The organism is Nocardia sp. NPDC101769 (genome assembly GCF_044766925.1).
In the GTDB taxonomy this organism is placed as follows: domain Bacteria; phylum Actinomycetota; class Actinomycetes; order Mycobacteriales; family Mycobacteriaceae; genus Nocardia.
This window is the reverse complement of sequence record NZ_JBIWMX010000044.1, coordinates 1-46954: the sequence shown is the minus strand read 5'-3', so window position 1 is coordinate 46954 and position 46954 is coordinate 1. Positions and strand designations below refer to the sequence as shown.

Sequence of the window (46954 nt, the reverse complement as noted above, 5' to 3'; positions counted from 1 at the left end):
GCCGACGACGTCGGTTTCGAGGCAATCGCGATGAGGACGCTGGCCGGCAAGCTCGGCGTCCGCACTCCCTCGCTGTACAAGCACGTCGCCAGCCTCGCCGATCTGCAGCACGGCATCGCGGCGCTGGCCATGTCCGAGCTGGACGGCCTCACTCGCGATGCCATGCACGGCCGGGCCGGTGCCAACGCGCTGGCGGCCTTCGCCCGCGCGTTCCGCGCCTACGTCATCGAGCACCCCGGCCGCTATCGCGCCACAGTCGGGGCCGAGTTCTCCGGCACGGACGACCCGTTGCCGGAATCCAGTGTGCGCGTGATGGACTCGATCAAGGTCGTACTGCGCGGCTACGGCATCCCGGACGAGGACATGGACCACGCGGTGCGCGCTATGCGCTGCACCTTCCACGGATTCGCCTCGCTGCAGACCTCCGGCGGGTTCCAGTGGACCGCGGATCCGGAGGTCAGCTTCGACTGGATGATCAACTTCATCGACCGTGGGCTGCGCATTGGCGCGAATCCGCAGGGCGACAGTTGATTTCGTGATGTCTGCCCTGCCTCGACCAGTGGAACAGCGGCACTGCGCTTCTCCACTGCTGGTCACGGGTGTTCCGGTGAGGTGTTCCGCGACCTGTTCCGGTGAACCCCCGCCATCCGGAACAAGTGCCGACCCCTCTACGAGCATATGGGGATGGCACCGGTCGTAACTCGGACGCCGAGCTGGGCGAATGCCCTGCGCGGACGGCGCCGACTCCGGAAACTATCTGCGACGTCGAGGCTTACCGCCGGATCCGGCGCGAGGGCGAGCGCGGGCGTGTGCGCGGCACCTGATAGCGTATTAATAATGAAATCCATTACCAGTAATGATGGAAAGATGACTTTCGTACGTATGACCGTCATCACCGCGGCCGGGTGCGCGGCTCTGGCATCTGGACTACTCCTCACTCCGGCGGTAGCGCACGCCGAGTATCACTGCCACGATGACGGCACGTGCCATGACGACGACCATGGTGGTGGCGGGGGTGCAGGAGCGGGAGGAAACGCGGGCACGGGAGGCAATCGCGGGCTCACCCTCAATCTGTTCCCAATGCAGCTCACGGTCCCTATGGGATCCTCGTTCACATTGTTCGGAGGAGGCCCGTCGATCTTCTGATCGTTGCCACAGAGGCGGGTTGTCGGCGCGCCGCCACAACCGATTTCGTGATGCCCTGGGAACTTCCGCTCAGGGCATCGCCATGTCCGCGCCGGATTCCGGCCAGCTGCGCCACTACCCCGGTGAACTCGTCGATGAACGGCCCGTTACGGCGATCGTGCAAGTGCGGCAACGTATGGAGCCGCAACAGCCCCGCCACCGACGGGCAGCGGCGGGGTTTACGCGACAATTGATTCCGCGAGGTCACCAGTGTCGAGCTCGTAAGCCTTTGAAAGACAAGGCATTACAGCATATCCGCCCGATTCTCGGCGAAAACTATCGCCATCGATGCTGGTCAAGCCATTGTCGTTGTCTTCCGCACCGTTACTACCTGGACCCCGAACTCGATCGATGAAAGGCGGTGTCCGGCAACGGATGAGACCCGGGGATATGCCGAACTTCGCTCGATTCTCGGCAATTGGTGTCCAGACCTGCCACGACCGGACTTCGAGTCACCCCCCAAGACGATCCCGCAACACTTCGAGGTTGGCGCGAACATGCAGTGTTAGTGGGTGCTCGGAACCCAAGACATGCATCGCACCGGTGAGGGTGCGCTCGTACAAGGCTGTGGCCTCGGTAAGGCGTCCCGCCGATTTGTAGGCGCCGGCGAGGTTGTTGCGGGAGGCGAGGGTGCTGGGATGGTCGCGGCCCAGGATCCGTTCGCGGTCGGCGAGGGTGCCCTCGAACAGGGAGCCGGCCTCGGCGAGGCGTCCCGCCGACCAATAGGTGTAGGCGAGGGTGTCGCGGGAGGCGAGGGTGCTGGGATGGTCGCGGCCCAGGATCCGTTCGCGGTCGGCGAGGATGCGCTCGAACAGGGAGCCGGCCTCGGCGAGGCGTCCCGCCGACCAATAGGTGTAGGCGAGGGTGTCGCGGGAGGCGAGGGTGCTGGGATGGCCGGGGACCGGTTCGGAGTCGGTGAGGGTGCGCTCGGACAGGGGGCTGGCATCGGTGGGGCGTCCCGCCGGCTGGTGGGCGTAGGCGAGGTTGTCGCCAGCCGCGGACGTGTCCGGGGCTGGGCTGTCTCGGCGGCGCCGGGCAAACCACTTCACGCTCAGAGCCTTTCAGCTGTCGCGGCTGCCGGCCGCGGACTCGTCCCGCATCGCCGCGACCCGCGCACCAGTTCCGCACGGCCTCTCGTTGACATACTATTTCGGGTCCGCGAGCTCTGGGACGCAGACGGCCCGCTGATGTCGACGCCCGTCCCTATCGTGGGCGCATGACCGATATCGCGCCCCTCGCCTCGGCCGCCCGGGCGGTGTTCGGCGACCCGGGCGTGCACGCGGTCGTCCGCTCGGGGCGCACGGTGCACGCGGTCAGCCTCGGCCAGTGGGTCGAGGGCGAGGAAGTCCCGGAACTGTTGTGCCACACGGGCGTCGCGGGATGGTCCCCGACCGCCCTGGAACCGACCCGCACGGAGGTCACCTGCGCCCGCTGCCTGCGTAAGATCGGCGGATCGGTCTTGTCAGCACGTCAGCTTCCGCTGTTCGGCGACGACAGCCAGCGCACCTAGGGTTCGGCCCAAGGGGTCCAGTGGGGAGAAAAGTCGCGTTGGCGATCTCTGACCGGCACCCCAGCATCGACCAGCCGCACAAGCCGGTCACCGAAACAGTCGACATCCCCTGAAAACGACACAATCGCCGCAACCTCGCAATCGAGAGCGTTGCGACGACCGCATGAACCCGCCATGCGCGAGGGGCCCTTCCCCTTTCCCCGCCCGGGCTATGGCCCCTCATCGAGGGCGATGCGCGCGAGAGTGCCGCCGCGGAAACGCGTGCTCGATCCACGCTGTCAGTGAGGCCCGCCCGGGACATAGCACCCCGCGACAATGCCCAATTGGCAGTTGCTGGAACCGGGACCGGACCCGGTAGTGCCGACCGGGAGGAAGGGATTGGAGGACCCGAGGTCCAGGATCGGCTCGGCGGTAGCGGGGGCCCGGGGCGTCTCGCTCGTGGCGGGACTCATCGGGGTGAGGGGGATTTCGGCGGTGGCGGGGCCCGCGACCGCGAGAAGGCCCGCCGCGAGTACGAGAGCGGCGAATCCCGTTCGGACCGCCCGGGTTTTCGAGATCATGGGAGCGGATCTTATTTGAAATCCATGAATTTCAATTTGATTTTCGCTGCCCCGAATTACCGGGGCAGCGTTCGGACGCCGTACCGTTGCCGCTCTGTCCACCGGGCGATTCTGCAGGGGCCTCAGCAGGTGGATGTCGTGCTTCAGGCGCAACTCCACGATGAGGTCGGGGACGGCCTCGAGGAGCAGGGGTCAGAAGGCGCATCTTCGCGAGATCCGGCGCTAAGGCGCAGATAAGTGCCAACTATCCGCGGTAGCGTGACTTTTCGCGGATCTGGGCCGCACGTGCCGACTCCAGGGCCGAACGCTATCTCGGTTTGCGCTGGCGGCGACCCGGCCGGTGCAAGCGGGTCGGGTGCTGGCTATCGGGACCGACCCGGCGGATATCTCGCCCGCACCTTCCGCCGCCCGCACGGGCGGGAAGACATCGCCCATCGTCCCACCAGCGCCCGGCCGCCGCGCTCTCGCGAACCCGCAGCTCACGCGATGACCTGAATGGGCCACAACCCGTGTGCGATATCTACGGGACAGAACTCGCCGTGTCGGCCCTTTGTGGGACAGTTCCGCCCATGGGCGCCCCGCCGCACCTGACCCGAACTTTCGGATCTCCAGTCGGGACGTCGATAGGATCCGGGCATGGCTGATCGTCGTTTCGAGTTGATCTGTGAGGTCGAGCCGCCCACTCGCCCCGACCTGACCCGGGTGCGTCACCAGATCGGCGTGCTGAGCCCGATCGCCGACTCGTTCCTGATCCCCGACAATCACATCGGCCGGGCGACCGTGTCGAGCGTCGCGGTGGCTCATGAGGTGCAGGCCATGGGCGCGCGTTCCATCGCCTGTCTGAACTCGCGGGATCGCAACTTGCTGGGTTTTCAGCGGGACTTGCTGACGGCCGCCGCCTATGGGGTGGAGCGGTTCTTGTTCGTTCATGGCGACAAGCCCAGCGCGGGAGGCCGGACCAGCGAGCTGACCGTCCGCGCCATGATCGAACAGACGCGGGCAGCGGCGGAGGACCCGGCATTCCGCGGCTGCGATCCTTTCCGGGCCGGGGTCACCTCCGGGCTGCGTCCGCTCCCAGGGTGGAAGAGCGCGGCCGACTTCGTGTTCGTGCAGGTCAGCTACTCGTTGGAAGGTCTGCTGCGCTGGCGTGACAGTGTTTCGCTGAGCGTGCCGGTGTATGCGGGGGTGATGGTGCTGGCCAGCGCCGGCATGGCCCGTAACCTCGCGGCGAAGATCCCCGACATTGACATCCCCGAGCAGTTGGTCGCCGACGTTGAACGCGACCGCGACGCCGGTGTCGCAGCAGCATGCGAACAGATCCTGGCCATCCGTGACAGCGGCGCGTTCGATGGCGTGCATCTGGTGCCGGTCAGCCGGTATCGGCAGGTCGCCGCGCTGCTGGAACGCGAGCTGTGAACGCAGACTGAGTTCTGGAACGAAGACCGAGCAGGGCCGGGGACCGGACGCTGAGTACCGTTCTCCCGCACGGGTCCCCGGGTTTGCTCAGGTCGCGGCGGCCTGTTCTGCCCTGGCCCGGGGCTGAGCGAGGCGGTAGGAGTCGGTGCCGGTCTCGATGATCGTGCCGTTGAAGGTCAACCGGTCGACGATCGCCGTGCAGAGCCGGGGATCCGTGAAGGTCTTGGTCCAGCCGCCGAAAGCTTCGTAGGAGCTGTTCTTCTCCTCGCGCTCGGTCAGAACCTGGGGCCTGCCTCCTGGACGGCATCACTGCCCGGCTCAGCCTGCCGAAGTAAGGCGACGCCCCCGAAACTTGGGGCGGGTAGTCGCACTCCGCCTGTGGGACGGTCGTTTTCAGCCCCCTTGATGGGGAATTCTGTTGGCACATGAGGAGATTCGCCATGATCGACTCGAAGAAGTTCGCCGCGGCGGCACTGACATCCGGTGCGCTGATCGCCGCCATCGGCCTCGCGGCACCCGCCGCACAGGCGGACATCAGCAGCGTGGACGTCGCACCCGGACTCAGCTTCGGTAGCTCGGGTTCCTACGGCACCGGTTGCTCGTACAAGGTCACCGCAAGCGCCCCACCGGACGACGCGCTGATCTTCGTGGACGAAACCGCGAACGATCGCACTACCCAGACGCTCAACCCGCACTACCTGGCCACCGATGTGGACGGCAAGGCGACCGTCACCTGGACTCCGACAACAACGGGCGCGCACCGCATCTGGGTGATCGAAAACCACCAAGGCGCAATGCCGGTCACCGCATCGGTGACCGTAGGCACCGGGATCCAACTCGGCCCTGTCTGCCTCGTACTCCCGTAACCACACCGTGCCGATGCTCGCGCCCGCTGCGCCGCGGACCGGGCCGGGGTGAAGTATCGACGACGACTCGCTCGCCTTCGCCCTCGCCCGGAAAGAGCGAGGCATCCCGATTCCCGAGATCGCGAAGAAGCTCACCATCAAGACCGGGAAGAACACGGGCAAGCACCCCTCGGTCGCTTCGCTCTACCGCGCATTCGCAGAGGACGAGCAAACCACCGACGACAACCAGCCGATCCGGCCCTCCCCTGCTCGGATCCGCCGTCCTGGCGACCCGGTGACACCCGAGGAAGCCGACCTCCGTCAACGACTCCAGACCCAAGTCCTAGACCATCACGACGGCCAGTAGTTCACCAAACCTCACCCTGACCAGGGGTTACGCCATATCCGTTTCTTTTTCGGCGATTACTGCCGGAACCCCTACAGGGCGTCGGGCGCTTGGTTGGTGAGCTCGGCTTCGCTTCGGTCCAGCCACCGCCGATACCAGCGCGCAAAGCCCACCCGGGTTCCGGCATCATCAACCAACGGCACAAACCCGGCACTGTCTCCGGTGAGGTCCGCCCACATCTGCCCTCTCGACGCCCCACTCACGACGAGAACCTCACGTTGCGCGCAGCCCAGATGACACAGGTAGAGCAGCCCGACCGAATGTTCTGGCCGGTAGACAATCTCATCGTGCTTCTCCCAGTACGCGTCCTCGGCGGCGTCGAAAGCCTCGACCGAGTCGAAATCCTCCTCATCGGGAGGATCAGGGAACCCATCTGCCGGATTGAATGCCGCGACGTATGGAAACGGTTGCGCGAGTGTGTCCAACTCGGTCAGGTCCGGGCTATCACCTTCCCACCGCCATCGCCCGTCCACTCGTCGGACAGGAAACAGACCGTATGCCGGCCCGGCCCCGCCCCGGCCAACCATCAGCAGAAACGCTCGATACTCTTCCGGCAGCACTACCCCCAACTGGCCCTCGATCTCACTCAATTCAGCAGTGCTCAGCGATGGTTCGAGGTGCCATCCATGTCCCGCGGAACCTCCCGCCCCGAAAACCTTCTTCGCGTGCGGAGCCTGCGAGAGGCGCGCAAGCCTCCTGGGCACGTCTGACCAGTCATGCGTCATGGCTGGCACCGTATCTCGGGGTAGTGCCGGGCACGGTCTGGCCAATCCGAATGGCGCGGGAATCGGCAATAGCGGACGTTCTGCGCCGCAACGGGTTCCGACCGCCGGCGCCTCGCGCTGGCCGGATCGGTCAGCGCGGTATGCGGCAGAATAGTGCGTTGACTGCGGCTCGGATCGCACACTCTCTGCCCTGATGGCACGTTATTGGAGTACGTCCATCGCGGCCTCGTAGAAGGCCCGATCGACTGCGTCCTCGGTCAGGAACCGATCGGCGCGATCGTCGCCATCCACCTGGCTCACCGCGTCGGCGAGCCGCTGCAATCGCCCGATCACGACGTCGGGCGATCTCGACCAGTCGACATCGAAGGGGTGTCGCCTACACAGGGCCGTGAGAAGCTGAGTAGGCGTTGGCGAGTTGAGAGGAGATGCTCACGAATAACATGTAGAACGGGTCCGGGGGACCGGAGGGACCTTCGCCGCCGATGGGAGCCACGACGCTTGGCTCGAGAGGAATGTCCGCGGCAGCAGGCCCTGCCGTGAGAAGCATTGCGGCGGCGGGAAGTCCGGCCAGAGTTGCGAGGACAGCATTGCGGGTATGGCGGCGTTTCATGAGCCCGGACACTAAGTGAAATTATTGTGTTTCGCATCGTTTCGAATGCCCCAAATCCTGAGGGCACCGTCAAAAACAACTCAACCGCGCCAGCAACCGAACTGCCGTCAGGACAAGCCCCGCCCTGCCCCACGATCCAGTGCGTGGGTTCGCCCTGTGCAATCGCCACATAATCGGCAGTAGCGGACGTTTTGCGCCGCACCAGGTTTCGGCCGCCGGCGCGCCCCGCGCTCGCCCGTTCGGGCAGCGCGGTATGCGGCTACTTAACGCGCATTACTCCTCGGCCAGTCGCTGGTTTTGCCGGTTGGCTTCCCGAGCGAGGCCCCGATCGCGTTGGTCCTCGAATCGTGCGGTGTCGATTCGCAGTTTGTCCAGGTGCTCTCCGAGTTCGTTGCGCAGCCGGTCGCCGTGGGTGCTGAAGTCGTTGCGTTCGAAGACTTTCCAAGTTCGCAGGACCGGCAGCACGACCTCCTGGAGGTGCTGGCGCGGGTCGTAGATGCCGTGCTTGGCCATCTGGACGGCGTTGCGTCGCCAGTTGGGCATGCCAGCGCCTGGCATCTGGAAGTTCTTCAGCATGAGGGTGATCGCTTCGATGGTCTGGTCGGGTGCTGCACGAGGTAGGGACCGCAGAGCCACGGGCATCCCTTGAAGATCTACTCGAGTGGTGTGAAGGGACTCTCTCCGACGCTGTATGGCTGTTACGGCGTGTTCTACGGCTCGATCTGGGAGTAGCGACAGACGATTCCCACATCGAACACGACTGCCAGCCACTGCGCGATCGTCGGCGCGCCCGATTCGGTGATAGGCGGATTGCGAGCTGACCATGCCGCGACCGGCACCCGGGCTGGCCGGACCCCTATCCACGTTTCGGACTACCCGGTGGTGCAGTCGATCTCACGACCCCAGCAGCGCTGACCGCAAAACCTGAGGTCCGACAGAAACGCTTAGCGCCGGATCCCGGGCGATTGCGCCACTACCCCCCTTAGAGACAGAACATCAAGCGAACCCGCGACGGCACCGAGCGTGGACGTCATGTTTCGAAGTCGCCGACTTCCCATCCGCTGGCCAGCGCCCCGGCAAACCGCGAGTTTGACAACTGGTCGCTCGACCAAGTTAGGTTAGGTTGCCATAAGTTAATCAGACCTGAGTAGACCGACGAACGGAGAACACCCTTCATGTGCTTGGCAATCATTGGCCTGATCACCGCCGCTCTCGCCGGGACCGGCAGCGCCGGCGCAGGCTCTGCCGCCGCCCACAATCTCCCGGCGATGCCCTGACCAACCGGTAGTTGGCACGAGAAACGCAGCGCCCGCCCGAGTTTCGGGCGGGCGCTGGTGGCTGTCGCGCGGCGAGACTCATCGAGCGTTTCCGAGTAAGGGATCGCGGTAGTTATCGCCGAAAATCCAACGACGTTTGGGTTGCGCGCTAGTAGGGGGTGATCTGCCAGGGCCAGGGACCGAGCCCATCACCACCCGCGCGGGGCTGCACCACGAACCGAGCCGTGACCACGGCTACGGCCTGTTGCCCCAGCCGGGACGGCTGGTTTCTCATCGCCGCCCGCTATCAGACACCGGTGGAATGGCCCGGGATCAGCCTCTGGTCGATCGAGCGGCGTGGGAGCCCGAGACCCGAACGCCACCAACGCAACCACGCACGCGGACGGAGCACCACCGCTCCGATCAGCTGGGTGGGATCGAGGTAGGTGACCCGCCCGCGGACCAGACCGTCCTCGAACCAGAACCGGTCACACGCATCCCAGGTCACCGGCTTGCCCCCGAGCGTGCCGCTGAGCCGCACCTCGATGTGTACGCCACCGTCGAAGACGTTGGCGGCGATCACCTCTCCGCGGAAGTCCGGCATCAACGCGTAGACACGCGAGAACAGGTCGAGCAGTCCGGCGGGGCCGATCGCGACCGGGGTATGTGGTTGCACCGCTTGATAGTTCGGATGTGTCAATCGGTGCAGACGCGCCACGCTCTCGTATGCTCCGGCACCGAAGGCCTCGGTGAAGACCTCAACCCACTGTTCAGGGCTGTCGATGCGGGTGGGGAAGGTGTCCGGAGTGGAGGATTGCCGGGTGGGGTCAACGGCTGCCATGTCGGTCCTATCGAGTTTTGTCCGCGAAGATCTGCCGGTCCTGTCTGTCAGCGTACGTCCGGATGCCGGTAAAAATCTATAGACTGGTCTAGTAAAAGAAGGGCCCGCTGTCGCTGAGGTGCTGCTGAAGGCTGGATCAATATGTTGACTGGTCTATCCTGACGTAATGGCGGGAACATCCAAGGGAGCCCAGACGAGTAGCCGCTTGGTCGAGACGATGCTGGAGTTGATCCAGGCCCACGGTTATGCCGGAACCGGCCTGAACACGGTCGTCGAACGTGCTGGAGCACCGAAAGGGTCGCTGTATTTCCACTTCCCCGAAGGAAAGGAACAGCTCGGCGAGCGGGCCGTCGAGCAGGCAGCCGAGCAGTACCGCGTGCTGCTCGCCGACGCCGCACTGCGGGCAGCCACACCCGGTGCGCTGGTGCGGGAGGTTGTGGAGGCCTTGGCGCAACTTACGCTCGACAGCGACTTTCGACTCGGCTGCCCGGTATCGGTGGTCACGCTGGAGGTCGGAGCCCACAGCGAGCGGCTGCGCACGGCGTGCGCGACGGCGTTCGATTCCTGGATCGGCCCGGTGACCGAATACCTGATCGCCGCAGGCCACCCCAAGGCCTCGGCACACACGCTGGCGACCGCGGCAGTCAGCGCCGTCGAGGGCGCGGTGATCGTGGCCCGCGCCAAACGAGACATCGAACCACTGCACAGCACAGCGCAAGCGCTCGCCACGCTTCTCGACGCCTCGATCCCCGAGTCCTGAACAACAACACCGTGACCCGACCGGGACTGCCCCGCCACCACTTCGATCACAAGTCCCGGGTTATGCCGACCAACCCAACCCTGCAACCCCACCGACCGGGGTCCCGATAGTTTCCGGTGGGACACTTCCCCTCAGGCGAGTGGGGTCGTCCGGCAATGGACAGGGCGGTGGATTGGGGTCGAATGAGCGTGCCGGTTCGTCCACTGTGTCGTGGGTCTCAATGCGGCAGATTGGCTGCGGACGGGGACCGATCGCGCACAGGGAGTTGAACGGATGCACCGCGGAGCAGGCACCGGCACGCTGGACGAACAGCGGATCGATGCTGTCCCCAGACTGGAATTCGAGCGGGTCGTGGGTGAGCCGCCGTCGGCGCGATTGGTCTGGCATGGCGCGCCGCCGCATCTCACCACGCTGATCGAGGTCTTCTCGGCGCTGGGATTGCAGGTGATCACCCATGAGGTGAGCGGCGATGAGCTGCGTGCCGTGCATCGGTTCACCTTCGGCCCCGCCGCTTTTCCGCTGCACGAGCGGACGGCCGAGCTGATCGCGGAAGCGTTCCTGGCAGCCGTGGACACCGCGGTGGAGGTCGACGGGTTGATCGGTTTGATCGGCACGGCCGAGCTGGCGTGGCGGGATGTGGTCCTGGTGCGTGCCGCGTGCCGGTATCTACGGCAGGTGGGCCTGCGCCTGAGCGAGGCCACGGTCACCGAGATCCTTTCCGCCCATACCGAATTCGTGCGCGCGTTCGTGGAGTTGTTCCACGCCAGGTTCGATCCGGCGCGAACCACGGGGCGAGCCGAGTCGGTGGCCGCCGCCGATGCCGCGGTGCAGCGACGGGTGGAGGCCGCGGCCACGCTGCCGGAGGATCAGCTACTGCGCGGCCTGCACACCTTCTGCACCGCGGTACTGCGCACCAACTGGTATCTGCCGGGTCGGGCGGTGGCCGCGTTCAAGGTTGATCCGGCCCGGCTCTCGATCTCGGCCCCGGTCACGCCCCATCGCGAGATCTTTGTGCACGCGGCCGATGTGGAGGGCAGCCACGTACGAGGCGGCGCGATCGCCCGCGGCGGCTTGCGCTGGTCGGATCGCGGGGACGATTTCCGCACCGAGGTGCTCGGGCTGATGAAGACCCAGACGGTCAAGAACGCGGTCATCGTGCCGACCGGCGCGAAGGGCGTGTTCGTGTCCCGGCGCGGAAGCGATCCCGCCACCGTCGAATTGGCGTACGCGGCGTTCATCGGCGGTCTGCTCGATGTCACCGACAATATTGTCGACGGCGTGACGATCCCGCCCGCGCACTGCGTGGTGTACGACGACCACGATCCGTATCTGGTGGTCGCGGCGGACAAGGGCACCGCGCGCTTCTCCGATCTGGCCAACCGTATTGCGGTATCGCGGGGTTTCTGGCTCGGCGACGCGTTCGCCTCGGGCGGTTCCAGCGGCTACGACCACAAGGCACTGGGCATCACCGCGCGTGGCGCGTGGTGCTCGATCCGGCAGCATCTGGCCGAGCTGGGCATCGACGCCGATGCGCAGTCGTTCACGGTGGCGGGTATCGGCGATATGTCGGGCGACGTCTTCGGCAACGGCATGCTCGAAACCGATCGGATCCTGCTGGTGGCGGCCTTCGACCACCGCCACATATTCCTCGACCCGGACCCGGATCCGGTGCTGTCGCACGGCGAGCGCAGCCGCCTGGCCGGCCTGGGTCGCAGTAGCTGGTCCGACTACGACCGCGCCCTGATCTCGGCGGGCGGCGGCGTCTGGCCGCGCACCGCCAAGTCCATCCCGCTCTCCCCCGAGGTGCGTGATCGGCTGGGCGTCACCGCGACGGAACTGCCCGCGCCCGAGGTGATCCGGGCGATTCTGAGTGCCGAGGTGGACCTGCTGTTCAATGGCGGCATCGGCACCTACGTGCGCGGCGTCGACGAGCCCGACACCGAGGTCGCCGACCCGGCCAATGACGAGGTGCGGATTCCGGCGTCGCGGCTGCGCGCCCGGGTGGTCGGCGAGGGCGGCAATCTGGGACTGACCCAGCGGGCGCGCATCGAGTTCGCGGTGGCGGGAGGCCGAGTCAATGCCGATTTCATCGACAATGCGGCGGGCGTGGCGATTTCCGATCGCGAGGTGAACCTCAAGATCGCGCTCGCGGCCGCCGTGACCGCGGGCTCGCTGACCCCGGCCGAACGGGATCGGCTGCTGGCCGACAATGCCGACGCGATTGTCGCCGCCGTGCTCGCCGACTGCGATCGGCAGACGCTGGCCATCAGCCTGGCCGAGGCGCACGCCCCCTTCCTGATCGATCGCCACGGCCGTTTGATCGAGAACCTGGAGCAGGCCACCGGTCTCGACCGCGCCGCCGAATTCCTGCCCACCCCGGCCGAACTCGCCGCCCGCCGCCGCGCGGGAACCGGCCTGGTGCGCCCGGAGATCGCGGTACTGCTGGCCATGTCCAAGAACCTGGTCCGCGATGAACTGCTGGCCGCCGGAATCCTCGACGATCCGGTGGTGGCCGGGACCCTGTTGGGCTACTTCCCCGATTCGGTGCGTACCCGGCTGGGTGAGGACGTGCTTCGCGTGCACCCGGTGGCCCGTGAGATCGTGGCCGTGGCGGCGGCGAACCAGGTGATCAACCGGGTCGGCCCCGGCATGATCCACCGCCTGGAGGAGCGCCTCGGCGCGGGCACCGCGCACATCGTGCTGGCCTGCACAGTTGTTCACACCGTGCTCGATATCGACAGCTGGTGGCGCGACGCCCTCGCCCTGCCGGGCGTCTCGCCGCAGGTACGCGTGAGCGTCCTCAACGGTATTCAGGCGGCCGTCGAACAGGCTACCGCCTGGTTGCTGACCCAGCCCGGCTCCGGTTCCTGGTCCGAGGAGATCGACCGCCAGTCACCGCTGGTCGCGGAATTGATCGCGGTGCTGCCGCGCCCCTGCGGGCATCCCGGACGCGACCTGGCGAACCTGCGTCTGCTGGCGCAGGCGCTGCCGCTGAGCGAAACCGCCCGGCGCGCACAGCTTCCGGTGCCGCTGGTTGCGCAGACCTACCGCGAGCTGGGCGATCTCATCGGTTTGGACTGGCTGGCAGCGGCTTTCGACACGAAGCCCGCGTCGGACCGCTGGGAGAGCCTGGCTGCCGCCGTGCTGGGTGAGGAATTGCAGTCGCGGTGGCACGCACTCACGGCCGCGGTCCTCGCCGGGGCCGGCCCTGCCGCCTCGGCCCGCGATCTCGTGAGGGCCTGGGGCGAAACCGATTCCGCCGCAAGGCTGCTGGGACTGGCCGCTAGCCTGCGCCGCTCCGGCGTCGTCGATATCGCCCGCCTGTGCGTGGTCAACGCCGAATTGGCGGAGGCGGCCGGGATCAGCGCCGGGCGATAACGGCCAGCAGCAGCTCGGCCCGCACCCGTGCGGTATCGAGCCGGCAGCCGAGCACAGATTCGATCTTGACGATTCGGCTGCGCAGCGTATGCCGGTGCACGCCGAGGGCCTTGGCCGCGGCTTCCCATTGCCCGTGGGACTCGAGGTAGGCGCGCAGCGAGTCGACCAGGTTGGTGCCGTGCCGGTCGTCATAGCCGACGAGCGGTGCGAGCATGGCTTCCGATACCGTACCGAGCACCCGCCGCGCCTCCGGAAAGGTCAGCAGGGAGTGCCCGGACAGCGCGGAGAGCTCCTGCGGGCTCGCCCCGGGCAGCGCCGCGGACGCGGCCAGCTCCGCGTGTTCGATGGCGGAGGCGAAGCGGCGTAAGGGATGTGGCGCGCTGATTCCGGCGCGCACGGTGGCGCGCACGCTCGCGGGCAAGGACCGCAGCAGCTGCTCCGCCGATTCCTCGGTATCGGTTCCGGCCAGCAGAATGGCGGCCCGATCGTCGGCCAGATGGGCGAACAGCTGCGTGCTCAGCGTCACCAGCCGCGTGTCGACGGCCTCGACGACCCGTTCGGCGATGTCCGCCGAGGGACAGCGCAGCACTAGAGCCCGTACCCGCCCGGCCCGGTCGGCGGCCGGAGTCAGATGCCCCCATACAGTGTCGAGCGCGGTCGGTTCCTCGAGCAGCATGCCGATAGCCTGAGTGTTCAAGCGGTTCTGCGCGATTCGCAGTCGCGCGGGCTTCTCGAAGTCCAGGGCGAGCAGCGAGCTGGCGTGCCCGAGCAGCACCTGGTCGACAGGGCTCAGCGCGGTCGTGGTCACGACGGCGAGATGTCCGTGCGCGACGGGCCCGGCCGCGATGGCCTGCACGGCGATGAAAACGTCTGGGGCCGTGTGGATCACGCCGCTGGCCGCGCCTTCGCCGCGGGTCCCGAGAAATTCGGCGATCTTCTCGGTGATCTCGGCGGACACCGGCCCGGGATGCACGTCGGTCACCACGCCATCGGCGCCGACGACGATCACGGTGGCCGACAGCGCCGCCGACAATTCCTTGATGACCGCGGGCACGCCCTGGATCGCGGCGCGGGTCATGCGCGGCTGGCTGCGCGAGGCCCGCAGCACCTGTTCGTACTCCTGTTCCGCAAGCCGCTGCATGACCTTCTTGGCGATCGCGCCGAACGGCGTCGGCAGCGGCACCTCGAACAGCGGCAGCCCGAGCTCATCGGCGGCCTCGACCAGGTCCTCGGGCACGGTCGCGTGCGTGAGCCCGACCCCGAATCCGACGCCGACCACCCCCACCGAATCGAGATCACGCAGGTAGCGCAGTCGATCGGGGCGACTGAGCGGCAAACCCATGCCGGTGGTGAGCACCAGTTCCCCGCCGGAGAGCCATTGCTGCGGTTCGGTGAGCTCGGAGGTGATCGCGAGCGTGATCTCACGGCCCAGTCCGGCACCACCTCCTTTGAGTACCAATCCCAGCTCAGGCTGGGACAGGACCCATCGGACCGGAATTCCCGCACTCATAGCTCTCCCACAGCAACTGGACAAAATGGTGAAACCCCACTCTTGTGCCACACCGATTCGGCAGGTGACGCAGGGGTGTGTCGCGCAGCACACTCGGTGGCAATCAAGCAGCACTGGCCACATCACACGAGAACGGGCAGACATGACCACGGAGATACTTCGCAACTACATCGACGGCCAGTTTACGGCCGCCACCGCAGCGGAGTCGTTCGACCTGATCAGCCCGGTGGACGAGTCCGTGACCGGCCGCAGCCCGATCTCCGGGCCCGCCGATGTCGATGCCGCCGTGGCCGCCGCCTCTCGCGCCTTCCCGGCCTGGAAGGCTGCCACTCCGAGCCGCCGCCAGGCCGCCCTGCTGAAACTGGCCGACGCCATCGAAGCCAATTCGCAGGTCCTGGTCGAGGCACAGTCCCGTGATACCGGCCAGCCCAAACATCTGGTCGCCTCCGAGGAGGTCGCCGCGGGCGCGGACCACCTGCGCTTCTTCGCCGGGGCGGCGCGACTGCTGGAGGGCAAGTCGGCCGGTGAGTACATGGAGGGCTTCACCTCCTATGTACGTCGCGAGCCGGTGGGCGTGATCGGCCAGGTGACGCCGTGGAACTACCCGCTCATGATGGCCATCTGGAAGATCGGCCCGGCGCTGGCGACCGGCAACACGGTCGTCCTCAAGCCCAGTGACACCACTCCCCGCAGCACCCTGGTGCTGGCCGAACTGACCCGGGGCATCCTGCCCGACGGCGTCTTGAACGTGGTGCTCGGCACCGCGGGCACCGGGGCCAGTCTGGTCGCGCATCCGGCCCTGGACATGGTGGCCATCACCGGTTCGGTGCGCGCGGGCATCGAGGTGGCCACCGCCGCCGCCCATCAGGTGAAGCGGGCGCATCTCGAACTGGGCGGCAATGCACCGGTCCTGGTGTTCGACGACGCGGATCTAGCACTCGCCGCCGACCGCATCGGTGATGCCGCCTACTTCAACGCGGGTCAGGACTGCACGGCCGCCACCCGCGTGCTGGTGCACGAGTCCGTGCACGACGCCTTCGTGGAGGCCCTGGTCAAGAAGGCGCACACGGTGCAGCCGGGCCTGCCCGACAATCCGGATGCCGCTTACGGCCCGCTCAACAATGCCCGCCACTTCGAGTCGGTCACCGCCAAGATCGCGGCGCTGCCCGCGCACGCCACCATCGCCACCGGCGGTGTGCGGATCGGCGAGCGCGGCTTCTTCTTCGCCCCGACCGTGGTGACCGGTGTGCGCCAGGACGATCCGATCGTGCAGGAGGAGATGTTCGGCCCGGTGATCACCGTGCAGACCTTCGCCGACGAGTCCGAGGCCATCCGTCTGGCCAATGACGTGGTCTATGGCCTGGCCTCCAGCGTGTGGAGCCGCGATCACGGTGTGGTGCAGCGGGTTTCGGCTGCGCTGGACTTCGGCGCGGTGTGGGTGAACTGCCATATTCCACTGGTCGCCGAGATGCCGCACGGCGGTTTCAAGCGCTCCGGCTACGGCAAGGATCTGTCCGCCTACGGCGTCGAGGACTACACGCGCATCAAGCACGTCATGAGCGCACACGACTGATTCCGAGCCGCACCGGCCCCCGAATTCCCTTCCGCAGAAAGACTTTCATGACAGAGATCAGCTACCGGATTCCTCAGCAGCGGGTGCTCCGGACCGCCCTGCCCGGCCCGCGCTCGCAGGAATTGGCGGTGCGCCGCAAGGCCGCCGTCGCCGCGGGCGTGGGTTCCACCGCCCCGGTGTACACCGCCGATGCCGATGGTGGGGTCATCGTCGATGTGGACGGCAATGCGCTCATCGATCTCGCCGCGGGCATCGCGGTCACCAGCGTCGGGGCGTCGCATCCGAAAGTCATTGCGGCGATCAAGGATCAAGCTGAGCGGTTCACCCACACCTGTTTCATGGTGGCCCCCTACGAGGGCTACATCGAGGTGGCCGAGCAGTTGGCCGCGCTGACCCCGGGCGATCACGAGAAGCGCAGCGTGCTGTTCAATTCCGGCGCGGAAGCGGTGGAGAACGCCATCAAGGTGGCGCGCCTGGCCACCGGCCGCCCCGCGGTGGTCGCCTTCGATCACGCCTATCACGGCCGCACCAACCTGACCATGGCGCTGACCGCGAAATCCATGCCGTACAAGCAGAATTTCGGCCCGTTCGCGCCCGAGGTCTACCGGATGCCGATGTCGTATCCGTTCCGCGACGGCGGCCAGGACGGCGCGTCGGCGGCGCGGGAGGCGATCACCCGGATCGAGAAGCAGATCGGCGCGACCTCGGTGGCGGCCATCATCATCGAGCCGATCCAGGGCGAGGGCGGATTCATCGTGCCCGCACCGGGATTCCTTCCGGCGCTGGCCGATTGGGCCCGTGCCAATGGCGTGGTGTTCATCGCCGACGAGGTGCAGACCGGTTTCGCTCGCACCGGCGACTGGTTCGCCTGCGCGCACGAGGGCGTGGTGCCCGACATCATCACCATGGCCAAGGGCATCGCGGGCGGTATGCCGCTCTCGGCGATCACCGGCCGCGCCGATCTCCTGGACGCGGTACACCCGGGCGGCCTGGGCGGCACCTACGGCGGCAATCCGGTCGCCTGTGCCGCCGCGCTGGCCGCCATCGACGCCATTCGCGAGCACGATCTCAATGCCCGCGCCCGCCGCATCGGCGAGATCGCCCTGACCCGCTTCCGCGCACTCGCGCAGCAGGTTCCGGCCATCGGCGAGGTGCGCGGCCGGGGCGCGATGCTGGCGCTGGAGTTCGTCCGCCCCGGCGGCACCGAACCCGATGCCGCCCTGACCGCCGCCATCGCCGCCCGCTGCCTGGAGCAGGGTGTACTCACCTTGACCTGCGGCACCTTCGGCAATGTGATCCGGCTGCTGCCGCCGCTGGTGATCGGCGAAGACCTCCTGAACGAAGCCCTGGATGTGTTGTGCACCGCTATCGGTGATCTCACCGCGTAATCGACTGCTGAGGAAATCCATTGTCCGAGTTCGACTTCGTACGCGCCCTCGTTCCGACCGGTGTGTGGATCGACGGAGTCGCGGCCGCCGCGCACGGCGGCCGCACCTTCACCGTGACCGATCCGGCCACCGGTGACCTGCTCACCGAGGTCGCCGACGCGGGCCGCGAGGACGCCCTGCGGGCCCTCGACTCGGCCTGCCGCGTGCAACCGGAGTGGGCCGCAACGGCTCCCCGCGAGCGCTCCGCGATTCTGCGCCGGGCCTGGGAACTGCTGGTGGATCGCACCGAGGAAATCGCGCTGCTGATCACCCTGGAGATGGGCAAGACCATCGCCGAATCGCGCGGCGAGGTGGCCTACGGCGCGGAGTTCCTGCGCTGGTTCAGCGAGGAGGCGGTCCGCATCGGCGGCCGCTACACCACCGCGCCCGCGGGCACCGGCCGCATTCTGGTCACCCAGCAGCCGGTCGGCCCGGTACTGGCCATCACACCGTGGAACTTCCCACTGGCCATGGGTACTCGCAAGATCGGCCCGGCCCTGGCGGCCGGGTGCACGGTGATCGCGAAGCCGGCCGAGGACACCCCGCTCACCATGCTGGCGCTGGCCGCGATCTTCGCAGACGCCGGTCTGCCCGAGGGTGTGCTGTCGGTGCTGCCGGGCAGCGATGCCGCGGCCATCACCGCGCCGCTGCTGGCGGATTCGCGTTTGCGCAAGGTGACCTTCACCGGGTCCACTCGCGTGGGCAAGCTGCTGCTGCGGCAGGCCGCCGACAATGTGCTGCGCACGTCCATGGAACTGGGCGGCAATGCGCCGTTCATCGTGTTCGAGGACGCCGATCTGGACCAGGCCCTCGATGGCGCGATGGCCGCGAAGATGCGCAATGGCGGTGAGGCGTGCACGGCGGCGAACCGTCTCTACGTGCACAATTCGCTCCGCGAGCAATTCGCGTCCCGCTTCGCCGAGCGGCTGGCCGCGCTGCGCGTCGGCCCCGGCTATCAGCCGAACGTCGATCTCGGACCGCTGATCAACGAGCGGCAGCGCACGACCGTGACCGAACTGGTGGACGACGCGATCGCGTCCGGAGCCGTGCTCCGCACCGGCGGCAAGCCGCTCGACGGTCCGGGCTGTTTCTTCGAGCCCACCGTGCTCGACAATGTGCCGCGCACCGCGCGGATCCACCGCGAGGAGATCTTCGGCCCGGTCGCCGCGATCTACGGTTTCGATACCGAAGCCGAGGTGGTGGCCGCCGCCAATGACACCGAATTCGGTTTGGCGGCTTATGTTTTCACGAAAGACCTCGATCGCGCTCTGCGCGTGAGCGACGCCCTGGAAGCAGGCATGGTCGGCATCAATCGCGGCGTCGTCTCCGATCCGGCCGCTCCCTTCGGCGGAGTCAAACAGTCCGGCCTGGGCAGCGAGGGTGGGTCCGAGGGGATCCACGAATACCTCGACACCAAATACGTCGCGCTCACTCGCTGACGTCGTCTCCCGGCACCCCGGCCCCTGCGCCGGATCTCGTGCCAGACCGGCCGTTCCAGGTCGGTGTCTCCACGTGGCGCGGCGCCGGTGGGAGCGCGCTGGTCGCTCCCACCGCTGCCAGACCCTCGCAAGAGGAGCTCTCATGCTCATCCAGAATTCTCCGGGGATCGAATCATCCGCCTCGAGCGGCAAGGGATTGGCTACCAACAAGATCGGCGTGCTGGCCGGGGCCGTGCTCAGTATCGCGTCGATCGCGCCCGCCTATACGACGACGGCCAGTCTGGGTTTGATCGTCGCCGCGGTCGGCCTCAAGATGCCGGCGCTGCTGATCGCCGGATTCATTCCGATGTTCCTGGCGGCGTACGCCTATCGCGAGTTCAATTCCGAAACTCCGGATTGCGGAGCCTCGTTCACCTGGTCGGCACGATCCCTGGGCCCCTATGTCGGCTGGATGGCCGGGTGGGGTTCGGTGATCGCCGTGGTGATCGTGCTGGCCAACATCGCGGCGGTCGGCGCGGAGTTCCTGTACCTGTTCGTGGGCAAGCTGGTGGGGTCGGAGACCATCGCGACCCTCGGTGAGAACAAGCCGATCAATATCGTGACGACGCTGGCATTCCTGGCGGCGGCCGGGTGGGCGGCCAGCCGCGGCATCACGTCGAGTGAGCGCCTGCAGTATGTGCTGGTCGGCTTTCAGCTGACGGTGCTGCTGGTGTTCGCAGGCGTGGCGCTGTGGAAGGCGCTGGCCGGGGACGCGCCGTCCGGGCTGAGCTTCGACATCGACTGGTTCGATCCGTTCACCGGACTCACCCTGGGCGCGTTCGCCATGGGCTTGATCGGGTCGGTGTTCCTGTACTGGGGCTGGGATACCGCGCTCACCCTCGGTGAGGAGTGCAAGGATCCGCAGCGCACCCCCGGGCGGGCCGGAGTGCTGTCGATTCTGACCGTGCTCGGCACGTATCTGCTGCTGGCGGTGGCGCTCATGTGGTACGCCGGAGTCGGCGAAACCGGTATCGGACTGGGTAATCCTCAGACCTCTGACAATGTGTTCGGCGCGCTGGCCGAACCGGTGCTCGGCGGCAATGGCGAGATTCTGCTGTACCTCGCGGTGCTGGTCTCCACCATCGCCAGCCTGCAGGCCACCTTCCTGCCCGCGGCTCGCGCCATGCTCGCCATGGGCACCTATCGGGCGCTGCCCAGCCGGTTCGCCTCGGTGCACCCGCGCTATCAGGTGCCGCGGTTCACCACCGCGGTCGCCGCGGTGGTGGCGGGCGGTTTCTACGCGCTGACCGCGCTGCTGTCGCAGCACGTCCTGCAGGACACGATTGCCGCGCTGGGTATCATGATCTGCTGGTACTACGGACTGACCGCATTCGCGTGTGTCTGGTACTTCCGTAATCGGTGGTTCGCCTCGGGCCGCGATTTCCTGTTCAAGCTGTTGTTCCCGCTGCTCGGCGGGGCCATGCTGCTCATCATCTTCGCCATCTCGGTGCGGGAGAGCCTCGATCCGGCAACCGGTAGCGGCGCCGAGATTTTCGGCATCGGGCTGGTGTTCTATCTGGGGTTCGGGATTCTGGTGCTGGGCGCGGTACTGATGCTGGTGCAGCGCTGGCGGGATCCGGCGTACTTCCGGAGCCGGACATTGCCGCGCGCAGTGTCGGGCGATCCGATGCCCGCCGTGCAGGCACCCACCGTCTAGCGAATCCCGCTGCGCCGCAATCTTATTCCCACTACAGGAGGAATCATGCACCTCGTCACCTGTTTCGAACCGCCCGTCTCGCACGCCCGGGTCGGCGAGCCGGTCCGCCCGCCGCTGCGGGTGGCCCTGGTACAGCACCGCTGGCAGGCCGACGCAGATGCGCTGCGCGCCGAGCTGAGCGCGGGGATCGCCCAGGCGGCCGAGCTCGGAGCGAAGGCCGTGTTCCTGCCGGAGCTGACGCTGAGCAAATATCCGGCATTCGTGCGCGGCGGCGACAATCCGTGCGCCGATGCCGAGGATCTGACGACCGGGCCCACCTTCACCTTCGCGGCGAAAACGGCCATCGAGCACGGCGTGTTCGTGCACGCCTCGCTGTACGAGCGCGTCGATCAGGGCGACGGGCTGGGCTTCAATACCGCGATCCTGGTGTCCCCCAGCGGCGAACTGGTCGGTCGCACCCGCAAGCTGCACATTCCGATCAGCGCCGGTTACTACGAGGACACCTACTTCCGCGCGGGCCCGGCGACCGAGGAGTCCTACCGCCCGCACACGCATCCCGATCTCGGTGACGTCCGCATCGGCATGCCGACCTGCTGGGACGAGTGGTTCCCCGAAGTGGCGCGGCTGTACTCGCTGGCCGGAGCGGACGTGATCGTCTACCCGACCGCCATCGGCTCCGAACCGTCCTTCCCGGCCTTCGACACCCAGCCGCTGTGGCAGCACGTGATCGTCGGCAATGGCATCACCAGCGGCACATTCATGGTGGTGCCCAACCGTTTCGGTGACGAGGGCGAGATCACCTTCTACGGTTCGTCCTTCATTTCCGACCCCTACGGCCGGATCCTGGCACAGGCCCCGCGCGACGAGGCGGCGGTGCTGGTCGCCGATCTGGATCTGGATCAGCGCGGCGACTGGCTGGCCCTGTTCCCGTTCCTGGACACCCGCCGGCCCGACACCTACGCCCGCCTGACCGCGCCGGTTGATCACGAGCACCCCTTCGAGCGGCCCTGATGACCTGGCACATGCCCGCCGAGCACGCACCGCATCGGCGCACCTGGATGGCGTTCCCGCCCGCCGGGGCGCAGATCACCGCGACCCCGCAGGCGGTGACCGAGGCCCGGGCGGCGTGGACGGCGGTGGCCCACGCGGTCGCCGAGTTCGAACCGGTCACCATGGTCGTGGATCCGGCCGATGTGGTCGCGGCCCGGACCTGCCTGTCGAGTGCGATCGAGATCGTCGAAGCGCCCCTCGACGATGCCTGGATGCGCGATATCGGGCCGACCTTCGTGCACGCCACCGACGGGTCGGTCGCGGCGGTGGACTGGGTGTTCAACGGCTGGGGCCAACAGGATTGGGCCAGGTGGGAACACGACTCGAGGATCGGCCGGGCGGTCGCGGCGGCGGCCGGGACGCCGGTGGTGGATTCGCCGCTGGTCAATGAGGGCGGCGGCATCCAGGTCGATGGCGCCGGGACGGTCATCGTCACCGAGACCGTGCAGCTGGACCCCTACCGCAATCCGGACCTGACCAAGCCGCAGGTCGAGGCCGAGTTGCGCCGCACGATCGGCGTCGACACGGTGATCTGGCTGCCGCGCGGGCTGTGGCGGGACTCGCAACGATTCGGCACCCGCGGGCATGCGGACATCGTCGCCGCGCTGCCCGCCCCGGGTGTGGTACTGGTGCACGATCAGCGCGATCCCGAGCATCCCGATCATGCGCTCAGCCGGCAGCTCATGACGCAGATGGCCGCCGAAACCGATTCGGCCGGAAAGCCTTTCGAGGTGGTTCCGGTACCCGCTCCGCGAACGCTGCGGGACGAGGAGGGCTTCGTCGACTACAGCTACATCAACCACTACGTGTGCAATGGCGCGGTCATCCTGTGCGGATTCGACGACCGCAACGACGCCGAGGCCGCGGCCGTGCTGGCCGATGTCTATCCCGGCCGCGCCATCGTGACCGTCGACGCGCGGGAGATCTTCGCGCGCGGCGGCGGCATCCACTGCATCACCCAGAACGAGCCCTTGCCCGCACGCTGACAACTCGGCCGGCACGCCGGAATGGCGATTGAGGGGCCGGCCAATTTGCCAGAGTGTAGCGAGCGGGGCCGTGAGCGTACCCACATACTAGAAGCAGCAACCCTCGGGTTATCTCCAGGAAAACTCGATGTTCAGCAAGGAGTTCTCGTGCCTGTCATCACTCGCGATGTCGTGATCGTCGGCGCCGGGCCGTCCGGCCTGACCGCCGCCACCGAACTACACAAGGCCGGTTTGACCGTAGCCGTGCTCGAGGCTCGTGATCGAGTCGGCGGCCGCACCTGGACCGGCGATATCGAGGACGCGATGATCGAGATCGGCGGTCAGTGGTTGTCCCCGCATCACACCGCTGCCCTGGAGCTGGTCGAGGAACTCGGCCTCGAGACCTTCTCCCGCTACCGAGACGGCGAGTCGGTCTACCTGGCCGCTGACGGGACCCGGCATCGGTTCACCGGCGATGTCTTCCCCGCGGCCGCCGACACCGCCGCCGAGATCGATCGGCTCATTCAGCTGCTCGACGGGCTGGCCGCCGAGGTCGGCGCGGAGCAGCCGTGGGCGCATCCGCTTGCGGCCGAACTGGATTCGATCCCGTTCAGCCTGTGGCTGCAGCGCCAATCCGACAACGACTACGCCCGGGAGACGGTGGCTTTCTTCGTCTCCGGAGCCATGCTGACCAAGCCCGCACACACCTTCTCGACGCTGCAGGCACTGCACATGGCCGCTGCGCAGGGGTCCTATACCGCGCTGGCCACCGACACCTTCATGCTGGACAAGCGGGTCATCGGTGGCATGCAACAGGTTTCGCAACGCCTGGCCGCCGCCATCGGCGACGATGTGCACCTGAATTCGCCGGTGCGGAAGGTGCAATGGTCCCAGACCGGCGTCAGCGTCTTCGCCGACGGCGATCTGGAGGTGCGCGCCGACCGTGTGGTGCTGGCGGTGCCACCGAATCTGTACTCCGGCATCAGCTTCGACCCGCCCATGCCGCGTCGTCGCCAGCAGATGTACCAGCACATGTCGTTCGGTTTCGTGGTCAAGGTGCACGCGGTATACCCGACCCCGTTCTGGCGCGCGAAGGGCCTGTCGGGCACCGGTTTCAGTGATACCGACATCGTGTCGGAGATCTACGACAACACCAACCACGACGCCACCAACGGCGCGATGGTCGGCTTCATCGCCCACGAGCAGGCCGACGCCGTGTTCGAGATGAACCCCGCCGAGCGCAGGCAGGCCGTGCTCGACTGCCTGGTCCGCTACCTCGGCCCCGAGGCCGCCGACCCGGTCGTCTACTACGAATCCGACTGGGGCGCGGAGGAATGGACCCGCGGCGCCTACGGCGTCAGCTTCGACCTGGGCGGCATGACCCGCTACGGCCGCGACCACCGCGACCCGCTCGGCCCGATCCACTTCTGCTGTTCGGACCTGGCAGGACACGGCTTCCAACACGTGGACGGCGCGATCCGGATGGGCCGCCGCGCGGCCGCCGCCATCGTCGCCGAACACAGCCTCGTATAGCCACACTGCCCCTCGGCACCCGTCTGTCCCTCGGTGTGCGGCGGCTCCGGGCCGAACGCCGCACACCGATACCGACCACCGTGGTGGCATCGCCCTCCCCCACGATCAGCCGGATATCGGCGACGTGCTCGTGTGTGCCAGGAATGAACCGGCCCAATTGCACCAGATCGATGCCGTGCGGACCGGCGGGAATCCAGGCCGCTGGGCGACGCAAAACCACCATCGGCTTCAAACACGCGCCCCGGATGGGCGCTCGGCTGGTCGATGAGATCCTGGCCGCGCTGCCTGCGCAGTCGGTCACCATTCCCGGTTCCAACGCCGCCGAGATCGTGCTCCCGCCGCGCCCTGACCGACCCACCCACCGCCGACACCCGCTACCTCCCGCTGGCCTACGTCGTGGCCTGGTTGGGTATTGCGCTGACCCTCTTGCTGGTTCCGCTGTGGACGATCCACGCCGGGTACCTGCGCCACCGCGCTATTGGCCCTTCCGCTGCTGGTGGAGGCCTGGGTGATCGGATTGCTCACCGCTCTCGTCGCGATGTCCCGCTGACGGGTCGTGGGAGTTCAGCCAGATCGGTGAGTGCACGGCCAGGGCGGAATGGTCGACCGGCGGGTTGATGCCCTGGCGGGCAAGCGCATCCAGGTTCGGTGCGCGGGTCAGCGCCGCGTGCACGAGATGAGCGGCGGCGCGCAGTTTCGCGGTGGCGGTGCGTGCGGTCACCGGGCTCGACCTGGCGTAGCGGCGAACGATCTGGTCGAAGGGTTCGGGCGGGGATCCGCCCACCCCGAGGACGGCGTCGGTGGGTGCACCGACACCGAAGGCGTTGCTTCGGTAGTCCTGGAGAAACCAGTAGAGCTGGCTGATGACGAAGTCGGAGAAGCCAAGGGATTTAGCGACTTTGAGGAAAAGGGGGAGGGGAGCGTCGCGGTACTCGACTGTGCGGTCCAGGGCGAGGGAGAAGGATGCGGCGATTTCATCGGGGGCCAGGAGCCGGGGGCCGGTGGGGCGGTAGGTGTTGCCGATGTGTGGAGCCGGATCGGTGAGAGCGCCGACGATGACCCTGGCGATGTCTTCGTTCGAGGGTGGGGCGTTGCGGCCCTCGCCCAATGGCATGGCCAGCAAGCCGAATTGGGCGGCGGCTTCGAGTCCGGCGAGGTAGTTGTCGGCGAACCAGCCGGGGTTCACCACGACGAGGTCGGCTTTCGAGATCGATTGCAGGACTTGGTTGCTGAGCCATTTCTCGCGGGCGTGGACCGCGGGGTGCAGGGGATCGGCCACCCATTGGCTGAGCGCCACGACGATCTCGAGGTGGGCTGATTGGGCCGCGGTGGCGAAAAGCGTTGCCCGGCGCAGGGTCCCCGGTTCCAAGGGTGGGCAGAAGTAGGCCCGCTGGACGCCGGTCAGGTTCGCGGTCAGGTCGGACAGATCCTCCAGCGATCCGACTCTGACGTCGGCCCCCGCCTCCCGCAGGCGGGTGCTACGCGCATCCTCGCGATGCACCATGGCGCGCACCGGGTAGCCGCGGGCGAGCAGTTGGAACGTGGTGGCGGTTCCGGTTTTCCCGGATGCCGCGGTGACCAGGATCGTCGGCTTGGACATGGCCGCCTCGATTTTTTTGTAGTGGTCGATACAGAAAATCGTAGCGAGGTTCGGCGGCTACCGGAAGCAAACTGTAGTAACTGCTCCAATTTGTGACACGCTGGTCGTATGGGGCGTAAGCGGGCATTCGACTACGACGACGTGATCGAGCGTGCCACCCGGCTGTTCTGGGCCAAGGGGTACACGAATACCTCGCTAGCCGAGCTGCTCGAGGTCATGGGGATCCGCGAGAGCTCCTTCTATCACTCGATGAAGAGCAAGAAGCAGCTCTATCTGGAGTGCTTGCGCCACTACAACGACACCGTGACGCGGCGGCGCTGGGAGGCGCTCACGGCCGAGATCTCGATACGGGACGGTGTGCGCGCCTACTTTCGCGCGGTGCTGGAGGACCTCGACGACCCGGCCGTCCCCAATGTGTGCCTGATGGCCGGAAGCCTGTCGGCGGATGTGCTCGGTGACGACGAGCTGCGCGACTACATCCTCACCGAGATGCGCACCCTGGAAACGGCACTGTCCGAGCGGCTACTGCTCGCCGCCCGGACAGGGGAACTGCCGCAAGACTTTCCGGCCGAGGTGGCCGCCCAAGTGGTCGTCACCTTCCTGCAGGGCCTGTTCCGCGTGATCCGCGTGCTCGATGACCGAGCACGGATGGAACGTCAGATCGAGGCCCTGCTCACCGGTTTGGGGCTGTGAACGCTCAGAGGCGCGTTCGTAGGTCAAAGTCCTCTTCAATCGGACCCGAATCCGCACGTCAGCACTGAACACGACTTCGAACATTCACACAGTGACTCGCAGCGGTAGATGGCGGTGTTGTCGCACCCTCAGGTGGCGCCGACGGGGCTGATGTGGTCTGCGGCCTGACGCCGCGGCTCTTTCGAACGTCCGCTATGCCGAAGATGAATTCCGGAGTCGCCTGCGTGGGCGAGCCCTTTGCGCGACGGAATCGCCTGGCAGCCCACCCCTGCGCAACCTTTCGCACCGATCCGTGTCCGACACAACAGTCGCCGACTGCTCGTCCACTGATTTTACAGATCGTCAGTGAATCGTCGATGACTCTGCCAGGATGCTGCCTGTCGGCGTTCCGCCGTGTGACGTGCCGTCGACCCGATCGAGAGGAACTCTCCGCCCATGATTCGACCTCGTACCCTCGGTGCCGCTGTAGTGCTGACCGCCGCTCTGACCTTCACGGTGGCGCCGAACCTGGCGGCGGCGGCCACACCGCCACCCCCACCGACCGGTAGCGTTCTGCTGGACCCTGCTGCCCGCTCACTGAACCTGTCCGGCGTGGAGAACGCGCGCGACGCGGGCGGTTACCGCACGATCGACGGCCATACCGTGCGCAGCGGCCTGGTCTTCCGGACGGCCGCGCTGTCGAGCGCCACCACTGCTGATGTCGCTGTGCTGGCCGCGCACAACGTGAACTCGGTGCACGATCTGCGCACCAGTTACGAACAGTTGCTCTCGGGCGCGGACAAACTGCCGGCGGGCGCATCCGACCACCACGACGACGTGATCGGCCAGGCCCCGCTGCCAACCCTGCTCAGCAGCGCCTCCGCCGCCCAGAACGTGTACCCGGCCTTCATCACCGCCCCCGGCGCCAATGCGGGCTTCGCGGACGTGATCCGTGACATCGCCTACGACAACGCCGCGGTGGTCTTCCACTGCACCGCGGGTAAGGACCGCACCGGATGGGCGGCCGCGGTGCTGCTCACCATCCTGGGCGTGGACAAGGACACCGTCTACTACGACTTCCTGCTGTCGAACTACTACCGCAACGCCGCACCCGGCGACACCAACAACGGAGTCACCACAGCAGAACTCGATACCGCGTTCGCTCAGGTGAACCAGAGCTACGGCAGCTTCGACAACTACGTGCACAACGGGTTGGGCCTGACCGCGGCGGACATCGCAGCGTTGAAGGCCAAGATGCTGGCCTGACAACGCCCTTCACCGCCGGAATTCGGAGCTGGCCAAGGAATTCGGCATCAGCCGCGAAACCGTCTACAGCTACCCGCACGCCGCCACCGTCATCGGGGCGTAGGAACATCGGTGGGCTACTTCCGCTTCCGGAGCCGCAAGGTATCCGGACAACCCGCCTGCTACCGACTCGGCATCGGATGCGACTTTCCCGCATCCGATGCCGAGTGTGCGGAGGGCTGCAAATACAGGCCCTGATCAGGGCACATATCGAACTAACGCGAAAATATTGTGACCACCACGGGTTGGTGATTTATTTTTCCTCCCCCACGGAGGAGCACAGCGGCCCCCGGGTCAGCTTCCGCCCGCGCCGCCGGCATGACTCGCCAGTCCGCGCATGAGTGCTGGGCCCAACTCGAGCGCTGAAAGGCGGTGTCCGGCAATGGTGAGACCACGGGATACGCCGAACTTCGCTCGATTCTCGGCGATTGGTGTCCAGACCTGCCACGACGGGACTCGAGTCATCGCCCAAGACGATCCCGCAACACTTCGAGGTTGGCGCGAACATGCAGTGTTAGTGATCGAATCCTGTGGCAACGGACTCCAGGGCCGAACGCTATCTCGGTGTGCGCCGGCGGCGACCCGGCCGGTGCACGCGGGTCGGGCGCTGGCTACCGGGACCGACCCGGCGGATATCCCGCCCGCACTTTCCACCGCCCCCCTACGGACGGGAGGACATCGCCGTCGTCTTCGACCATCTCGAGTTCGGCAATCCCGAAGTGCTGAACCACTTCTGGAGCGAGGACAGCCGAATCCAGTTGACTTGCTTCGCGCTTGCCCGCCCGCAATCCGGTGTGCGCTCACGTCGTCTGGTGCCGAGGGTGTCGGCGATGAGCGCGTCGGTGCGGGTGAGCCAGTCGTCCATTGGCCACGGTCGGTGGCTTTTGGGTGATGTCGTTGTCCCAGTCGAAGGCGGGCTTCGGATCCCACTGCCGGGGTCGCTCGAAAGAGACAGCGCTGGTGCCGAAGTCAGCATCGCGCGGCTGGGCTGCACCCGGGACCGGGCGTTGCTGGCCTGCTACGTCAGTTCCGGTGCCCGCGCGTCGGAGCTGCTGGGGATCCGACTGCCGGACATCGACCGGCAGGGCGGCAAGCTGTGGGTGATATCCAAGGGCAGCCGTCTGCGACAGCCGGTCCCGGTCTCGCCGGAAGCCCTGGCCTATCTGGCGGGCTACCTCGACGAACTGACCCTGACCTTCCTGCGCGCCAAGCGAAACCAGGCGCAGCGCGCACTGGCCACGATCACCGGACCGGTTGCGCTGGGCCTGCCAGGCTCCGTGCGTCATCTCTGACGGCGTTTGGGCATGAACGTTGACAGCGTCCGGTATGTCGTGGGAGGTGATGTTCACGAATTTTGACGTCGCTGGCCGGTAGCGGTGGCTGAGCTGAGTGGACTCCGGAAATAGTGATGACGTGGACCTTCGGCGCGCCCGAAGCCGTGGCTATCGTCGCTGACCATGACCGAGATCCGTGAATTGTTCGAAGGGCAGACCGAACTCGCCGCCCCGCCTCTGCTGGTGTTGCGGCCTCGATGGGGCAGTATCGAAGCCATCGTCGACCTGGTCGACAACCGCCTGCGCCCAACGGGCTACCGCATCGCGGGCATATTCGACGGTGAACACGACGCCGCGGTGACCGTCATTGGATTCCGAGAGATGTGGACCTCCGCGTGGGGGCACCTCGTCTATGTCGATGACGTATCCACCCTTCCCGACGCGCGTGGTCGCGGTCATGCCGACCAGATGTTGACTTGGGTGGAGGACGAGGCGCGGCGGCTGGGTTGTACGGCAGTGCATCTGGATTCGGGCGTAGCGGCTGACCGTGCGCCAGCGCATCGCCTGTACATGCGTCATCACATGGCCATCACCGCACATCACTTCGAGCGAGCGCTGTAGCGGTATGGCAACTGCGCGTTGGTCGAGGCCGGCGCGAGCCTGCTGGAGCTGATGGCCAAATCCAGGCACCGCAAGCCGGAGAACCTGCGCACAAGGCCCGGCCAGCCGCGACCGCCTTGTGGACCTTCGCCATGGTCTTGATCGTGCTCGGAGCGCTCACCGCGGCAACACCGAACCTCCAGATGTGGACCTCCGCGTGGGGGCACCTCCGCGGTATACCGCTGGGTCGACCTCGCCGCAGCCCACCGGACGGTTCCCACGTTCACTTGCAGTTCGATCGACGGGTGAGGCGCCCAGCTCTACGCCTGCGGCATCGCCACGGTTACGCCGCAGGGGAGAAAGAATCCCGCGCTGCGGGCCTCCTCGGTAAGGCCGATCCGGTTCACGGTCTCCGCTCCTCTGCTCGGTGCAAGCCGGGTGAGGTCGAGAATGCCAGCAGGGACAGCGAAGCAGCCTGCGCTGGTTCGAGTTGGGCGTTGAGGGTGTGGTCGCGATCATCGCGGCGGCCGTGGCGGGGTCGGTGGCGTTGCTGGGGTTTCGCCAGTGCGACAACAACAGCCACACGCCCAGCGTAGATGTCGCTTGTTCCCGCCGACGGGCTCACCGCCGCGACCGTGGCCGTGGGCGGGTAAGTCCGCGATGACGCGTGCAGTCGCGCTGGCTGGTTCTTGGCGCGCTGGTAAGCGTCGACGATCTCGGCCGGGATGCGGCCGCGCGAGGAAACCTGGTGTCCCTGAGCGCGCCCACCACCGCCTCGGACAGCACCAGTCGCGGGATCGGCTCTGGACGAGCTTGCGGGCCAACCGCGATGGCGACTCCTCGAGTCCAACTGGGTTACGAGGCAGCGGCCGCTGCGCGGCGCCGGTCTACCGGGCCACGCCCGCCGGCTCAGCCCACCGTTCTTTCGGGGTCCCGGTAGTATTTATGATTGACTGACTTGGTCAGTCAATCATAGAGTGAACCGGTGCGTGGGCGTGTGGCAGCTCGGCCGTTGGCCGATATCGCTGATGTGGCATGTCAGGTGTTCGCGGACAAGGGATTCCGACCAGCCGGGATTTCCGATGTGGCCGTTGCATTGGGGCTCAGCCACGGCGCGCTGTACACCTATGTCAAGAGCAAGCAAGCCCTACTGCATCTTGCTTTGCTGTGGGCGTTGCGGCCTGGCGAGGTGGACACCCTCACGATTCCCGTGGCCGCTGTATCGCCGCATCGGATCAGCGAACTGTTCGATTCCTGGGTCGCCGATCAGGCAGGCTTGCCGATCCTCGCGCAGTCCGCGACCCGTCTGTCGAGTCGGCCGGTCGAGCAGGAGCTCGGCGAAATCATCGACGAGCTCTATGAATTCATCGATCGCAACCGACAGGTCCTCAAACTTGTCGAGTGGTGCGCGGGCGAGCTGCCCGAGCTGGCACAGCTGTATTTCGTGCAGCGACGCCGGAGGACGCTGGAACAGTTGGGTGAATTCTTGCAATCCCGGATCGACGCGCGCCGACTGCGGCCGGTTCCCGATGTCAGGGCGGCGGCCAGATTCCTTGTGGAAGCCATCGCCTGGTTCGCCATGCACCGCCACGGCGATCCCGACTCGACGATGCTCGACGACTCGACCAGCCGCAACACAGTCCGCCACCTGCTGATGGCCGCGTTCGTCCCCGCCGCACAGCCTGGACCGATCACACCGCGGAGACCGCACATATGACCGAAGCCGGCCCCGCAGCAACACAGCACAATCCAGTCCCATCTATGCGGTTCGAGCAACATCCTTCAGGTCGCCCGCCGGTCGCTTGGCGCCCGGTGCTGGGGGTCGTGGCGGTGACGGCGATGGTGCATCTGCTGCTGGCCATCCGCTTTGGCTGGCATCGCGACGAGTTCTACTACGTCATCTGCGGTCGGCACCTGGACTGGGGATATGTCGACCAACCGCCGCTGGCGCCGCTGCTGGCACGGCTGGCCGCCGACCTGCCGGGCGGGGTATTGCCACTGCGTCTGCTGGCGATCACCGCCCAGATCGGGTGCATCCCGCTGGCGTCCGTGCTGGCGGCAGAACTCGGCGGCCGACGACGAGCCCAGACCCTGGCCGCAGCAGCCGTCGCGGCCTGCCCGGTATTCGTTGCCGCCTCGATGCTCTTCGGTACGACGGTCCTCGATCAGCTGGCTTGGGTGGCCGTGCTCGTGCTGACAGCCCGAGCGCTGCGGCTACGCTCGACGCGAGTCTGGCTCGCCGCCGGCGCGGTGGCCGGTCTCGGATTGCAGACCAAGGACACCCTCGCGGTGCTGCTGATCGGCATCGCAGTCGGCTTGGTGTTGTTTCGCCGCGACGCGCTGTACAGCCGCGGCCCCTGGCTGGCATGCGGGATGGCCATCCTGATCGCCACACCGAACATCGTCTGGGACGCGCGGCACCGGTGGGCGAATCTACTCATGGCACGAGAGCTCGCCGGCCAGCAAGGCGGCGCAGTCGGCGCGCTGACCCACTTGCCGACACTGGTGTTGCTGCTCGCCGGCCCGCCGTTGATCGTGTTGTGGTATGCCGGTGTACGCCAACTGCTTTCGCGAGCCGGAGACGACCATCGCTGGCTGCTGGCCGCGACCATCATGGTGGTGCTGTTGTTCACCATTAGCGGCGGCAAGGTCTACTACGCCGCCCCGGCACTGGCCGGTCTGTTCGCGGCCGGGGCGGTACGAGTCGAAACCGCTGCGACAGCCCGCGGCCGCTTCGGCTGGCCAGCCGCGGTCGCCGCCGCCGCGATCATCGCGATCGTGATCGGATTGCCGGTGCTCCCACCCCGCGCAGAGACCGCGCTGCGGCCGATCGACCCCCAGCCGATGGAAACCTACGGCTGGCCCCGATTCGTCGACCAGATCGCCCGCGCCGCAGCACCGTTGCCGGCCGATGTCCCCATCTTCACCAGCAACTACGGCGAAGCCGGGGCAGTGACCATCCTCGGGCCCGCGAGGGGACTGCACCGGCAGGTGCTCAGCGGCCACAACAACTACCTACTGTGGGGACCGCCACCGGGCACGCCCGACACCGTGCTGTGTGTGGGTCAGTGGGACCCCGGCTACCTGCACCGCTTCTGGTCCAAGGTCACCGAAGTCGAACCCATCACCCTGCCGGCCGGGCTGACCGATCAGGAGACCGCCCGGCATGCCGCCATCTACCTGTGCACACAACCACGCGGCACCTGGGCACAACTATGGCCCGGCCTCCGACACCTCGACTGACAGCCATCAGCCGGACACACGGCCACCGTGTCGACCCAGAACGCACTCTCGCCGTCGGGTCGGGTCAGACCTTTTTCGCGATGCCCTGGGTCAATGCCCGGGGCATCACTGCGTCAGCGCCGGATCTCGGCCGGATGCGCCACTACCCCCGAGCATAGGAGCCCGCACCGACAGCGGTCAGCGAATTCGGCTGGGGCCGGCCGGATTCGGCGGCCCGGTGTGCGCTCACGTCGTGCGGGCGCCGAGGGTGTCGGCGATGAGTGCGCCGGTGCGGGTGAGCCAGTCGTCCATCTGGGCCAGCACGGCGTCGAGGCGGTCGTCGACGTCGGCGAGCAGTTCGGCGTCGCGGCGCCGGGCCGCGGTGCCGCGCTCGTAGTAGTCGCCGGCGAGCTCGATCTCGACGATCGGCTCCGGCACCTCGCCCGGGTCGTCGGGGACCGGCCTCCACGGGCGCGTCCGGTACTTCACCGGCTGCCCGGACAGGTGGCGGGTGATGACCGCGCTGATCGAATCGACGCCGAGGGCGGGCAGGGTCGGCGGCGCGCCGGGGGTGTCGGTGTGCGGGTTGGGCGCGTAGCCGTGGCGGTCGAGCAGCACGAACAGCGGCTGACCGGGATCCACGGACTCCACGGAAATCGGTGGGAGCGTGTGGTTTTCCAGCGCGTGGGCGAGCAGGGCGTGGCCACTGTAGCGCTGCAGCGCGCCGCGCACCTCGAGCCGGCCGCGCAGCGCGGTGACCGGGCACCGGTCCGGATCGTCGGCGGCGGTGAGCGTCGTCGGCGGCGCGCCGCCGAGATGGACGAGCACACGGCCGTCGGCGTCGGTGGTCGTGACGACGTCGCCGATGGTCAGCGCGGCGATGGCGACGCGGCCTGATCGTAGGACAGCCGCGCCAGCCCGGTGTCGGGGCACACGTCCCGGTCAGCGAGGCACTCGCCCGGGCCGGGCCGGCCGGTGCCCGACGAACAGCGGGCCACGAATCTCCTCATCGGAGATACCGGTGATGGGACAGAAGGTCGGGACACATGGAGCTCGTGACGCGGGCCCGATGAAGTCGACGGCGAGGCATGGCAGGACTCGTTCACGCGAGTCAGCGGTGGATGGCGTCAGCGCTAGAACATGCTAGTTTCCACTAGCATCTTCTATCATCATCCGTTAGAGTCGAGTCGTGGTCGACGACAACTTCCGGCGCACCTGGACCGAACGGGCGGGCAACTACTTCACCGACACATTCGGTATCGCACCCATCGCGGCACGCCTGCTGGCGTGGTTGATGATCTGCGAACCGGCCGAGCAGTCGGGCGCGGAGCTGTCCGCGGCGCTGGGGGCGAGCCGGGCGTCGATCACGACCGGCCTGCGGTTGACACAGGCCGCCGGGCTGGTCTCACGGCGTAGCCGCCCCGGAGATCGGACGGTCTACTACGTCATAGACCACGACGCCTGGCATACGGTGCTGCGCCGCCGGATCGGCGCCATGGCCACCTTCGTCGAGATCGCCGACGGAGCCCTCCATCGGATGCCCGACGACCCATCGGCCACCCGAATCGGCGCTGCCCGAGACATTTTCGCCTGGCTGGGCACGCTCACCGACGCACCACAACTTCATCGCACCCGACAGGAGCCGACCCCGTGACCATCGACTTCCATCACCATATGCTGCCCCCGCAATTGCTGGACGCGCTCGGCGCTCACGATATCCACACCATCGGCGGGGAGCCCATTCCACCCTGGAAACCCGAGGCATCGCTCGACATCATGGACCGCAGCACCATCGCGCGCGCCATACTGTCGGTTCCGATTCCACTGCACTTCCTCGACCCGGCCGCCGCGTCCATCCTCGCCACCGAGGTCAACCGCTACGGTGAGGACTGCGCCCGGCGCTGGCCCGACCGGTTCGGATATTTCGCCAGCCTGCCGCTGCCGACCGTGGATGCCGCTGTCGCCGAAGCTATTTCGGCGCTCGACGAACACGGCGCGTCCGGTGTCGCCATGCTCAGCAACCACGCCGGCCTCTACCAGGGCGATCCGCTGCTGGACCCGTTGTACGAAGAACTCGACAAACGGCACGCTGTGGCATTCGTACACCCGGCGGTGTCGACCAACGGCATGTACCCCACCCAGCCGGGCGATGGATCACCCGTCCCGGGTATTCAGCCCTCCCAGTTGGAGTTCGGCTTCGACTCCACCCGAGCCGTAGCCAATCTGTTGCTCCACCAGGTGGATCGGCGTTTCCCGAATATCCGGTTCGTCTTCACACACAGCGCCACCTGCGTCCCCTCGGTCCTGCACAAACTCCTGGACCGCAAACCGTTGGTCGACGCCTACACCGCCTACCTGCGCGACCACGGCACCCCGCCCCCCGCGCGGGATGTCCTCGAACAGCTGCACACCGCCGAAGCCGGAGCCCGCCAACGCATCCGGTGGTTCTACTTCGACACAGCCCTCTCCACCGCCACACCGGTCCTCGACGCCCTGACCTCCATCGTCTCCACCAACCACATCCTGCTGGGCACCGACTTCCCCTTCGGCCAGGAAATCGGCCTGCGCTATACCATCGACGGCATCAACACCTACCCACGCTTCACCGCCGACGACCGCACCCGCGTGCTGGGAACCAATGCCCGCACCCTCCTCGGACTCCGGCACGAATAGGCCACGCCAGCGCCGAGGGCAGCCACCGGCTCGTGGCAGGTTCCAGGATCACGACCGGGATCTCCCCGGGAAGTCCACATCCGATACGGCACGTCGTTGGACGCATGCCGAACCGGCCCGTGAGGTCCGCGCGGCTGAAAGTCACGGTAAGACCGGCTGCCGCGGATAATTTTCCGAGTCGGCGCTGCCCGTGCGGTGCATACGCCCAGATCAGTACCTGAGCTACCGCAGAAAATGGGTCATTGTCTGCGGTAACTCCTTACCGCGACTTTTCGCGAGATCGGGCTGGGGAAGCCCACCCCCCGACAAGAAACCGGCTGCCGCACAAGGCGTCTCAGAATAGAAGTCGCGATGCGGGAGCCGAGCGCGAGTTTTCGCGCCGCTGGCCCTCATTGGCCTGGACCTCACCCGAGAACACGGGCAGGGGCCTGTAAAGGAGGCGTATGACCTGCGGGATTCGGGGCTGGGATCGCTTGATGTAGACCGGGCTGGAGGAGTTGGATCGCGGTCAAGGGGCTTCGCAGTGGGGTGTTGCCGGCGCGCCGCCGCGGGTCCCTCGGGTGTGCGGGAAAGGGTGAGCAGAATGCGCGTTGCGGGCAAGGCGTTGCGGCTGTCGATCGTTGTCGGTGACGGTGACACCTGGAATCGGGAACCGGTGTGGCGGGAGGTCGTGCGGCGCGCCCACGCGGCCGGACTGGCCGGGGCATCGGTGTTCCGGGGCATGGAGGGCTACGGCACCACCTACCGCATCCACAGCCGCCGCTTCTTCGCCCCGTCGAGGGATCTGCCCGTGGCGGTGATCATCGTCGACGCCGAGGATGCCATCCAGCGGTTCCTGCCTTAGATCGATGAGATCGTGACCAGCGGCCTGGTGACGCTGGATCCGGTCGACATGCTCATCCACGTCGCCAACGCCGAACCCGTACCCTGACCGGGCGGTTCGAGACAGACCCTGCCCGGCGGGAATTCGCTGTCACCGCGAGATTCTCGACCGTTAAGGTTGGTACGGGTGTGCTGGGAAGTCTGGTCGGCGATGCAGGTTTGATCGCTGGAACCAGAAGGAGCACTCGATGGCAGGGCGACACATCGGCCGGGTCCGATGAACGATGTGGTGCCCTTCGCAACCACCCTGCTGATCGTCGCCGCGGTCGGGCTCGCCGCGGAGTCCTGCTGCAGGGCGAATCCGGTGCCAACGATCCGGTCGGCATCGCTTTGATGGTGGTCCTGCTGGGCACGACCCACTTCACCGCTGGCGCTGCGGGTTCGATCGCCTGGGAATTCACCACCCAGCTGATCATCGGGGCGGTGATCGGCGTGCTCGGCGGATCGGGCTTGCTGTGGTTCATGCGCAGCGTGCTGCTGCCGGCGGCCGGCCTGTACTCACTGCGCGTGCTCATGTGCGTGTTCGCCATCTACGCGCTGACCACGCTGGCGCACGGGTCCGGATTCCTGGCCGTGCTGGTCGCGGGCGTCATGGTCGGCGATCAACGAGCCCCCTACAGGATCGAGATCGAGCGGTTCCATTCGGCGTTGGCGAACCTGGCCGAGATCGTCGCCTTCGTCATGCTGGGATTGACCATCCAGATCACCGGCCCACAGGGAATCACCGACGGCAACGCTCTCTGGATCGGACTGGGCCTGGCCGCGCTGCTGGCCGTAGTGATCCGCCCGCTGCTGGTCGCGCTCCTGCTATGGCGCACCGACCTCAACCGCGGTGAACGAGGGTTCATCAGCTGGACCGGGCTCAAGGGCGCGGTACCGATTCTGCTGGGCGTGTTCATCCTGCAGGCCGGGGTCTCCGACGCCAAGCGCGCCTACGACATCATCTTCGTCGTGGTCGCCTTCTCCGTCATCGTGCAGGGCGGAGCGGTGCCCGTCCTCGCGCGTCGCCTGGGCATCCCTCTCGAAACCGTCAACCCCCGGCCCTGGGGCATGAACGCCCGTTTCGAGGAAGAACCCAACAGCCTGCACCGCTTCACCATCGCGGCCGGATCCCCCGCCGACGGCACCACCGTGGCCGACCTGCCCTCCGACGACCTGTGGGTGAGCGTGCTCATCCGCCAGGGACGACTGGTCACCGTCACCGCCGACACCGTCCTGCACGCCGGCGACGAGATCCTCGTCCTCGCCGAACCCGAAACCATCACCGAGGTGGCAAAACTGTTCGGCTGCACAATCATTCCGAGCCCCGAGGTCTCAGCCTCGCCCTACCAGCTGCGCACCCGGCTCGGCCGGCACTGGTTCAACAGACGGGCCCAGCCGAACGAGGACTGCTGACACGCCCGCCGCCGCAGGCAGTTCATGCGCTGAGGAGCTCTTCGCGTATCCGGCCCTCACGCGCCCGCCCCTTGGGTCCCGGGCTGGTGAGGCTCCGGTTGTGGCGCATTGCCAATTTAGGAGGCCCGTTGAGCCAGCGGACCTTTTGTCCCAGGTCAGCGCCCGCCCCTCGGCCAGATCCTGGTGAATCCATACGGTCCACGGGGCTGAAAAGTCAGAGTAGAACCGGCCACTGTGAATAGTTTCCGAGTCGGCACCGCTGAGCCGAACATCCGATCAGGTCGACACCCGGGCTATCGCACAGTTGGTCAAACCCGAAAACCATTGCGACACAGTTGGTTACGCTCGCCCCCGCTGCACTACCGCGACTTTCCGATCAACTGGCCCTCACGGGCCGTGACCAGCTCTCGTATGGCCGGGGGGCTGCGGCTAGGTCGCCTTGCGCCGCGCCCAGTCGGCGTGCGCCAGCAGGTCGCCGTCGCGCCCGGACGGTAGCGACAGCAGCAGCCCACACGCGGGCCCGGCTACCGAAGTCCCGACAGGTAGCGTAATTCCGCAGGTGCCCAGATAGCTGAGGACCATCGTGGTGCGCAGAGTGGTGGCATTCGCGCTGTCGTAGTCGGCCGGGTCGCGGAGATCGGCCAGGCGCGGCGGTGGGTGACGCACGGTAGGACACAGCAGTGTCGCACCGTCGAGTTCGGCGGCGAACTCCGCGCGCAAGGCGCTCATCCTGGCATACACCGGGGCAATGGAATCTGCTGTGTGCGAGTTGCTTTCGAGTCTTCGCCGAGTGGCCGGCTCGATCGGCAGGCTGGAGTCGAGACGGTGGCGGTGCAGGCGGTATGCCTCCGCGCCCACGATGGTGCCGACGCGGTCCATCAATTCCTGTGCGGCACTCAGCGACGCCATGTCGCGCGTGTGGACGTCGGCTCCGGCGCACCGGATTTCGGCAAGCGCGGCCTCGAAGCCGGCGGCGATCCCGGGCGTGACGTCTTCTGTCCACTCGCCTCCGGGAACGACGAACCGCCGAGTCGGCGCGTGCTCGCCGCGTCGATGCGGCGCGAAAATCCGGTCGAGAGCGATGATGTCGTTCACGCTGGTGGCGAGTATGCCGGTGCTGTCGAGCGTGATGGACAGCGGCGCGAAGTCGTTCGCACCGTAGCGTCCCGGGCTGGCGCGATACCCGATGATTCCGCAGTAGGCGGCGGGCACCCGCACCGATCCCGAGGTGTCGGTACCGACCGCCAGCGGGACGATGCCACGCGCGACCGCCACCGCAGATCCGGATGAGGAGCCGCCCGGGACCCGTTCCGGGTCCACGGGATTGGCGGGGGTGCCGAGGCGGAGGTTGATCCCGAGACCGGAGAAGGCGAACTCGCTGAGGTTGGTCTTGCCGATGGTGACCAGCCCGCTGTCATGGGCGCGCCGGACGAGGCGGCTGTCCACGGCGGCGGGTTCGTCGTGCAGGTGGCTGGCCGAACCGCTGGTCGTGACCGTGCCTTGGATATCGAAGACGTCCTTCCACGCAATCGGAATTCCGTCGAGCGGACCGCGCCGGGTGCCGCGCAGGCGGCGGCGATCGGCGCCCTCGGCCTGGTATCCGGCGCGCTCGGCGGTGACGGTGACGAGTACCGCGGTCGAATCCGATCGCTGGGCCCGGTCGACGGCGACGGCGGCCAGTTGGGCCGAGGTCGTATCGCCCGCTGCGAGCGCCTGAGCCATGGCGGTGGCGGTGGTCATGGACACGACGCTACCGAGAAGCATTTCCGCTTCGACATGTAGGAAGATCCACCGAATGCCAATGATGCTGTGTGATCATCCATTTCGACAGCGCCCGGTCGTTCGGTTGACTGACATCCATGACAGTGTTGAGCCATCCGGAGCCGATTACCGTGCCGGCGAGGCGAGCCCGAGCGGTGACCCTGCGCGCCGGTGAGCGGTTGCGGATCACCGACGTCGATGGCGGCCAGGTGGGTGATGTGTTCGCCTACAACGCCCACGATCTCACCGAGCACCACAGCGCCTCTCACACGCGCACCCACACCGCGCGACTGTTTCCCGCGCTCGGCGAGTCATTCGTGACCAACCGGCGGCGGCCGATCCTCACCTATGTCGATGACACCTCGCCGGGTGTGCACGACATGTTGATCGCCGCCTGCGACCCGGAACGCTATGCGGCGTACGGGGATCCTGAACACGCCAACTGCGCCGACAATCTGCGCCGAACGGTGACCGAGCTGGGACATGGTGCGCCGCAGTTCATTCCGCAACCGATCAATGTGTTCATGCGCATTCCGGTAGCCCCGGACGAGAGCCTGACCTGGCTCGAGGCCGCCACCGGGCCCGGGGACGCCATCACCTTCCGCGCCGAAATGGACTGCCTGGTGGTGGTTTCCGCCTGTCCACAAGACCACAACCCCATCAATGGGGCTCGACCCACGCCACTGGCCCTGACCGTCCTTCCCCCGACCAGCGAGGAGAACCACCGATGATCACCACCGAACTCGCCCACCCCGCACTCGAGCCGTTCGGGCTGGACACCCTGAAACTGCGCAACCGATTCGCCGTGGCGCCGATGACCCGGGTCTCGGCCACCCCCGACGGCACTCCCACCGAGCAGATGACCGCGTATTACCGCGAATACGCGATGGGCGGATTCGGCCTGATCATCACCGAGGGCATCTATCCAGACGCCGCCCACAGCCAGGGTTACTTCAACCAGCCCGGCCTGGTCACCGAACAGCACGTCGCGGGCTGGCGCGCGGTAGTCGACACCGTGCACGCGGCCGGGACTCCGATCGTCGCGCAACTGATGCACGCCGGAGCCATTTCCCAGGGCAATGCCCACGGCTTCGAGACCATCGGGCCGTCCGCGGTGGCGCCACGCGGGCAGATGATGGTCGATTACGGCGGGGTCGGTGGAGCATGGAACGCGCCCCGAGAGATGACCGCGCACGACATCGACGATGTCGTGGCCGGTTTCGTCGCGGCGGCGGAGAACGCCCGTGCGGCTGGTTTCGACGGCGTCGAGATCCATGGCGCCAACGGCTATCTGCTCGACCAGTTCCTGACCGACTACACCAACCAGCGCACCGATGAATACGGCGGGCCGGTGCAGAATCGCATCCGGCTCACCGCGCAGGTGCTGCGTGCGATTCGTGACGCCCTCGGAGACTTCCCGGTCGGAGTCCGGCTGTCGCAGACCAAGGTCAACGACTTCACCTATCGCTGGCCGGAGGGTGAGGCCGACGCGCACACCATCTTCGCGGCCTTGACCGAAGCGACCTACCTGCACATCGCCAGCGAGGGCCGGAATTTCCTCGAGACCGCGAAACTCCCCAGCGGCACAACCGTCACCCAGCTGGCTCGGGAGGTGTCCGGTCGCCCGGTCATCGCCAATGGAGGTATGCACAATCTGCCCCAGGCCGCCGATGTGCTGACCGGCGGGCACGCCGACATCCTGTCGCTGGGTACGGGCGCACTGGCCAATCCGGACCTGCCGCGCCGGGTCGAGACCGGGGCGGAACTCTCCTCGTTCGATCATGAGATGCTGCACCCCATGGCAACCCTGGACTGCGCCGCGGCATGGCGCGAGCGCACCGGCAAATGAGCGCTCGGACCTGGACCCGCGGCGCGGCCGCGGTGGCGACGCTGACCTTCGACGTGGACGCCGAGACGCCGATCCTCGCCGAGGGCCGGCACTATGCCGAGCAGCCCATGGTGATGTCACACCAGGCCTACGGACCGGATGTGGGAGTGCCGCGCATTCTCGACCTGCTCGACGAGATGGGTGTTCCCGCAACGTTCTTCGTACCCGGTTGGGTCGCCGAACAACGCCCGGGACTGGCCGCGTCGATCGTCGAGCACGGGCATGAGGTCGCGCACCACTCCTACAGCCACCGGCCGCCCACCTCGCTGCCCGCCGGCGCCGAGCGCACCGATTTCGAACGCGCCCTGAAGGTCTTCACGTCCCAGGGCATCGAGATCGCCGGACATCGCGCCGCGATGTGGAGCGCCAGTCACGAAACCCTTTCCCTGATAGCGGAATACGGCCTGGCCTACGACTCCTCGCTGATGGGTGATGACCGGCCGTACCACGTGGACACCCCACAGGGCTCGATAATCGAACTGCCCGTGCACTGGTCGTTGGACGACTGGGAGCAGTACGCGTACCTGCCCGCACCGCGCATCGGCTCGGTCATCGAGTCCCCGGTCAAGGTCGAGCAGATGTGGCGGGCCGAGCTCGACGGCATGCGCCACTACGGCTGCCTGTTCAACGTGTGCATGCATCCGTTCCTGACCGGTCGTCCGGGCCGAATGCTGGCCCTGCGCAACCTGATCGCCTACGCCCAGGAACGCGGAGACGTCACCTTCGCCCGCTGCCGCGACGTAGCGACCTGGGCACGGGAGGACACCCACACCCCGACCCGTCCCCTGCCTACCTACGACGTGGACGAAGCCGTCTACCCGCGGTAGCAGTGCGTGGCGGGAGACTATGCCGTGCCCCTGCCCGTACGCGGGTCGGGGCGGGCCGCTGGGTCGCGGCGGCGGTAGCACACGGCCGGGACGTGATCCGCAGCGAATGCCATGCGCGGGTCGGTCATGCTGCTCGGGGCGTGGACACGGGTGAGCTCACGTCGACGCGGGTGTGAGGCGAAGTGGGAGCGTATCCGGATCGAGGCCGGTCAGTAGGCGGACGGGCCCGTGGCCGGGCCCAGAGGTCCGGCCACCAGGGCCAGGTACAGGTCGATGGTGTCCTCGAGGCGGTTGACATTGCGGCCGGTCAGCTCGGTGATGCGGGCCATGCGATTGCGCAGGGTGTTGACGTGGACGTGCAGGGCAGCGGCCGTGACCGCCCACTGGCCGTCGTGCGCGAGGAAGGTGCGCAGGGTGTGTTCGAGGTCGGTGCCGGCGCGGGCGTCGTGGTCCCGGATGACGCCCAGCACCTGTTCCGAGAACCGTTGCCGCACCTGGTCGTCGAGTAGGCCGAGCAGCATCCGGAAGGTCGCGATATCGGCGAAGACAGCGGTGTCCGGGCCATGCTGGACTCGCAGGACCTGACAGACCTCGCGGGCACGCACCAGTGATTCCCGCAGTCCACCGGCCGTGGCGATATCTCCTACGCCGATCACGACCCGTTCGGCGGAGACCCGTCTGCCGGCCTCCGCGGCCAGGTCGCGGGCGAAGCGCGCCAACTCGTCCGCCGAGCGCTCCCACAGGCAGATGGAGACCACATCCCGGCTTCCTACCGCAGTGAATACGGTTATGCCGTGGGTGGCAAAGAACGCGCCCACCGCGTGGGCGATATCGCCGGGCAGGGTATCGGCGCCGGAGGCGGCGACCGGCGCGGACACCAGCACTCCCAGCGGCCGGTCCGGTGGCACGCCATAGGCGCGCAGACGGCGAATCACCTCACCGCTGCTTCGCGGCCCGGAGAGGATCATCTCCAAAAGCTCTGTGGCGAAACGCGCCTCGATGGCGTGTACGGCCTGCTGTTTGGTGACCTCCAAGCTCAGGAAGCGCGCCGCCTGGGCCAGCGCGTCCCGATCTGCAGCGGTGAGATTCGCGGCGGGTTCCAGGCAATAGAGCCCGGCGTCGATCTCCCCCATCGCACCCTCCACGAGATACAACACCGCGGGTCCGCCCCCGAGCAGATCGACCTCGATCGGCGGCGGAGTGCGATTGAGTGCGGCCGAGGCCAGCCGCACCTGCTCATCGGTCGGCTCACAGCCGATACTGGCCAGGCGGCGACCTTTGCGGTCTACCACCAGCAGCGGCAATTCCGTTTCACCGCGCAGGATTTCGAGTACGCCCGCCGCACCGCTGCCGCGTGAGAGAGCGGTGGCGAGGGCGTCACCACGATGGACAGTGGCGGTCAGTTCCGCCTGCAGCACCTCGTTCTGGATCCGGGCGGCCGCCCGGGTGAGCGCGGCGAACGGCACCCCGATACACAGCTCGATGAGCGGCAACCCGTGTGAAAGACACAGCGCGACAAGACCTTCGGGCAGCGACTGGGTTTGCGCCGTGAGCCCGAACACCAACCCGGCCGCACCCGCCCGCGCGACCGCCGCCACGAACCGGTCCGTCGAAACATGTGACAGCCATAGGCCATTGGTGAGCACGAGTTCACCGGACCGGACGTAGGGCGACGGGTCGGCTAGCTCCGTCGTGTGCAGCCAGTGGATCTCCGTCCCCAAGGATTCGGTGAGTTCCGTCGTCACGACCCGCAGCCCCAGGGCAGGATCCGCGACGAGTCGGCTAATAGTCAACACCTGGTGGAATGTACACGGAGAACCAGTGATTGGTGGATGAACATCTATCCCTTCCCGGACAGTGACGGTGCTGTTATGAGGTACCTCACTACGAAGGAACACCGCTATGTCCTCTCCGCAACCTCCCGGCACCGCTGCGATCACCTCCCCCACCGATACTGGCGTCCGCTTCGACGAGCACGGCGTCCTACCCATCCCCGACCAGGAGCGCGACTGCTCATCCTGGGAACTGTTCTGGATCTGGTGCGGCGCGAATATCGCTCCCATCAACTGGGTGCTCGGCGCGCTCGGCATCACCCTCGGGCTCAGCCTGTTCGAGACCCTGATCGTCGTCGTGGTCGGAAATCTGTTCGGCTGCGCGATATTCGGCCTGTTCAATGTGATCGGACACCGCACGGCCGTCAATCAGATGGTGCTGGGGCGCTCGGCCTTCGGTATCAGCGGCGCGGCGCTACCGGCCATCGTGCAAGGTCTGCTGACCATGGCCTGGGTCGGCGTGAACAGCTGGGTGGTGCTCGACCTCGTACTGGCCGTACTCGACCAGACAGGCATCCGAGGTGGCCTGGGGCTGAAAATCGCTGTGGCGGCGGTCATCATGGCCGTGCAGCTCGCCCTCGCACTGTACGGCTTCTACGCCATCCGCGCCTTCGAGAAGTACACGGTGCCGCTCACCGTCGCGGTCATGGTGGTGATGACGGTAGTGGCGCTCGCCCGTACCCACCTGGACTGGTCACCTGCCAAGGCCGACACCCCCGCCGAAAAGCTCACGGCCATCACACAGCTCGTCACCGCCATCGGTGTCGGCTGGGGCTTGACCTGGATCCCCTATGCCGCCGACTACAGCCGCTTCGCCCGCCCGAACCTGCCCGCCCGGACCGTCTTCTGGGCTTCGGCCTCCGGCATGTACATCCCGACGGTCTGGCTCGCTGCCCTCGGCGCCTGTCTCGCGAGCGCCGGCGGCAGCGCGGACCCGTCCACCCTCGTCGTCGGCACTTTCGGTGCCCTCGCGATCCCCGTACTCCTGCTGATCATGCACGGCCCGGTCGCCACCAACATCCTCAACCTCTACTCGTGCTCGCTGGCCGCCCTGACCATCGGCATCCGCATCGCCCGCTGGAAGATCACCCTGTTCGCCGGTGCGATCGCCTCTGTCGTTCTGGCCATCTTCATCAACTCATCCAGCTTCGCCCACGCCTTCGACGACTGGATGGTTTCCATACTCATGTGGATCAGCCCCTGGATGTCCATCCTGCTCGTCGATTATTTCCTGATCCGCCGGCGCACCCTGTCGATCCCCGACCTGTACCGCGATGCCACGTCTTCTGCCTATGGCAACCTCAATATCCCCGGCCTGGTAAGCGTAGTGGCCGGCTTGCTCGCCAGTTGGGCCTGGCAATACGGTCTGGTCCCCGCGATGCAAGGCCCTCTCGCCAAGTCCCTGGCCAATACCGACTTCTCCTGGCTGTCGGGCAGCCTCGTCGCCGGTGGGCTCTACGCATTCCTCACCGTCGCCCGGCGGCGGCGCTTCCCGACAGCCTCTAGATCTGACAGGTAGCACTGGGGTGCAAGAGCCAGCAGAGAATTGATCCGGGGCCGGCGGACCCGGTCCCGGAACCGTCGAGGCCGACCGGGCCACGGCGGTGGAGTTCGATGCGGGCTCGACAGGACGCCTCGGGACGCCGGTTCGCGGCACTCGTTACGGAGGCGGAATACGTCGAGATCGACGGCGCGCCCCACGGCCTGCTGTGGACGCACGCCGACGAGGTCAACACAGCACTCCTGCGGTTCGTGAAAGCCTGACCACGGCACTCGAGCGGCCGGATGGTTCACCCATCCGGCCCATCACAAATTCCGTTGACCATCAAGCATTCCGACCGCAGCCCTGCGGACTCCGGCAGCGCCCCAATGTCATCGACGGGACGGGCCGTTCAACCCGAGACACCGTCCCGACAAACCGAAGCAGGTCGATATCTGAAATGCGCACCCGGCCATACAACGAGAACGCCCGCCCATCGGCATTATGGGATGTCTGGGTGCCCGTGATTGCTAGTCAGTATCCCGAGCCTGGACAGCGGTGATGTTGTTGTCGGCGCGCGCGGTAATCGGCAGACCGAGCAAGACTGGCCCTGTGGCGCTGGTTCGGGTGTTTCGTTCGGCGTCGGCGAGCTTGAGGCGGGCGGCCTCCAGGCTGACGCGCAGCCCTTGGACTTCCCCAAACCATCCGTGGCGGGCGGCCTCCTCGATCCGCGCCTGCAGGTTGTCAATGATCTCGGTCAATCGAATGTCGCCGCCTGTGCCGGGTCACATCGTTTCGGGTGTGTCACCGGGGTGTTCGTACGCCGTCAAGTGCAGTGCGGCCGGCACGGCGTCGAAA

At 67.0% G+C, this 46954-nt stretch carries 38 protein-coding genes and 4 pseudogenes; 29 read left to right on the top strand and 13 right to left on the bottom strand.

What is annotated here, in order from left to right; translation table 11 throughout:
- On the top strand, positions 1-531 hold a 531-nt coding region (locus ACIRRA_RS40775), incomplete at its 5' end, for a TetR/AcrR family transcriptional regulator (protein WP_402779904.1).
- Positions 532-1637: 1106 nt separating this feature from the next.
- Here the strand turns inward: ACIRRA_RS40775 and ACIRRA_RS40770 are convergent.
- Positions 1638-2234, bottom strand: a complete 597-nt coding sequence (locus ACIRRA_RS40770) for a tetratricopeptide repeat protein (RefSeq protein WP_402779902.1) — start codon at positions 2232-2234, stop codon at positions 1638-1640.
- A 167-nt stretch (positions 2235-2401) separates the two neighbouring features.
- Here ACIRRA_RS40770 and ACIRRA_RS40765 point away from each other — a divergent pair, with 167 nt between their 5' ends.
- Positions 2402-2695 (top strand): hypothetical protein, encoded by a 294-nt coding sequence (locus ACIRRA_RS40765; RefSeq protein WP_402779900.1) that lies wholly within the window; start codon positions 2402-2404, stop codon positions 2693-2695.
- Between the two features lie 278 nt (positions 2696-2973).
- Here ACIRRA_RS40765 and ACIRRA_RS40760 read toward each other — a convergent pair whose 3' ends face one another.
- Positions 2974-3255: a hypothetical protein gene (locus tag ACIRRA_RS40760; protein WP_402779898.1), complete on the bottom strand. Its 282-nt coding sequence runs from the start codon at positions 3253-3255 to the stop codon at positions 2974-2976.
- Between the two features lie 636 nt (positions 3256-3891).
- Between ACIRRA_RS40760 and ACIRRA_RS40755 the strand changes: the two genes are divergently transcribed.
- Positions 3892-4671, top strand: coding sequence for a methylenetetrahydrofolate reductase (locus tag ACIRRA_RS40755; RefSeq protein WP_402779896.1), 780 nt, complete (start codon positions 3892-3894; stop codon positions 4669-4671).
- An 87-nt stretch (positions 4672-4758) separates the two neighbouring features.
- Here ACIRRA_RS40755 and ACIRRA_RS40750 read toward each other — a convergent pair.
- A pseudogene (locus ACIRRA_RS40750) lies at positions 4759-4956 on the bottom strand (ATP-binding protein); the annotation flags it as partial.
- 155 nt (positions 4957-5111) lie between these two features.
- Here ACIRRA_RS40750 and ACIRRA_RS40745 point away from each other — a divergent pair.
- Positions 5112-5537: a hypothetical protein gene (locus tag ACIRRA_RS40745; protein WP_402777193.1), complete on the top strand. Its 426-nt coding sequence runs from the start codon at positions 5112-5114 to the stop codon at positions 5535-5537.
- 417 nt (positions 5538-5954) lie between these two features.
- On the opposite strand, the gene ACIRRA_RS40740 is transcribed toward ACIRRA_RS40745, so the two are convergent.
- The 4 genes and pseudogenes from ACIRRA_RS40740 to ACIRRA_RS40725 all read right to left on the bottom strand — a co-directional run bounded on the left by ACIRRA_RS40740 (position 5955) and on the right by ACIRRA_RS40725 (position 9354).
- Positions 5955-6647 (bottom strand): SMI1/KNR4 family protein, encoded by a 693-nt coding sequence (locus ACIRRA_RS40740; protein WP_402779894.1) that lies wholly within the window; start codon positions 6645-6647, stop codon positions 5955-5957.
- Between the two features lie 201 nt (positions 6648-6848).
- The gene (locus ACIRRA_RS40735; protein ID WP_402779892.1) at positions 6849-6980 is read right to left on the bottom strand and encodes a hypothetical protein; all 132 of its coding nucleotides are present in this window, start codon (positions 6978-6980) and stop codon (positions 6849-6851) included.
- Between the two features lie 550 nt (positions 6981-7530).
- Positions 7531-7866 (bottom strand): annotated as a pseudogene (locus ACIRRA_RS40730) (acyl-ACP desaturase); the annotation flags it as partial.
- Between the two features lie 954 nt (positions 7867-8820).
- The gene (locus tag ACIRRA_RS40725) at positions 8821-9354 is read right to left on the bottom strand and encodes a nuclear transport factor 2 family protein (protein WP_402779890.1); all 534 of its coding nucleotides are present in this window, start codon (positions 9352-9354) and stop codon (positions 8821-8823) included.
- A gap of 166 nt (positions 9355-9520) precedes the next feature.
- On the opposite strand from ACIRRA_RS40725, the gene ACIRRA_RS40720 reads away from it, so the two are divergent.
- Both ACIRRA_RS40720 and ACIRRA_RS40715 read left to right on the top strand, forming a co-directional pair.
- Entirely contained in the window at positions 9521-10114 is a 594-nt protein-coding gene (locus tag ACIRRA_RS40720) for a TetR/AcrR family transcriptional regulator (RefSeq protein WP_402779888.1), read from the top strand.
- Positions 10115-10387: 273 nt separating this feature from the next.
- The gene (locus tag ACIRRA_RS40715) at positions 10388-13492 is read left to right on the top strand and encodes an NAD-glutamate dehydrogenase domain-containing protein (protein ID WP_402779885.1); all 3105 of its coding nucleotides are present in this window, start codon (positions 10388-10390) and stop codon (positions 13490-13492) included.
- Here the strand turns inward: ACIRRA_RS40715 and ACIRRA_RS40710 are convergent.
- On the bottom strand, positions 13476-15002 hold the full coding sequence (locus tag ACIRRA_RS40710) for a PucR family transcriptional regulator (protein WP_402779883.1): 1527 nt from the start codon (positions 15000-15002) through the stop codon (positions 13476-13478). The two genes, ACIRRA_RS40715 and ACIRRA_RS40710, sit on opposite strands and share 17 nt — an antisense overlap.
- A 142-nt stretch (positions 15003-15144) precedes the next feature.
- On the opposite strand from ACIRRA_RS40710, the gene ACIRRA_RS40705 reads away from it, so the two are divergent.
- The 8 genes and pseudogenes from ACIRRA_RS40705 to ACIRRA_RS40670 form a co-directional block, all read left to right on the top strand.
- Positions 15145-16575 (top strand): aminobutyraldehyde dehydrogenase, encoded by a 1431-nt coding sequence (locus ACIRRA_RS40705; protein ID WP_402779881.1) that lies wholly within the window; start codon positions 15145-15147, stop codon positions 16573-16575.
- Positions 16576-16622: 47 nt separating this feature from the next.
- On the top strand, positions 16623-17963 hold the full coding sequence (gene gabT, locus ACIRRA_RS40700) for a 4-aminobutyrate--2-oxoglutarate transaminase (RefSeq protein WP_402779878.1): 1341 nt from the start codon (positions 16623-16625) through the stop codon (positions 17961-17963).
- 20 nt (positions 17964-17983) lie between these two features.
- Positions 17984-19441: an NAD-dependent succinate-semialdehyde dehydrogenase gene (locus ACIRRA_RS40695; protein WP_402779877.1), complete on the top strand. Its 1458-nt coding sequence runs from the start codon at positions 17984-17986 to the stop codon at positions 19439-19441.
- A gap of 142 nt (positions 19442-19583) precedes the next feature.
- Positions 19584-21137, top strand: a complete 1554-nt coding sequence (locus tag ACIRRA_RS40690) for an APC family permease (RefSeq protein ID WP_402779876.1) — start codon at positions 19584-19586, stop codon at positions 21135-21137.
- A 45-nt stretch (positions 21138-21182) separates the two neighbouring features.
- Positions 21183-22148 carry a nitrilase-related carbon-nitrogen hydrolase gene (locus ACIRRA_RS40685; protein WP_402779874.1) on the top strand — a complete coding sequence of 322 codons (966 nt, stop codon included), beginning with the start codon at positions 21183-21185 and terminating at the stop codon, positions 22146-22148.
- On the top strand, positions 22148-23173 hold the full coding sequence (locus ACIRRA_RS40680; protein ID WP_402779872.1) for an agmatine/peptidylarginine deiminase: 1026 nt from the start codon (positions 22148-22150) through the stop codon (positions 23171-23173). The genes ACIRRA_RS40685 and ACIRRA_RS40680 overlap by 1 nt, the downstream gene beginning before the upstream one ends.
- Before the next feature lie 147 nt (positions 23174-23320).
- Positions 23321-24685 carry a flavin monoamine oxidase family protein gene (locus ACIRRA_RS40675; protein WP_402779870.1) on the top strand — a complete coding sequence of 455 codons (1365 nt, stop codon included), beginning with the start codon at positions 23321-23323 and terminating at the stop codon, positions 24683-24685.
- A gap of 179 nt (positions 24686-24864) precedes the next feature.
- Positions 24865-25035 (top strand): annotated as a pseudogene (locus ACIRRA_RS40670) (IS110 family transposase); the annotation flags it as partial.
- A 125-nt stretch (positions 25036-25160) separates the two neighbouring features.
- Here ACIRRA_RS40670 and ACIRRA_RS40665 read toward each other — a convergent pair.
- Entirely contained in the window at positions 25161-26285 is a 1125-nt protein-coding gene (locus tag ACIRRA_RS40665) for an NAD(P)H-binding protein (protein WP_402779868.1), read from the bottom strand.
- Between the two features lie 108 nt (positions 26286-26393).
- Here ACIRRA_RS40665 and ACIRRA_RS40660 point away from each other — a divergent pair, with 108 nt between their 5' ends.
- The 6 genes from ACIRRA_RS40660 to ACIRRA_RS40635 all read left to right on the top strand — a co-directional run bounded on the left by ACIRRA_RS40660 (position 26394) and on the right by ACIRRA_RS40635 (position 33379).
- Positions 26394-26978, top strand: a complete 585-nt coding sequence (locus ACIRRA_RS40660) for a TetR/AcrR family transcriptional regulator (protein ID WP_402779866.1) — start codon at positions 26394-26396, stop codon at positions 26976-26978.
- Between the two features lie 435 nt (positions 26979-27413).
- Positions 27414-28223: a tyrosine-protein phosphatase gene (locus ACIRRA_RS40655; protein ID WP_402779864.1), complete on the top strand. Its 810-nt coding sequence runs from the start codon at positions 27414-27416 to the stop codon at positions 28221-28223.
- Positions 28224-28792: 569 nt separating this feature from the next.
- Positions 28793-29554: a tyrosine-type recombinase/integrase gene (locus ACIRRA_RS40650; RefSeq protein ID WP_402779861.1), complete on the top strand. Its 762-nt coding sequence runs from the start codon at positions 28793-28795 to the stop codon at positions 29552-29554.
- 165 nt (positions 29555-29719) lie between these two features.
- On the top strand, positions 29720-30157 hold the full coding sequence (locus ACIRRA_RS40645; RefSeq protein WP_402779859.1) for a GNAT family N-acetyltransferase: 438 nt from the start codon (positions 29720-29722) through the stop codon (positions 30155-30157).
- Positions 30158-31121: 964 nt separating this feature from the next.
- Positions 31122-31853: a TetR/AcrR family transcriptional regulator gene (locus ACIRRA_RS40640; protein WP_402779857.1), complete on the top strand. Its 732-nt coding sequence runs from the start codon at positions 31122-31124 to the stop codon at positions 31851-31853.
- 44 nt (positions 31854-31897) lie between these two features.
- On the top strand, positions 31898-33379 hold the full coding sequence (locus tag ACIRRA_RS40635) for a glycosyltransferase family 39 protein (RefSeq protein ID WP_402779855.1): 1482 nt from the start codon (positions 31898-31900) through the stop codon (positions 33377-33379).
- Positions 33380-33604: 225 nt separating this feature from the next.
- Here ACIRRA_RS40635 and ACIRRA_RS40630 read toward each other — a convergent pair whose 3' ends face one another.
- Positions 33605-34291: a hypothetical protein gene (locus ACIRRA_RS40630; RefSeq protein ID WP_402779853.1), complete on the bottom strand. Its 687-nt coding sequence runs from the start codon at positions 34289-34291 to the stop codon at positions 33605-33607.
- 256 nt (positions 34292-34547) lie between these two features.
- Here ACIRRA_RS40630 and ACIRRA_RS40625 point away from each other — a divergent pair, with 256 nt between their 5' ends.
- The 4 genes from ACIRRA_RS40625 (at position 34548) to ACIRRA_RS40610 (ending at position 38308) form a co-directional block, all read left to right on the top strand.
- A complete protein-coding gene (locus tag ACIRRA_RS40625) occupies positions 34548-35012 on the top strand; it encodes a GbsR/MarR family transcriptional regulator (protein ID WP_402779851.1) in 465 nt (154 codons plus the stop codon).
- Complete coding sequence (locus ACIRRA_RS40620) at positions 35009-36031, top strand: amidohydrolase family protein (protein ID WP_402779849.1); 1023 nt, start codon at positions 35009-35011, stop codon at positions 36029-36031. Before ACIRRA_RS40625 ends, ACIRRA_RS40620 begins: the two co-directional genes overlap by 4 nt.
- A 583-nt stretch (positions 36032-36614) precedes the next feature.
- The gene (locus ACIRRA_RS40615; protein WP_402779847.1) at positions 36615-36875 is read left to right on the top strand and encodes a DUF190 domain-containing protein; all 261 of its coding nucleotides are present in this window, start codon (positions 36615-36617) and stop codon (positions 36873-36875) included.
- Between the two features lie 167 nt (positions 36876-37042).
- Positions 37043-38308 (top strand): cation:proton antiporter, encoded by a 1266-nt coding sequence (locus tag ACIRRA_RS40610; RefSeq protein WP_402779845.1) that lies wholly within the window; start codon positions 37043-37045, stop codon positions 38306-38308.
- A 429-nt stretch (positions 38309-38737) separates the two neighbouring features.
- On the opposite strand, the gene ACIRRA_RS40605 is transcribed toward ACIRRA_RS40610, so the two are convergent.
- Positions 38738-40048 carry an amidase family protein gene (locus tag ACIRRA_RS40605; RefSeq protein ID WP_402779843.1) on the bottom strand — a complete coding sequence of 437 codons (1311 nt, stop codon included), beginning with the start codon at positions 40046-40048 and terminating at the stop codon, positions 38738-38740.
- A 119-nt stretch (positions 40049-40167) separates the two neighbouring features.
- Between ACIRRA_RS40605 and ACIRRA_RS40600 the strand changes: the two genes are divergently transcribed.
- From ACIRRA_RS40600 to ACIRRA_RS40590, 3 genes are read left to right on the top strand one after another with little or no spacing between them, the layout of a single operon-like run.
- Positions 40168-40800: a DUF1989 domain-containing protein gene (locus ACIRRA_RS40600; protein WP_402779841.1), complete on the top strand. Its 633-nt coding sequence runs from the start codon at positions 40168-40170 to the stop codon at positions 40798-40800.
- Entirely contained in the window at positions 40797-41918 is a 1122-nt protein-coding gene (locus tag ACIRRA_RS40595; protein WP_402779839.1) for an NADH:flavin oxidoreductase, read from the top strand. The genes ACIRRA_RS40600 and ACIRRA_RS40595 overlap by 4 nt, the downstream gene beginning before the upstream one ends.
- Positions 41915-42784: a polysaccharide deacetylase gene (locus ACIRRA_RS40590; protein ID WP_402779836.1), complete on the top strand. Its 870-nt coding sequence runs from the start codon at positions 41915-41917 to the stop codon at positions 42782-42784. The genes ACIRRA_RS40595 and ACIRRA_RS40590 overlap by 4 nt, the downstream gene beginning before the upstream one ends.
- 209 nt (positions 42785-42993) lie before the next feature.
- Here the strand turns inward: ACIRRA_RS40590 and ACIRRA_RS40585 are convergent, their stop codons facing one another.
- Positions 42994-44580: a PucR family transcriptional regulator ligand-binding domain-containing protein gene (locus ACIRRA_RS40585; protein WP_402779834.1), complete on the bottom strand. Its 1587-nt coding sequence runs from the start codon at positions 44578-44580 to the stop codon at positions 42994-42996.
- A gap of 106 nt (positions 44581-44686) precedes the next feature.
- Between ACIRRA_RS40585 and ACIRRA_RS40580 the strand changes: the two genes are divergently transcribed.
- Positions 44687-46135, top strand: coding sequence for a cytosine permease (locus ACIRRA_RS40580; protein ID WP_402779832.1), 1449 nt, complete (start codon positions 44687-44689; stop codon positions 46133-46135).
- Between the two features lie 110 nt (positions 46136-46245).
- A pseudogene (locus ACIRRA_RS40575) lies at positions 46246-46380 on the top strand (alpha/beta fold hydrolase); the annotation flags it as partial.
- 246 nt (positions 46381-46626) lie between these two features.
- Here ACIRRA_RS40575 and ACIRRA_RS40570 read toward each other — a convergent pair.
- Positions 46627-46857: a hypothetical protein gene (locus tag ACIRRA_RS40570; RefSeq protein WP_402779830.1), complete on the bottom strand. Its 231-nt coding sequence runs from the start codon at positions 46855-46857 to the stop codon at positions 46627-46629.
- Positions 46858-46954 lie beyond the last annotated feature (97 nt).

Bases quoted from the DNA above. Each gene is read 5' to 3' on its own strand.
- ACIRRA_RS40765 (WP_402779900.1), top strand. From the start codon at position 2,402: ATGACCGATATCGCGCCCCTCGCCTCGGCCGCCCGGGCGGTGTTCGGC.
- ACIRRA_RS40760 (WP_402779898.1), bottom strand. From the start codon at position 3,255: ATGATCTCGAAAACCCGGGCGGTCCGAACGGGATTCGCCGCTCTCGTA.
- ACIRRA_RS40755 (WP_402779896.1), top strand. From the start codon at position 3,892: ATGGCTGATCGTCGTTTCGAGTTGATCTGTGAGGTCGAGCCGCCCACT.
- ACIRRA_RS40745 (WP_402777193.1), top strand. From the start codon at position 5,112: ATGATCGACTCGAAGAAGTTCGCCGCGGCGGCACTGACATCCGGTGCG.
- ACIRRA_RS40740 (WP_402779894.1), bottom strand. From the start codon at position 6,647: ATGACGCATGACTGGTCAGACGTGCCCAGGAGGCTTGCGCGCCTCTCG.
- ACIRRA_RS40725 (WP_402779890.1), bottom strand. From the start codon at position 9,354: ATGGCAGCCGTTGACCCCACCCGGCAATCCTCCACTCCGGACACCTTC.
- ACIRRA_RS40720 (WP_402779888.1), top strand. From the start codon at position 9,521: ATGGCGGGAACATCCAAGGGAGCCCAGACGAGTAGCCGCTTGGTCGAG.
- ACIRRA_RS40715 (WP_402779885.1), top strand. From the start codon at position 10,388: ATGCACCGCGGAGCAGGCACCGGCACGCTGGACGAACAGCGGATCGAT.
- ACIRRA_RS40710 (WP_402779883.1), bottom strand. From the start codon at position 15,002: ATGAGTGCGGGAATTCCGGTCCGATGGGTCCTGTCCCAGCCTGAGCTG.
- ACIRRA_RS40705 (WP_402779881.1), top strand. From the start codon at position 15,145: ATGACCACGGAGATACTTCGCAACTACATCGACGGCCAGTTTACGGCC.
- gabT (WP_402779878.1), top strand. From the start codon at position 16,623: ATGACAGAGATCAGCTACCGGATTCCTCAGCAGCGGGTGCTCCGGACC.
- ACIRRA_RS40690 (WP_402779876.1), top strand. From the start codon at position 19,584: ATGCTCATCCAGAATTCTCCGGGGATCGAATCATCCGCCTCGAGCGGC.
- ACIRRA_RS40685 (WP_402779874.1), top strand. From the start codon at position 21,183: ATGCACCTCGTCACCTGTTTCGAACCGCCCGTCTCGCACGCCCGGGTC.
- ACIRRA_RS40680 (WP_402779872.1), top strand. From the start codon at position 22,148: ATGACCTGGCACATGCCCGCCGAGCACGCACCGCATCGGCGCACCTGG.
- ACIRRA_RS40665 (WP_402779868.1), bottom strand. From the start codon at position 26,285: ATGTCCAAGCCGACGATCCTGGTCACCGCGGCATCCGGGAAAACCGGA.
- ACIRRA_RS40660 (WP_402779866.1), top strand. From the start codon at position 26,394: ATGGGGCGTAAGCGGGCATTCGACTACGACGACGTGATCGAGCGTGCC.
- ACIRRA_RS40655 (WP_402779864.1), top strand. From the start codon at position 27,414: ATGATTCGACCTCGTACCCTCGGTGCCGCTGTAGTGCTGACCGCCGCT.
- ACIRRA_RS40645 (WP_402779859.1), top strand. From the start codon at position 29,720: ATGACCGAGATCCGTGAATTGTTCGAAGGGCAGACCGAACTCGCCGCC.
- ACIRRA_RS40635 (WP_402779855.1), top strand. From the start codon at position 31,898: ATGCGGTTCGAGCAACATCCTTCAGGTCGCCCGCCGGTCGCTTGGCGC.
- ACIRRA_RS40615 (WP_402779847.1), top strand. From the start codon at position 36,615: ATGCGCGTTGCGGGCAAGGCGTTGCGGCTGTCGATCGTTGTCGGTGAC.
- ACIRRA_RS40605 (WP_402779843.1), bottom strand. From the start codon at position 40,048: ATGACCACCGCCACCGCCATGGCTCAGGCGCTCGCAGCGGGCGATACG.
- ACIRRA_RS40600 (WP_402779841.1), top strand. From the start codon at position 40,168: ATGACAGTGTTGAGCCATCCGGAGCCGATTACCGTGCCGGCGAGGCGA.
- ACIRRA_RS40595 (WP_402779839.1), top strand. From the start codon at position 40,797: ATGATCACCACCGAACTCGCCCACCCCGCACTCGAGCCGTTCGGGCTG.
- ACIRRA_RS40590 (WP_402779836.1), top strand. From the start codon at position 41,915: ATGAGCGCTCGGACCTGGACCCGCGGCGCGGCCGCGGTGGCGACGCTG.
- ACIRRA_RS40580 (WP_402779832.1), top strand. From the start codon at position 44,687: ATGTCCTCTCCGCAACCTCCCGGCACCGCTGCGATCACCTCCCCCACC.